Raw genomic sequence first — 57,369 nt, 5'->3', positions numbered from 1 at the left:
CACCCTGCCCGAAGACAAGCTCTTCGTCCAAGATATGTTCCCGTACCCGTCTGGCGCGGGCCTGCACGTGGGGCACCCGCTGGGCTATATCGCCACGGATGTGTTCGCCCGGTTCAACCGTTTATTGGGCAAAAACGTGCTGCACACCTTGGGCTATGACGCTTTTGGTTTGCCGGCTGAGCAGTATGCGATCCAAACCGGAACCCACCCGCGCACGACGACGGTGGCGAATATCGCGAATATGCGTCGCCAGTTGGGATCGTTGGGGCTGGGTCATGACAAGCGCCGTTCGGTGGCCACCATTGATCCGGAATTTTATCGCTGGACGCAGTGGATTTTCTTGCAGATCTACCAGTCGTGGTTCGATGAGCAGCAACAAAAGGCGCGCCCGATCGACGAGTTGTACCCGCTGCTGGAATCTGGCGAGCTGGCCACTAAGGACGGCCGCGAGTATGCGTCGTTAAGCGAGGAAGAAAAAGACCGGGCCGTGGATGAATTCCGCCTGGTGTATCTGAGCGATTCCACAGTGAATTGGTGCCCGGGCTTGGGCACGGTGTTGGCGAATGAAGAGGTCACCGCCGATGGCCGTTCTGAGCGCGGCAACTTCCCGGTATTCCGCAAGAACTTAAAGCAGTGGATGATGCGCATTACCGCGTATTCTGACCGTCTGTTGGATGATCTGGAACTGCTGGATTGGCCGGAAAAAGTGAAATCCATGCAGCGCAACTGGATCGGTCGCTCGCGCGGTGCCGAGGTGGATTTCCGCTGCGAGGGCCACGACATCACGGTGTTTACCACGCGCCCGGACACGCTCTTTGGCGCGGAATACGTTGTGCTGGCCCCGGAGCACCCGCTTGTCGACGCTTTGCTCTCGCCGGTTCCGTACGACGATGACGTCGACGCACGCTGGACCTATGGCCATGAGGACCCGAAGGAAGCGATCGAGGCCTACCGTAGTGACATCGCCGCGAAGTCGGATTTGGAGCGCCAAGAGAATAAGGAAAAGACTGGCGTTTTCTTAGGCAGCTACGCCACCAACCCGGTGAACGGGAAGAAGTTGCCGGTCTTTACCGCGGACTACGTACTGACGGGCTACGGCACGGGTGCGATCATGGCTGTTCCTGCCCACGACGAGCGCGACTACGAATACGCGCAGGTCTTTGGTTTGCCGATCACCGAGGTTGTCGCTGGCGGGGATATTTCTTCTGCCGCGCACACCGGGGAGGGCACATATGTGAACTCCGCCAATGACGACGGGCTGGATCTGACTGGTAAGTCCAAAGCGGAGGCGATTGCCACGACGATCGACTGGTTGGCTGCGCGCGAGCTGGGCGTCGAAAAGATCCAGTACAAGCTGCGCGATTGGCTGTTTGCCCGCCAGCGTTATTGGGGCGAGCCATTCCCGATCGTCTACGACGAGGCGGGTCGGCCACACGCGATCCCCGAAGATCAGCTGCCGGTCGAGTTGCCGGAGGTCGATGACTACCAGCCGGTATCCTTTGACCCGGATGACCACAACACCGAGCCACAGCCGCCGCTGGCGAAGGCGCGCGAGTGGATTGAAGTGGACATGGACCTGGGTGATGGCACCAAGACGTATTACCGTGATGCCAACGTCATGCCGCAATGGGCGGGTTCGTCGTGGTACCAGATGCGCTATATCGACCCGACGAACAGCGAGGCCTTCTGCGATATCGACAACGAGCGCTACTGGACCGGGCCACGCCCAGAGGTTCATGGCCCGAACGATCCGGGCGGGGTGGACTTGTACGTTGGTGGCGTGGAGCATGCCGTGCTGCACCTGTTGTATGCGCGTTTCTGGCACAAAGTGCTGTTTGACCTCGGACATGTGAGCTCGAAAGAGCCGTACCGTCGCTTGTACAACCAGGGCTATATCCAGGCCTATGCCTACACCGATTCCCGTGGCGTCTATGTGCCTGCCGAAGAAGTCGAAGAGCGCGACGGCGAGTTCTTCTACCACGGTGAGAAGGTGAACCGGGAATACGGCAAGATGGGTAAATCGCTGAAAAACGCGGTCGCGCCCGACGATATTGCCGAAAACTTTGGCGCCGATACCCTGCGTGTTTATGAGATGTCGATGGGGCCGCTGGCGGATTCACGTCCGTGGGCCACTAAGGACGTCGTCGGTGCGCAGCGTTTCTTGCAGCGCCTGTGGCGCCTGGTGGTCAACGAGAACACCGGCGAGGTGGCCGTCGTGGATGCGGAGCTGGGCAAGAAGGACCTGCAGCAGCTGCACCGCACCATCGCTGGGGTACGCGATGACTATGAGAACCTGCGGGTGAACACCGTCGTCGCCAAGCTCATCGAGTACGTGAATTACTTGACGAAGAACTACCCGGACGGTGCGCCGCGTGCTGCCGTGGAGCCGATCGCTGTGATGGTCGCTCCGGTGGCGCCGCACATCGCCGAAGAGTTGTGGACGCGCCTGGGCCACGAGGGCACGATCACCTTCGTGTCATTCCCGAGTTTCGACGAGAAGTACCTGGTCGACGACGAAATTGAGCTGCCCGTGCAGGTCAACGGCAAGGTGAAATCGCGGGTGCAGGTCGCTGCGGATATCTCCCAGGATGATGCCGTGGCCGCCGCGCTTGCCGACGACAAGGTGCTCGCGGCGATCGGCGAGAAGTCCGTGGTGAAGAAGATCGTGGTGCCTGGCCGCATGATCAACCTGGTGGTGAAGTAGTCGGTATTGTGACCCGGCAAACAGGCTAGACTAGGTGCATGAAACCTCATGCACGGAAACTCGCCCGCACGCTTGGCATCAGCGCCGTCATTGCTTTAGGCGTCGCGGGTTGCTCGAACCCAGAAAATCGTCCCGATCCGCAGCCTGCTGACAGTGCTGCCGACAGCGCTGCGGATAGCACTGCCGATGCTGCTGCCACGGAGGCGGATTCTGCAGCGTCGGCTACGTCCAGCGATTCGGCGTCGGCAAGCGAATCCGAGTCTGGCTCGGCGTCGGCAAGCGAATCGGCCGGAAAATCGAGCGAGAAATCTTCAGGAAAATCCACCGGAAAAAGCTCCGGCAAGTCCACAGACAAGTCCAGCGAGAAATCCGGTTCCCAGAAATCCAGCTCGGAGAAATCCAGCAAGTCGAGCGGTAAATCCAGCTCCAGCAAGTCGAGTTCTAGCAAGGAACCAACCCCGGCGGCTGACCTCGGCTACGGTGAGACCATTGAACCGACCATCACGGACGGCTTCTACCGCATTGCACTGCCGGATGGTTCTTTGTGTGAACTCCCGGAAACGGTCGCGCCGGGTGAGGACGGGCTGCGGTGTTTGCTGAATATCGATAAGCCGCTCAAGGATGTCAATGGGGACATGACGCGCGGCATCGTGTTCCGTAACGGAATGTTTACTCCAGATGAACAACTCTCCACCACCGAGGCGGCTGAGGCGTTCATGGAGCGGAATGATTCTGCCGAAGAATTGAAGGGTGCGCAGGCAACCGCGTTCGCTGGCTATTCCGTAGTGGCAGAATCTGCCGATGAGATCGCGTTTGTGGGTGCTACTGACGACGGCTTCGGCACCTTCTTTATCGCAGGTCAGGCTGTGTCTCCGTTCTGGAACCCGACGCCAGCGTGGATCGAGGCTCCGACAATAGCGGAGTATTTGCAGCGCATCATTGCTGCCGACGAAAAGGCCGGGCGTCGCTAGCCCCGTTAGGTTGCTCACAATCCAAAAAGTTTGCTTGTTTGTAACCTTGTGTGAACCTCGTATTTCCGCACGCCCTATACATTGCTTGTTGTAAGGCCCCGAGTGGGTCTGAAACAAACCAATCAGTGGCAGTACGCACCTCTAGTTTTCTTAAGTTTTCTGGGGGTGCGGGCTGCAAGTGCGAAGCAAGGTGTCAGGAAACAGATGATGTCACACACTTCCTCAGGGCAAACGCTCCCGGATCAGACCGCATCCGATGACCGCACCCTTGGCGACGCTCAACTACGGCTGGAACAGGGTGTGCAGGAAAAGCAAAAGGCTCCGCGTAATCCACTGAAGCGCCTCGGCATTGACACTGATAAGCAGTGGGTGAACTGGGTTGCTGTCGCCGTCAGCGTGTGGTTGCTTATCACCGCCGTCGGTGTGATCGGTGATGGCTTTAAGACTGCCACCGGCGATCATGCAGAAGAGCTGTTCGCTTTCGCGCAGAACCCACTGATCGCGCTCATGGTCGGCATCCTGGCCACTGCGTTGATTCAGTCTTCGTCGACGACCACCTCGATTGTCGTCGGCATGATGGCCGGTGGTTTGCCAGTTCAAATCGCCATCCCAATGTTGATGGGCGCGAACGTCGGCACCACGCTGACCTCCACGTTGGTCTCGTTGGGCATGGTGCGCGACAAAGAATCCTTCCGTCGTGGTTTCGCCGCAGCGTCCGTGCATGACATGTTTAACCTGCTGGCGGTGTTGATCTTCCTGCCGCTGGAGCTGATGTTCGGCCTGTTGGAAAAGGTCACCGGCTTCTTAGTTTCCGGTGTGAACGCCGAATCTGAACAGGCTGGTTTCTTGGCCACCGGCATGGAAGGCCTGGGCACGTTCATTGGCTTCATTACCGAGCCGGGCAAAGACCTGCTGGTTGCATCGACGAGCTGGTTGCCAGAGACCATCGCTGGTGTTGCGCAAATTCTGATTGGTATTGCGCTGATCCTCGGCGTCGTCAACTTCATCGGTGCACTGCTGAAGGTCGTGATGGTTGGTAAGGCCAAAGACATTCTGCACAAGTCCTTGGGCCGTGGTCCGATCTCCGGCATTGGTGCTGGCATGGTCATCACCATGCTGGTGCAGTCTTCTTCGACGACAACCGCCCTGGTGGTGCCGCTGGCTGGCTCCAATACGCTGTCGATCCGCCAGGTCTACCCATTCACCATTGGCGCAAATATCGGCACCACGATCACCGCACTGATTGCCGCATTCGCATTCACTGGCTTGGAAGGTCAGGCTGCTCTGCAAGGCGCGCTGATTCACCTGATGTTCAACGTTTTCGCTGCTCTGGTGATCTATGGCATCCCAGGTGTGCGTGAGATCCCGCTGTTTTTGGCGCAGGGCATCGCGAATATCGGCGCACGTAACAAGCTGTATATCGCAGCGTGGGTGCTGGGCATGTTCCTGGTGCTGCCGGGCGTTTTGATCCTGCTAACCACTGTATTCTAGGAATCACCACTCATCCCGGTGCAGAACATGCTCGCCGGTGATATGAGATAAGGAAGTAATAACGATGATGGATCCGCACCACGACACAGGGGCTGACAATCTGCGCGGCAAGTCCGTAGAAGAACAGCTGGAAAAGATTCTGCGTGAGGCTGAGGCATCGTTAAGTGAGCTGCGCAGTGAGCTGGCGGAGCAGCGCCGTCGCAAAGAGCTAAGCCTAGAGATTGAACGTTTGCCGGAGCATTTAGAAAACACGACCGTGCAGTGGTCTGTTGTGCGCGATTTCTTTTCTGAGTTGATTGGGGAACTGCGCGAGACCCGCGAAGATGAGCTTGGGACTAGCGAAGCTGGGGAGACTGATAGTGGCGCTGCTTCTGGGCAACACCAGAATGGCGGCCGCGAAGATAACAGCGACGACCTGCACAGCACCGATCAACACGGCTTCGAGCACGATGACCACGGTGACCACGATGACGTAGAGAACAATAGCTACGAGAACCCACGCGAAGCGCACGGCTCACAGCGTTAGCGCTAAACCCTGAAGCTCTAGCGCTAGAACCCTGATGAGCCACCTGCGCCAGAAAACCCAGAACTAAACGACGTATTCGTGCTCCCGCTGTTCGAACTACTGGATTGCGCCTCGACGGTGGAAGCATGCCAGCTGCTCAGCGCCCAATAAGGCACGAAGTTATTCCATCCATAACCCGGCCGGTAATCGGACGAAGTCAATCCCGGGGCTTGCGGTGCATCCGCCTTCGATTCGTCAATATCGCTAAACTTCTGCCTGCGTAGCTCCGTTAACGCCGCCTGATAATCACGCAGCACGACAATAAAATTGTCCAAGAAATCCTCAGCACTAGGTTCCTGGGCGAGAGCTTCGGTTCGCTGCTGGATCGCAGCCAATTCCTGGTAAAGACCGGAATCAACATTTTGCACCTTCATTTTCGCCTCGACGACGTCGTCACGCAATGACTGCGCCTCGGTGCGCCGGGTGAGCTCATCACCATTTTCCAAAGCAAAGATCGTGTCGATGTTGTCTTCGGCATGGTGCATTTTCTTCGCGGTCGAGGCCGCGTCACTGAACTGGCCCGCGTACTGCAGGAATGTCTTGTCGTCGCTGCGCGGGTTGAGTTCGCTGAACTTGGAGACGTCGTCATGCATGTGCAGAAAACGGTCCCGCACCTTGCGCCACTGGTCACGCAACTGCTGATCCGCAAAAGCGGAGGTCAGTGAATGCGCGCGGATATCGATGGCGTCCAAACGCTGGGCGAGTGTGCCGAATTCAACGGAAATATAGTCGAAGTCTTCCCGCGCCTGGGCGATTTTCTTTGCCCGGCTACGCCGATACCCGCCGGTTGTGGCTGCAACACCACCACCGAGGGCTGCGGCTCCGAGACCTCCCATAACGATGGCGGAGGTGCGGTTGGATTCTGCGCTATCGAAATGCGCTTGCTCGAGGGCAGCGAGGTCGGTTGCCACGGATGCGCCGTGGAACAGGCCGCCGGGGATATTGCCGTCTTTGACACCGGGTTTGATCGCATCCAGTGATTCGCTCAGGTGGCTGCTGTCGCGCAATTCGAGTAACTCTGCGACGTCATCACCAGCGAAGATGAAAGCTTGCCGGGGATTTAGCCCCACGCCAACAAACAATGTGCCGTCGGCAAAACTATCGTCGCCTATGAGCTCCGGGTGGTGATCGCGCAGGTAGTTTTCCACGGTGTCGTTGACGTTGTCGTCGTTATCTGCGAAAACAATATAGTGCAGTTGCTTGACGACGCTCGGTGCTTCGAGGCGTGCGGCATCACGTTCGAGGATTCGCTCGTCGTCGGCTGTGAGCACGCCGTCGGGGTTATGAATGCGCAGGGCGATATTGCTGTGCGTCGGGGCGTCGATCTGGTAGTGCGCCCGTTCTGGGGAGTCATAGGTGGTGGCGATGCCTAGTGCTGCACCACCGCCAAGCACCCCGGCGCTAAGAATCGAAGCTGCGACAATTTTTCCGACGGTTGGCTTCATGTGCTTGATGCTACACCGTGGGGTGCGGGGCGCGGAGGGTTCGCAGATGGCCTAGCGATACTGCTTGCGGTTTTGCACCAGCACTGTCGTGCTGAGTGCTGTCATCCCTAAACAGTTGAGCCAGAATTCCTTGCCTAAAAACTTTGCCTTCACATGCGCGAAGATTGCACACGCGAAATAAGCCACGACGCCGGTGGATGCAGCCGTTGTCACTTGCGGGCTGTTATTCGCAGTGCCGCGCACAAGCCCCAAAGCGGCCAACGACTTGATCACGATCAGTGACCACCACCAATTTTGCGGAAAGTTCACCCCATTCAGGCAATCCCGAATGAATTTGGGAGGTTTGATTGACATAGCTGCATCCCCAGCGAGAACCGCAGCCAGAAGATAATTTCCGCGCTTTACCTTTGCGTCCATACTAGGCATCTTATAGAGCCTTAATTGTTGTAGCTATTCAATGACCCAAACCCTGTGATTGCGGTGCAAGCCCTACCTCCGCAACACGGATGCGCGGTGCGAATAGAAACCAGCTTCAACGGCGGAGAGAGCAGATTGATCTTAAAATGATGTTCCGCGCCCCGATGGATGATATCCGCGGCATTTCAGAGATAGAATTCTTCGTCTAAATCCACCCTGATTTTCGTGCGCGTAAATATGCTTCGAATCGGTTTTGCGCACCGAGCTTTGCCATTGCCGAGGAAAGATAGTTCCTAGTTGTTCCGGTAGCCAGGAAGACTTCTTTGGCAATTTGTTCTATCGAACCTCCTCTACCAGCGGCTTCGATAACGTCAGCTTCGCGTTCAGTCAGTGGGCTGGAAGTTGCGGTGATGGTCATAGCAGCGAGCTCTTGGTCGATGAAGCTTCTGCCTTCCTGTACCGTGCGGATCGCGGTGGCAAATTCTTCCGCGGTCGCAGTCTTCGGCAGAAATCCTTGTACCCCGGATGTCAGAGCTCGTTTGAGTTGGTGTGGCCGCGAATGACTCGTGACGATCACAATGGCAGTTTGAGGCGACAGGCGCGAAATTTCTTGTGCTAGTTCGACGCCATCAATACCTCCGAGCTGCAGGTCGGTCACCAGCACATCAGGTAGTAGGGATTCGAGGGCGCTGGCCTTTTCCCACCGAGATATCACCTCCTCACCAGAGGCGAAAGTCTCGGTCACCGTAAGATCGGCTTCCAGTTCTAACAAGGTGGCTAGTGATGAAGCGATCAGCTGTTCATCGTCGACGATTGCTACGGTGATCATCGGTTGGTGCCTTTCCAAGAAAGTGTCGCAGTGCACTGATTGTTTTGGTGAATAAGCGAGATTGTTCCACCGATTTGCTTAGCCCGTTCCTGTAGCGCTTGTATGCCACCGAGCGGCCCGATATTGCGTTCCACCCCATCATTGGTGATGGATACCGCGTGTTCAGAGATCTTGACGTTCACCATGCTTGCGCTCGAGTGTTTCATCACATTGGTGGCCGCTTCGCGGATGAACCAGGCGGCGGTCTGTTGGCAGGAGTTTGGGATGTCTTGTGGATGTCCTGTCACGGTGACCGCGATGTTTGCTTTTCCCAGTAGATTACTGGCCTCTTCAAGCTCAGAGTTTGGGTGCAACGTGCGATAGCCTGTTACCACTTGATGTAAATCCGTACGCATAAGACGTACGAGCTTTTCAATGTCGCGAAGTTCATCATCTGTCCGGTCGGCATCTTTCCTGTGCAGTGAGATGGCGAGCTGAGTCTTCAGGGACATCGCCGCTAGGCGTTGTCCCAAGCTGTCGTGCAGCTCTTGAGCGAAGCGTAGGCGCTCCTCCTGTATTTTCAGTTGTGACTGTAACTCTCGCGTACGGTACAGCGCCTTCACGATCCCCACCGACCACACAGTTACCTTGTTCACCCAAACCAACGCTAATGCAAAAGCAACGATATAGATGGGATGATCCAGCACGGGGTGCTTAACCACGGATACAGTCATTACGCTTAGTACCATCACGACCAGATAGGCGTGTTTAATATGGATCGATAGCACGAACGCGAAGCTGAATAATAAAAATACTGATAGCCCGCCAATGGTACCTGTGAGATGGGGAGCGCGTTGCGTGACAAGGAGACCGATGGAGATAGTCCAGCACAAAAGATTTACGGCAATAGCTCCCGGATAAAGTTTTCCGAGCGGTCGAGGTGTTGTTGAAAAGGCTGACGTTCTTTCGATTGTCAGTGCAGTGAATCCACCGTTGATTAAAACCACCAGAAGAACCAGGGAATCCTGAAATTCGCCGGGCGATGCCAAAACCTGTCGGAAGCTTAAGATAGCAATTGCTAGCAGCGCTGCATGCATCGAGAGTCGAACGTAGGTGGAGAATTTTTCGGTCTCTGGCATCTCCATGAACCCTCGTAGCATGGTCACTCTGTCAGGGTACATTGAGTTTGATTAACAATCAGCGGTTAGTTTCCCATTTCATGTAGCGGAATGCTGCCCACATTAGGGCAATACTCCAGACCAACATGAGTGCAAGCGGGTTCATTGCGGTGGCCAGAGTGGTCGTTAGCTCGCCATCTGTAGGTGCGGCATCCGAAGTAAGTGGTTGACCAGTCCATTCGATGAAGGTGAGATCGCCAAGCAGCGCAAACGGCGTGCGTGCTAACGGATCTTGGATTTGGTCGGGTAGGGTAGAGCGCAGCGGAGATTGTGAGAGCATTGCCAAAACCATGACGGGAAGAGACGTCATCTGTGCGGCTTCGGCATTGGCAGTGATTGAGCTGGTAAGCAGCGCCAAACCTGTAGAGATGACAATTCCTAACACAATGGCCAGAAGCAGCAGAATTCCTGTACGCGGTATGTCGCCTGTGTAGATGATGAGTATGCCAGACATTAACGCGGTAAGCAGGAGTGACATGATCGCTCCAGGCGTGGCCAGCGCAGCTATAATCTCTGCGCTGCGAGCTTCACCAGTACGTAATCGCTTGAGCACGCGTTCATCACGACGCGCAGTGGTCATGGATAGCACGGAGTAGAACTGGACGAACATCAGCGTAATAAGGAAAAACACTTCCATTGAGATTGCGGCCTGCACTTGTGCGTTTGCAGGCTGTTCGTCTCCACCCATGAACTGCATCAATAGGCCCACCCCAATGGGGAATACGATAGCCATGAATAGCAGTGTCTTGTTGCGCAGGTACTGTCGGATTTCGGCCATAGCTAAGGATCGGTAGCGCTTCCAGCCGGAACTCCGGCGATTGGCGGATTCTGAAGCCGATCCGGTGGCGGTAGTGGCACGGTGAGAGGTTGTAGAGGTCATTGTTTGCGCTCCTTTGCGGCTAGTTTGATGGTCTTTTGTCGCCAGCGATGCTCATGAACACCTTTTCCAGGGAGGCAGGGCGAGCGGAAAAATGTTCCAACTCAAGTTGGTTTTTACGTGCCCACTCCAAAACTGCGAGAGTGTCCTGGGGTAGCTGTTTTGTATAGATTGTGTGGCGTTTTTGTTCGGTGGTGATGGTGGTACCCGGAAGCCGGGGCGGGGTATGGATGCTGGATACCGTGATCTCTGCGGAAACCGAATTCACCAGCTCGGAAAGCGTGCCCTCACGTGCAACGGTTCCTTCATTCATAATGGCGATACGATCACAAAGCGTTTCGGCTTCTTCCAAATAGTGGGTGGTTAGGACCATCGTCACGCCCTGTTTTTTGAGTCGCAGGAGCAGATCCCAGACATTTCTACGAGATTCCGGATCGAGTCCCGTGGTGGGCTCATCGAGGAACAGAAGTTCCGGATTTCCGAGCAAGGCACAACCGAGGTCAAGCCGACGTTGCTCGCCGCCAGAGAGGGCCCCTACCCGAACATCAAGTCGGTGTAATAGCTCGACGTCGGCAAGTATTTCTTCTGGATCTCGGGGATTAGAGCATGTGCCCTGCCACATCTTGATAGTTTCCTCTACCGTTAGCTGCGAGGGAAGCCCACCCGACTGGAGCATGATGCCCATTCTTGGACGAATGAGAGCCCTATCATCGAAGGGGTCGCGCCCGAAGACCTTGACTTTGCCAGAAGTTGCAGGGGCTAGCCCTTCGAGAATCTCCAACGTAGATGTTTTTCCAGCGCCGTTGGTGCCAAGAAGGCCGAAGACATCGCCGCGGAAGACATGGAAGTTCAGTCCTTTGACGGCCCAGAACGCTTTCGTTCCCTGGCCATAACTACGGGTAAGGTCGCTGACTTGGAGCACTGTTTCATGTTTTGTTGATTCGTTCATGCTTCTATGCTGGCAAAAATTCGATCGTTTGCACGCGAAGATTGATCATTATTTTCTCTGTTAAAGATCATTAGGGTGGGATGACTTTTGTCATTACTTGCAGTGTGGTGTGGGTCAGGTTTCCGCTGGTTGCGCATGATAAAGCTCATATCGTCTGCCTACATTTGGCACTACGCTTCAGGCGAGAGAATTGGCACAGTGGAAATACAAGAAATAAATGAAACTCGAGGGGAAAGGGATTCTCATGAAAGTTTTTCAAGACCTGATTCGGTTGACTCCAGCACCGACGATTGGCCGTGAGGCAGCTGTATTCTTCCTGGCAATGGCAGTCCTGGTAATTTGCGTATATTTAGCGATAGATTCTGCTAACCGCACTCTGGTTTTAATACTGGTGGGTGTCCTGGCTGTGTATGCGGCTGGCCGATTGGTTTACCGACTGTTTAATCCCAATGGCGGCGTTAGTCATAGGTGAGTGCGCCATTTTCGGTTTGTATTCTTCGCCTTAGTCAGTGAGGTGCCCTGGGGTTTGTTCCTAGGAATTTGCCTTAATTTCCATTATTTCGTGTCACAGGTTGCCGCCCCAAGACTCTTTTTCAACCTTGACGAGGTCTTTACACGTCTGGGTATGGATCGTCAGCATGTTCGAAGATTTTCCCAGCTGCTTAAACGAAATAAAACCTGAGCATTTCATGATGATCTTTAAGTGTCTTCGACTCTGATGTCGTGGCAGCTCTACCCAGTTCGATTCGTACCTATGAATTGGTCGGCCACATAAACAGCCTGACGAGCTAGTAAAACAATAAGATAGATTAAGAAGTGCGCTATATCATAACCACATCCATTGTGTTGTTGGGATTACTATGGAAGATAGTAGACACCGTTTAATTAAAACTACCTCCGAAACCTAAGGAGAAAGCATGTCCCTGATAACTCGCAACAAGAAGTCTCGCCAAAACATTGCGCTCTACGCGGGCTGGGTGGTCATGGGATTTTATGTGCTCTCATGGTTATTGGTCATCGAGGAGCCTTCCCGGGACCTCGCGTATTGGCTCGTTACTGCTCTCGCAGCGGTAATTGTTTTTGGGTGTGGGCTTTATGCCCGAAGTCGCGCACTTTTATTGTTGGCTCCGGCCTTATTCTTCGTAGAGATAATAGCGATTGTCCTCGGATTCGCGCTTGGTGTCGTGCTGATGATCCTGGGAAGCGTAGTTAATGCCGTTGTTATGCTTTTTGGCGGTGACCCGGTGTGGACAGATCTTTCCCCAATCTAAAACGGGCCTGGACACAGGTGCATCTAACGGAAGCCGAAGCTGGACGCGCAGCCAAATCCAACGTGGAATAGCGCGCGGCCCGGCGTGACCGTCAATAAATAATAAAACCCAGATCTGACAAGACAGATCTGGGTTTGTACAGCTTTTTACGGGGGCGTGGAGCCGCGGAACTCGCAGGCGTGAAACCGGGAGCCGCGGAGCTTGCAGCTGTGAAGCCGTGCAGAAAATGAAGCTTTTTAGCGCTCGCCGTTAGCTCTGCGGGTTACGGGAGGCTTCAAGCATTTCTTCAAACTCTACGAGCTTTTTGCGCTCGCGGCCTTCGGCCTCACCCAAAGCTACTTCGCGGGCATCCAGCAACTGGAAGCCCTCCCAGTTGGTCACTTCGATGCCGCGGGATTCCAACAACTCCACCAAGTCGGTGTTGTCGGCAGCAGACAGCTTACCGGCCGCAATATCCTCCAACAGCATGCCGATGGTCTCGGCGGCATCGGATTTCGTGTTACCAATCAGGCCAACCGGGCCGCGCTTAATCCAGCCGGTGGTATACAGGCTTGGCACAATTTCGCCATTCGGTTCTGTGAGTACGTGGCCGCCGTCGTTGGGGATGACGTGCTTCTGATCATCAAACGGCACACCCTCGATGCCCACCGAACGGTAACCAACCGCGCGGTAGACAGCTTGTACCGGCCACTCGGTAAATTCGCCGGTGCCTTGCACATTTCCGTCGCCGGTCAACTCGGTGCGCTCGGTCTTCAGTGCAGCAACCTTGCCATCCTTGCCGATGATTTCCACCGGGTTTTCGAAGAAGTGAATCTGCAGCGTGTGTGGTGCTTCTTTCGGGTCGCGCATCGCGTACTGTTCCAGAATCTGGCACACCTGATCTTGCGACTTCGATGCGCGACGTGCCGCCTCGCCGGATTCGTCATAATCAATATCTTCCGGGTCGACGACGACGTTGATGGTGTCCGAGTGGTCGAGTTCTTTCAGTTCCTGCGGGGTGAACTTTGCTTCGGCAGGGCCGCGGCGCCCGAACACGCGCACGGTGTGGGCCTGGTTTTGCGCCAGTGATTCGTAGACATTGTCTGGAATTTCGGTGACCTTCAACTCGTCACCCGTCTTCGCCAAAATGCGGGACACATCCAGGCCCACATTGCCGACGCCGATGACCGCGACCTGCTCGGCGGACAAATCCCAATTGCGCTCAAAGTGAGGGTTGCCGTCGTAGAAGCCGACGAACTCGCCGGCACCCCAGACACCCTCTAGGTCGGCGCCCGGGATGTTCAGGTCCCGGTCGTCGACGGCACCGGTGGAGAAAATAACGGCGTCGTAATGATCCTTCAGTTCTTCGACGCTGATGGTGCGGCCAACTTCGACGTTGCCGATAAAGCGTATCTTCTCGTTGCTGAGCACGCGGTGCAGCGACTTGATGATGCCCTTAATGCGTGGGTGATCCGGAGCCACGCCGTAGCGGATCAAGCCGAACGGGGTGGGCATGCGGTCGAGCAAATCAATATCGACGTTGCCGCCGGTCTTTTTAATCAGGATATCGGAGGCGTAAATACCCGCTGGGCCTGCACCGACGACGGCGATCTTCAGTGGTTTATCGCCTTCGGTGTTGGGGTTGGTGGTCACTGCGTCGGTCTGGTTGGATGCTGCTGCATTAGAAGTAGCCATTCGTGTGTATAGCGCCTTTCTTGGTTGGTTTCTCGTGCGAGTGCGTTCTTCTGCGCGTGCGTGATCACGCGCTTATTCGGTTCGCGTTAAGCAAGCAAGATCTATTTGAACCTATTTGTCTCTATTTTGCTAGCTAGCGATTTAAATTCAAATGATGTGGGCCACATTACTCCAGGTCGCATGCAGTATTTTTACATGAGTCAAATAGACCGACCTGTTCACATAGGGTGAACGAATTGGTTTGACCGGGATTGTGAATTTCCGGTTGAACAGCAAAATCTACAACTAGCCCCGACTAAAACACCTGCACATCGCCGAAACCGTTTAGTGAGGCATTTTATGACTACAAACGCATCCGCACGCCCAAAGCGGAAACCCAAACCAGAAGGGTAGTGGAATATTGATGGTACCAGTCCTCTGAACAAAGAAGGGCAGGTGAAGCAAGAACAAGAAGCCTTCGAGGTGAAGCAGCGTGTGATCGATACCTACTCCAAGTAGGGTTTTGATTCGATCTCTGCTGATGGCATCAGCAAGTGCTTCAAATAGCTCGGCATTTATACCCAGCGCAAACTGAATCTCGGTGGCGAATACGCCGGTCAATTAGAAAACCACGAGCTGCTAAATAAATATTTCATGATGCGCGTGCGTTTCGGCAGCGGCCAAGCCGCCCCGGAAAGCTTGCGCGTCGTCGGTGAGGTCTCCCGGGATTTCGCACGGTCTACCGCGGATTTCAGTGACCGGCAGAATATCCAGCTGCACTGGATCCGCGTCGAGGATGTCTCAGAGATTTGGCGCAGGCTGGATACTGTTGGTCTGACCACGATGATGGGCTGCGGTGACGTGCCGCGCGTGATCTTGGGTTCGCCCACAGGTCGGGTGGCGGCCGACGAGCTAGAAGAGCGCATTTGCGATATTGATTCCAGCCTGACGATTTCCCTGAACGACTACCCGAATGCGAGTGCACGTCGACGAGAACTACAAGCAGCAACGCGAGAAGGGCGAGTCTTTTGCGCAGTGGACTGTCTGTGCGGATGAGGAGGCCCTGTCATGAGGTTTCGCCGGAAACCAAACCCGAGCCGGTGGTGTCCACTAACGAGGCGCCGCAGAACTCCCTGCACAGGTCGCTGAATTTTCTCAATGTTTCACGTGGAACATCGCACACAGAGCAGAATTATCGTGACCTGGAACAGTCCCCAGCAGGTGCTTCCACCACGACGGAGCCGCTTGCCGACGACATTGTGGCACACAACCGGCAGCTCGTCACCAACTACGCCGACGCGCTATACGACGCCAGCGCCGAAGGCATCCTGGCTTGGGCGGACGAACACGTGCCCGGCGATATCGCGGTTACCATGTCCATGGAAAACACCGTGTTGGCAGAACTTGCCAGCCGCTATGTCCCACGCGCCGGGGCCGCCACCAATCAACTTGCCTGGGTGTAAATTCTAGGCAGGGCCAGCGGCAGAATCTGGGAGGAATCTGGAGTAGTCATGCCGCTAGTTTAGAACACCTGGTCATGCAGATCATAGGCTCCACTAGGGAGGTATTCTTCGACCGTGCTGCAATTTTGCTTCTCGTTTCCGGGGCCGAATTTTGGGACGAACTGCTCGGCATCCTGCTCAGCGATGGGAATGCTGGTTTTATGGTTTCCGTATACGTATCCGACGATGCCATGATCTGATTCAGTTTTTGACACTTGGCATTTTACGGTAAACATTCCATGGTCATTGTGAACTGGTGCAGTGGGTTTGCCGTTGTGCTCGGCGTCAGAGGAGTCAGCGGCATCAGAGGAGCCAGGTACTTCTTGGGGCTGTGTTGCCGTGGCCTGTGATGTTGGGGACGTGGAGACTGGAACGTGCGTTTGCGGCGTCGGAGGTTCGCTCTCGGCTGTGGAGCACGCCGATAGCATAGAAAATGCTACCGCTGTCGGGATAAATGCTGCTTGTAACCTCATAGACACAAGGTTGCTGTGATTCGCGTTTTAAGGACGCTAATTCGTCCAATTCCTCTCGGCGCCTGTGGATGAAAAAGTGTTGGCTTCGGTAAGTCCGAGAACTTCTTTGAGAACCTCATATTGGATTTCTGTAGTTTCTTCTCGGGCGGCGAAATAGACCGGAAATCGACATTTTCCGCTAGCAACTAGGGCCCCGAGAATGTGAAATAGTTGACAAATCATCTTTTTTCGCAGGGTGCAGCATTTGGGCTTCATGCATATCGCATTTTCTCTCGATGCCGCCTTGAACAGCAGTTATGTCGCTATGGGTGCGAATTTCCGGCCCGAAATTGCGGCATTGTTCTGCCTCTGCCGCAAGACTCATGAAGAAAAATCTCGCCAACGAAGATCCAGCGAAGCGTATTCTTGGCGTCGTTGTCCTCCCGGGTGCAACGCACTTGCGGGTACAACACATCTGAAGAACATTAGATAGCTCAACTATATACAAGGAGGAAGTTATGCCTTCCGCACTATTCGTAGTTACCGCTGCAGATAAATGGACACTGGCCGACGGCAGCGCCCGCCCTACCGGTTACTGGGCCGAAGAGCTGATTGCTCCACACCGCGTATTCAAAAACGCTGGATGGAACATTGACTTCGCGACGCCAAATGCCAAGGCCCCAGTAGTAGACCAGTACAGCCTCGATGTTCTGTCCGACAGCGAGCGCGCAGAATACGAGAATTACCTCGGAGAGATCGGCTCGGAGCTGAACAATCCGCTTAATCTGGCTGATATTAACGAGGCTGACTATGACCTCGTCTTTTACCCTGGTGGTCACGGCCCGATGGAAGACTTGGCTTATGACCAGGATTCCGCCAAACTGCTGCAGGACCGTATTGAATCCGGTCGTGCGCTTTCCCTGGTATGCCACGCTCCAGCTGCTTTGCTTGCCATGGACAATGACAACTGGCCGCTTAAGGGTTACACCATGACTGGGTTTACCAACGCCGAAGAAGGCGAGGAGACCATCGCAGCCGCCAAGTGGGTAGTTGAGACTCGGCTGCGTGAACTCGGTGCTGACTTTAAGCAGACCGATCCGATGCAGCCATACGTCGAGGTAGATCGCAACCTTTACACCGGCCAGAACCCAGCATCGTCTGAGCCTCTGGCACAGCGCATCCTGCGCGACTTTTAATATGAGCGCTGAAACTACCTGCGCTTCAACAGGGCCCTGACAAGCCCGCGCTAACCTGCTCCAAGGGCACAGTTATGCCCCAGGGGCAGGTTATTTGTCTTTCGCGAGCGCTTCTCCCACGCGTTTGCCGGAATGAATGCAGCCGCCTAAGAAGGTGCCTTCCAGCGCATTCTTGCCGTGCATGCCGCCACCGCCGAAACCAGCTGCCTCCCCGCAAGCAAACAAACCAGGGATGATGTTGCCGTCTGAATCGAGGCAGCGCCCCGAAAGGTCTGTTTCCAGCCCGCCCAGGGTTTTGCGGGTTAATACCTGCAGCCGTACAGCAATGAGCGGCCCATGTTTCGCATCGGCGAGTTTGTGCGGTGCGGCAGCGCGCACGATCTTATCGCCCAGAAATTTCCGGGCCGTGCGCAGATAATTCACCTGGGCATCCTTGGAAAACGGGTTATCCAGCTGGGAATCCCGATCAGCCACGGTGCGTGCGACGCGCTCGCGGTCCAGCAGGCCGTCGTCGGCAAGCGCGGCCATTTTTGCGGTTAACTCATCGAGGTTATCGGCGATCACCCAATCCACGCCATGGTCTTTGAAAGCCTGCACGGCCGGGTGTGTTTTCGGCCCAAGCTTGCTGGCCAGCTGCCGAATTGTTTTCTGCGTTAAATCTGGGTTTTGTTCGGAACCAGAAAAGATGAATTCCTTATCCGCGATGGTGGAGTTCAACAAAAACCAGGAATAGCCGTGGCCTGTTTTACCAATATGGCTCAATGCAGCGAGGTTATCGGAGCCCGGAAACAGGTTCGTTGGCAAGCGCTTGCCGGTAGCATCCAGCCACAACGGCGACGGCCCGGGGATAATGCGGATGCCATGGTGCGGCCAGATGCTGTCCCAATTGTGCATTCCCTCGGGATAATGCCACATTCTGTCCGTATTCACTAGGTTTGCGCCGGCGTGCTTGGCGACGTCGATGCCGCTGCCATCCACGTGTGCTGGAACGCCAGCTACTAGATCGTCGGGGCATGGGCCCCAGCGATCGCTTGGCCAGCTGGCGCGTACTTTTGCTAGATTGCCTCCGATTCCGCCGGTGGCGATGACCACGGATGCTGCATTCAGTTGAAATTTGCGCACGGCTTTTCTGCTTGAGGCCTGGCCACGGGGTAGCGCATCATCGGCTGCTAATTCCACTCCACGTACACCGGTGACTCGGCCGGACTCGTCTTGTAGCAGGCCTTCCACGCGGTGGCGGAAGCGCCAGGTGAGTTGTCCGGTTGCTTCTGCCCGTTCGAGTGGTTCGCGGAAAACCCGCACCACTTCTGGGCCGGTGCCCCAGGTGAGGTGGAATCGTGGAACGGAATTGCCATGGCCACTGGCATCGCCGCTACCACGCTCGGCCCAGCCAATCGTCGGCAAGACATTGAGCCCCAGCTTTTTTAAATATTCGCGTTTTTCACCGGCCGCGAACTGCACGTATGCCTGGCCCCAGGCCTTCGGCCAGCGATCATGGGGAGCGTCGTCGTAATCCGCGCTGTTTTCCCAATCGCGCCAGGCGAGCTCATAAGAATCGCTCACCCGCATCAATTTTTGCTCCGGGCTTCCCACATAAAACAAACCACCCAGCGACCAGAAAGCTTGGCCGCCCAAGTTATTGCGGTTTTCTTGGTCGAGGATTACGACCTGTTTCCCGCCTTGTAATGCCTCGTAGGCTGCAACCATGCCCGCCAAGCCGGAGCCGACGATGACTATGGGGGCGGTGGACGAGTCTGTGGGTGTCTCTGTGGGACTGCTTTGCGACGACGTCTCAGATGTTATGTAAGTCATATTGCAAGTCTAAATTAATAGCTTGCTGAGTGTGGGAAAATCTATTGAAACCTAAACGATCGTAAGACTTGCAAGGATTTGTACACTCTGGGATCCCTTGGCGAAAGGCAAAAAGACTGAAGTCGGCTAGGGATCCGTTGTGCACTTAACGAGGTTCGGTCTTCCTCGGTTTACTTTAATCGCTCCGGCTAATTTCGTCCTCGTGAAAAAGTGACTTGCTACATTCCTCGTCTAGTTAATTACTTATGTTACGTTAAAAGAGGGTGTTGGACTAAAACAATACCCATACTCGGGCCACTTTCCAGGGGCTGCCCCCCCCCCAATTAGAAAGTCATTTCCATGAGAACCATTAGCCCCGTACTAGAAGTTCAAGCAGTTGCCGTCAAGGCGACCCCAAAGCACAGCGCCCCTTTAGCGTTGCCACTAGATTTTGAGCTTACTCACGGGCAAAAAGCATTGTTATCAGGTCCTTCCGGATGTGGCAAGACTACATTCCTGAACGCAATCGTAGGCTTACACCCCCTACACGAAGGAAACGTAGTGCTACTTGGCGAGTTCAACATATCTAAGACCTCAGTATCGACCCGCCAAAAATTACTCCGAAGCGATATTTCCTACGTCGGCCAAGAACTAGTAGCTTTCCCAGGCCTTACGGTAAAAGAGTATTTAGAATTCAATTTACAAGTTTGCAAGAAAAAAGTGAGCTCAGGGTTGTATATCGGAATTCTCGAATCATTAGGTGTAGAACACACTGTAAACCAGATGCTGACCGAACTTTCAAAGGGGCAATTACAGAGAGTCATGATCACTGGTGGACTCATACGACAACCTAAATTACTGCTACTTGATGAGCCGAGCAGTGCATTAGATAGCGACTCGCGGGACAACTTATTCAGTGTCGTTGACGATGCGGTGCACGAGGGAACGGGAGTTCTCATGGTGTCACACGACCCAGTCGTCGAAAGCTTCGTTGATTCTGTAATCACTATGGAAAAGGACGATGCAAACCATGAATAAGAATTTGCAAAAAATTGGGGCGTCGATCGTCGGCGAGGCCAAAATATATTTCTTTGTCCTCGCACTAGCCCTCGGAATCACCACCAGCTTTGTTCTTGTTTTAGGTTCAGTCTGGTCGCGATTGATTGACGAGTTTCCGGATGACCAATTCAAGTTTATTGGTGGCAATATGCTCTTTTGGGCGACATTTGTCGCCATCGCCATGAACATTCCGCTTGCAGTTCTCGGTTCTTTACTCCTTCGGGAACAATCCATAACGCTTATACGCTTTGGACTAGGTCGGCGTCACTTTATCCGCGTAATGCTTGGGCAAATGTGGAAGCCGTTCCTCGGCGCCTTACTCCTCGCAGTCGTGCTTTATTTACCATTTTCTGCACTCTTAGAATGGCTTCCTGATGATAATGGAACTTCATTAATCAGGGTCAGTGGATTTGGCGTTCCTACTTTTTTCGGCATTGTTCTCGCAATAATCAGCCTCTTCATTCCACTAACCATCTCGGTATTGTTTTTGAGCACGAATTTAGTGACGAGGGTGAACAATAGCTTCAGAAGGTTACGCTCCATCAAACGCTGGCTCTTGCGAGGGATTTTCGCTTTAGGCGGGACCGCATTAATTATATTCGGAATAGTTTATGAAAACGGACAACAAGGTGGAATTCTCTTTACGGTAGGGATACTGCTTGTTGGTTCTACTCTTGTTCCCCAGGCGGCTCCGCGTATTGCACTCAATCTTACGACACTCGTTGCAAGGTTATCCTCGTACCGTCCCAGCCCCGTTTTGAGTAAATCTGTGACTTCCGAATATCGGTCACGTTTTTCAGGCATCTCGTTATTCCTGTTCCTCATTGCAAGCATCCCTGCGTTACTTTTCAGCGCATCTGGTATGCAAGCCCGCGCCATGGGAGAAGGCGGTATTGCGCAGTGGGATTTCTGGGTCCTCATGGCCGTTCCTCTAGCCTTTACGCTACTAGCGATTATCTCCGCAAGTCTCATACTTAGCCAATTGCTCAACCGTAGTCTCCATAAATTCCTCAAACTAGGGATTATGCGTCGTGAATACCATTTCGCATTACTGCTCACACTTGCTTCAATAGCTTTTTCGGCGCAGGCGTTAGTGCTTGCTTGTGTGTTTTTTCTGGGACTACTCATGATGTTCGTCTGGAATATCAGTTTGATTGAAATGTTGAGTGAGTTGTATTGGCAGCCACTAATATCTGTGTTTATTCTCGTCATGATTTTTGTGCCGCTCCTGTATCTGGGATTCTCGGGTGTAAAGGGCAAAGAGATCCAAGCCGCTTTGGGATCGAGGAAATAGCCGAAAAGGAATCTCTTGCCTAAGTGAAGTGCCCCAGATTTCGACTACGGCGCCCCGGGGCGGTCTAAATTAATCGGCGATCCCGGGCAGCGGTGACGGCGGCGGTGCGCGATTCCGCACCCAATTTCTGAAAAATATGAATCAGGTGCGTTTTCACTGTCGCCTCAGAAATAAAAAGCTTCTTTGCCAAGGCCTTATTGCTCGCACCGGTGGCGAGTTCCCGCAGAATTTCAATTTCACGCTGCGAAAGGCTCTGCTGCGGTTGCGAAGTACGCTGCGCCAGAGCCGCCGCCACATCCGGCGACAACGTGCGCTTGCGTTCATGGGTGGCGATGATGGCGTCGAATAAACTTGTCTCGGGCGAATCCTTCAGCAGATAACCCAACGCACCGGCCTCAAGAGCAGCGACGATATCGGCTTCGGTGTCGTACGTCGTCAAGATCAACACAGGTGGACCGCCTGCCTTCGCTAATTTGCTGGTCGCGGTGATGCCATCAACCCCAGGCATCTGGATATCGCACACCACCACATCCACATCAGTGATGCTGCCGTCGACAAGCCCATCCACCGCGCTACCATCGGCGGCCTCGTGGGTGACCTGCACCCCGTCGAAGCTATTCAGGATTGCGCGCAGGCCGGCGCGGACAACGGGGTGGTCGTCGAGAAGCAGAACGCGGATCATGGTGGTCTCCTGGAACTAGCTAGCTGGTGTGTGCTGCGAAGTCAGCGGGATGCGGGCCGCAACAACCGTGCCTTCACCCGGGGTCGATTCAATATTTACTGTGCCAGATAATGCAGCAATGCGTTGCTGAATACCACCAAGCCCGTAGCCGTGGCTGGACTTTTGCTGGGGTGCCTGCGCCGGATCAAAACCACGGCCGTCGTCAAAAATATCGACGGTTAATTCATCGCCAAGCACCGCGACCGACACCACCGCATTATCCGCGGCGGCATGCTTGGCGACGTTATTCAATGCCTCTTGCACGCATCGCACCACCGCGGTGACCACGGACTCGGGCAGCCGACGGTGCGTATCACCAGAGAAATTCGCCCGGAATTCGGTGGATTCGCCCAAGCCGCTACCACGGCGACGCATGCGCTGAAGAATCTCGGTGATGGCATCTGGCAGATCTGCTTGCGCAGATGGCGCGGTGAGATCCCGCACGAAACGGCGTGCCTCCGCCAGGTTGTCACGGGCGGTGTCCTCGATGGTAGAAAACACGTCCGTTGCTGCATTTTTGGACTTATTGTGGGACTCACTATGGGATTCAGCAGATTCCGCATCCCCGGTGCTAGCGCTCGCCCGTCCAGCACGCGCCAACAACACGATGGAACTCAACCCCTGCGCGAGCGTGTCGTGAATATCGCGGGCCAGGCGCTCACGCTCTTCCAAACGCCCGGCCTGGTGCTCGGTGGCTGCTAGTTCCTGCTGGGTTGCGGCTAATTCTTCCGCGATACGCCGCTGGGTCAGTGCCTCACGATGCAACGCGCGATAACTCACATAAATCGCTACGGCAAAAACCGTACCGATGCCCGGGCCAATCGCCACCGCAATATGCCAATGCTGCGGGTGCAACCACGCAACCACGACCACCCCAGCAGCCCACAACACCGCAGCGGCCAGCAAGTTCGCCGAACGGGGCAATACGGCAAGCGTGACAAAAACCAGCGGGAACAACACCCAAAGAAAATCATTCGCCAACACGAGTGCACTCAGCCACAGCACGACGACGGCGGCCCACCACCAGCGCGCGCTCCGTTGTTGATTCACAGTCGGGCTGGAAAAACTGCCCACACCGCGCCGGGCTCGGTATTCCACAACGATGCCACCCGCATAAACCAGCCCTAGCGCGGCCGCGACCAGCAAAACGACCGGAAGCTGGGCGTGAGCTGTGTCGTCGGCAAGCCAGACCCGCACCGCCCCAAGAATGAGCAGCGCGCAAAACATCATGTGTAAACCCACCCGCAGGTTGCGCAATACCGTGGACAGGCCGGGGCCTGCTGGGCTCGCAGGGCTTGTTGTGTTTGCGGGGCTGGATGCGGCAGAAGCGGCGAGATTTCTCGGCGTAGTCACCCCGCCTAGGTTAGTGCGGAAGGCTGAGTGGCCGCGATCAACCATCTGGTTGATAGCAGAATCAACTAGCACCCCGATGCCGCACTGAGCTGCAAAAAACAACAATAGGTACTATGTTTTTGGCACTCAGAGATATCGTCTCCGCCCGTGGACGTTTCAGCTTGATCAGCTTCGTCGTCGGGCTGATAACCGTACTTTTGGTGATGCTCACTGGCCTGACCGGTGGGTTGGCTAAGCACAACACCTCTGCTTTGGAGGCCCTGGCCCCTGAGCGATATGTGTTCACTAGTGACGAGCCGTCTTTTCAGGAATCACAAGTCACCACCTCTGATGTGCAGGAATGGCAGGAGCTTGTCGACGCCGACAGCCAGGTTATCCCGCTTGGTACCGCGCAAACCCGGTTGGAAGCTGGTTCTGCGATGGGTGTTGCCGTGCTGGGCCTGCCTGCGGGGACTAAGGTTCCAGCGCCCGTAGTATCCGGTGCGGGTGCCGCAGGATCAGAAATAGCTGGTGCCACAGCCGCAGATGCGGCAGCAGAAGCAGATTCGGCCGCGTCGCAGGAACCGCAAGAGCCGCAGGAGGCGGTGCTAGGCGAAGACGGGATTGTCCTTAGCCGCGAAATTGTTAGCGAAGCCGGTGTGCAACCAGGTGAGATGGTAGAAATCGGTGGCGTCGAACAGCCCGTGAGGGCCGTCGTAGAAGACGAGCACTATTCGCACCAGCCCGTCGTCTGGGCAAGCACACAGGTGTGGCAGCAGATTTCGCGCGCGCATGACGACGTCGTCGGCACTGTCCTGGCGGTGGATACCCGGGACCGGCACGCAGGTGCTTTGAGCGATACGGAATGGAGCGATGAGGAATGGCAGGATGCCGAAAATCAGACCGGGGATAGTGTTGCAACAGTCGAGGATTCTTTTTCTGGCTTGGCTGCCTACCAGTCGGAGCAGGCATCGCTCCAGTTGATTCAGGTGTTGTTGTATGCCATTAGTGCTTTGGTGACCGTGGCGTTTTTGAGCGTGTGGACAATCCAGCGCAGCCGTGATCTTTCCGTGCTCCGCGCACTTGGTGCCAGCCCGGGGTACGTGTGGAAGGATGCGCTGGGACAAGCCGCTGTGGTGGTTGGCATCGGCGTTGTGCTTGGTGCCGGCGTCGGCTGGGCAGCAGGCGTGTGGGCCGGGGGTTCTGTTCCGTTTGATTTGCAGTGGACCACCATCGTGATGCCCGCCGTGGGTATCTGGGTGCTCGGTATGTGTGGCGCATTGGTAGCAACCCGACGAGTGAAAAAGATTGATCCGGCATCGGCTTTGGAGGGCAAATCCTAATGAATATTGAAAATAAAAACACGCAAGTTAAAAATGGTGAAAATAAAAACCTAGAAAATAAAAATCCAGTGGTCGCGTGCCACAACGTCACCGTTGATTTCCCAGACGGCACCGGCACCGTGCGTGCTTTGAATCAAGTGTCCTTACAGGTTTTGCCGGGGACGGTGACTGCCATCGTGGGCGAATCAGGATCCGGCAAATCCACTTTGCTTTCGGCCATGGCGGGCCTGTTGCAGCCCACGGAAGGTGAGGTGCGTATCGCCGGTGAACTGATGAGCGTGGACTCGGAAGAAAAACGCAGTGAGTTACGGCGCCAGCACATTGGGATGATCTTCCAGCAGCCGAACTTGTTGGAATCGTTGTCTGTCGCCGAGCAGTTGCTGATCACCGACCACCTGCGTGGACATACCCCGCGCCGGGAGCGGGCAGACGAGCTGTTGGCTAAGGTTGGTTTGGAGGGGCTAGGCGGGCGCAGCGTCGGCAAGCTGTCCGGTGGCCAGCGGCAGAGGGTGAATATTGCACGCGCGGTGATGAATGATCCAGATGTATTGCTTGCCGACGAACCTACCTCCGCGCTGGATCAGGAATTGTCGCAAGAGATCATGCAACTATTGCAGCAGGTATCACGCGATTTGGGGATCGCTACGTGCGTTGTCACCCATGACCGGGGAATGCTGAAATACGTGGATGAAGTGGTGGAAGTAATTGATGGCAAAATCAAGTAAAAATTTCACATATGGGTATCGCTGATAGCCGCACGAGGTTTAAAGTATCGATTTGTGATTTTCCATTCAGGCGCACGCCGCCGACGGGGTTTTAGCCCCGCGCAGCTGGTCTCCGTGAGCTTCCTGCTGCTCATTCTCGCGGGAACAGTCCTCTTGTTGCTGCCTGTATCCCGCAGTGGGGTTGACAACCCGGAGTTCACCACTGCACTATTCACCGCTACGTCCGCGGTATGCCTCACAGGCTTAACAGTTGTGGATACAGCGACGTACTGGTCTCATTTCGGACAGGTAATCATCTTGGTACTTGTCCAGATCGGTGGCATTGGCATCATGACCTTGGCCACGGTGGTGAGTTTTGTGCTTGCCGGGCAGATGGGCGTCAAGGGGAGGCTTCGTGCCGCTGCAGAGCAACGCGGAAGAAGCCTAGGTGAGGTGCGTACCGTCATCTTCGGCACAATTGGTTTTTCCTTAGCCGTGGAATTCGTGATCACCGTAGTACTTACTATCCGTTTTGCCACAAAATACGAATATGCCTTTCTGCCTGCAGTATGGCAGGGGGGCTTTCACGCCATTTCTGCATTCAACAACGCAGGATTCGGGCTCCAGTCCAACAATTTGGTTCCCTACGTCAACGATTCTGGAATTATTTTGCCGATCGCCGCGGGTGTGATCGTTGGTGGTTTGGGGTTTCCCGTACTGCTAGAAATCAAGGAGCGGTGTTGTTCGAAAGTTCAACGTCCGCGGTCCTTGACTTTGTTGTTTACCCTGGTTGGCACCGTGATTTTGCTGGTTATCGGCACTATCGGGTTTGGGATCATGGAATGGACGAACAGTTTGCGTGAACTGAGCCCGTGGTCGGCGGTTCAAGCGGCATTTTTTCACTCTGTATCCACCCGCACTGCCGGATTCAACTCGGTTGATCTATCGAACCTGCGGCCTTCTTCGCTAATGTTGACGGATTTTTTGATGTTCATCGGTGGTGGATCCGGCGGTACCGCAGGCGGAGTGAAAGTAACCACCGCTGCCGTACTAGTGGCAGTGTTGATCGCCGAAGTGCGCGGTGATGAAGAACTACTGGTTGCTGGTCGGCGTATCCCCGGGCGTATCGTGCGCCAATCGATGGCAGTATTCATGATGGCTTTCATTCTGATTGCAGGCTCCATCATGGGGCTACAAATGCTGCTACCGCAGTTCAATTCCCACCAGATCACCTTTGAAACTATCTCTGCATTCGCTACCGTTGGTCTGACCACCGGTATTACTCCGGAGCTGCCGGAATTCGCGCGTGTATGGCTGGTAGTGCTGATGTATGCCGGGCGTATCGGCCCCATCACGGTTGTCGCTGCCCTAGCTGCCCGCACCAACCAGCGCCGCTATTCACTCCCCGTAGAAAGGCCTTTCATTGGCTAAGCTGTTCTTCCACCAAACCAAACAACCCGTCGTCATCATTGGCCTTGGCCGATTTGGCATGGCGCTGGGTGAAGAACTAGTCCAATCCGGCGTAGAAGTACTGGGCATCGATATAGACGAGGCGGTAGTAACCAAAGCCGCTTCGCTACTCACACACGCCGTCATCGCCGAAACCACCGACCAAGAAGCACTACGCCAACTCGGTGTACACGATGCACACCGAGTGGTGATCGGCATCGGATCCGATATGGGGGCGTCGCTACTAACGGCATCTGCTGTGATGGACCTGGGCGTGCCTAATGTTTGGGCGAAAGCAGACAACCAGCAACAGGCCAAGATTCTGACACAAATTGGTGTGCACCACGTTGTGCGGCCAGAGCGGGATACTGGCCGACGCGTGGCACACTTGATCGCTGGGCACGTGCAGGAATATATCGAGTTCGATTCCGATTTCGCCATGGCTAAGCTAGCCCCACCGCTGTGGATGCATGGGCGGAAAGTAGAACAGACCCCGCAGGGGATCGCCATTGTTGCAGTACGCTCGGCAGATGCGCACTTTTCTACTCCACCTGCTGGTTACGTGCTCCGCTCCGGTGACCTAGTGATTGCTGCCGGGCGGATCAATGACCTTGACAAGTTCGCGGATTCTTAACGCCGAATCTGCGCATACCAATTATTCTTTATTTGCCGTTTCTCTCGCGGTGTGTGCATCCGGGCCAACAGCACGGGCGACGTTTGCCTTCGTGGAGTTCTTCGCAGGTGCGTCGGATGCGGCGGGCGCGGGTTTCTTCCTTTTTCGCATCTGATACCCAGCAGATGAATTCATTGCGAGCTAGTAGGGTGAGTCCGTTCCACAGTTCTGCGAGATTTTCGCGGTCTAGGGCCTGTTGCAGGTCGTCGGGAAGCGTGTGAACGGCACCGTCGTAAAGCACAGCCTGTGTTGTCATGACAACCAATTTAGTGGAAGTGGTTCGGCAGGGGGTATGCAGTGATCGTTAGCGTAATCCCTGGCATTGCATTCTTGGCTATCTGAAGTGCTCAGATTTTGCCACCTAGTCGGACGGAATAGAACGTGGGATACTTCATTCTCTATCGAAAAGGGGGTCGCTGAAAAGAAGTTGGACGGCACCGTGATTGTCCATGATCAGAACGGAAAAGTTGCTGCTACCCTCCAGAAATCTTTCCTTTTTTGGGAGCAGGGCTAGCCGTAGCGGGAGCTGTGATAGGTGCCGGTGCTGCTAGTGTCGGAGGAGGTTACACTTGCGGTAAAGCTGCGATAGGCCGTTAACTACCCAGGCAAATAGAAATAGTCTAGAGAGATGATCCTTTTGAAGAATTCCCCACAACGAACTGTAGGGTTTTGGTTTTCCGTTATCGGCTGGCTTATTTTAACCTTCGGCGTAGGCTATGTAATCGCTAGCGGAAATACTGTTGCTACAGTCTTTCTGTCAGCCTCATGGGTACTTTTGACTGTTTCAATGGTTGCCCGGTTTTCTAAATAAAAAGGGAATCCTTTTAGTGCACAGATGGGGATGCGGACGCAATCTTGGAGTATTTCGTCCGCATCCCCGATTTGGATCATAACGGAGGTTTTGGGTCTGGTGCCGATGCGAAAAATCTGAGTCAGTCTTCAGCAGTTCGTTGGTATCTCGCAGCTTGTGGTTTTCCTGCCGCCATGGGGCCAGCTCTGCGATGAGCATGGGTTTTTCGTGGGTAGTAGTTCCTTGTGCCCGGGCTCGTTGTAGTCGCTGGCGTGCCGTGCGCCAGGAGGTACTAACCTTTGGTGCAACGATTTACATTCGATCTCTATTAACAAGACCTTTCGGCAGGATGCGATCCTCAATTAAACGAATGACGTGGCCCTTCGCATCCCGATTATTTTTTGGGCATAGTCCAGATTTTGCCCCCCTACTCAGACGGAACAAAACCGGGGCACTTTAAACCGCCGGAAATATTCATTTGACAAGGGGATTCAGTTCAAATGGCCTGAGCTATTTGTTTGAACGTCTTCATAAAGCGGAAACCTGTGAAAAGATCGGTTTGGTGATAAGCGGCAACCAGATCCCCTCTAACTCGAGCCAACTGAATAAAATCGGGATAAGCTTTACTAGTGTTGGATCGAGAAATCTCACGACAGTGGTGAAGGGTAAACTCGCCATTCTTTGACATTAGCCCACCGAAGCGAGGACACCGTAATGATTCAGAAAATACCCTTGAAAGCTTGGGAGCTAATGTTTTCTTTATTGGTGCTCTTTTTGGCTCTCTTTTACGTTTCTATAGCGTTTGACGGGGGACTACATAGATCCATTCAAGCTGCTTTGGCTGTTGCTTTTGTACCCGTCAGCTTTTTCTGGCGGATTAAACCCATATTGTCTTCATTCTTGATGGTGATGGTTCTGTATGCATGGTCCGTTAATTGGATTACCGCACTCCCAACTAACCTGGGGTTAACTCCTTTCTTCTTATTTCTTCCGGTCGCCGTATATGGGGTTGCGCGACAATCTGACAGTAGAAGGTGGGTGACTGGCATTGCACTGTTAGCTTTTGTCTATTGCATTATCTCTCCAGTCATGTGGCAATTTGGGACTGACGCAATGGCCTACCGTAGCCTTGAACAGGCCATCTCATGGCTCCTAGTACAGTGGCTCGCGCTTTCCATTGTCCTGCAATTCGGTCGGGCTGAACGGAAACAAGAACAGCAGAGGGAACGCGATAGAAGAATAAAGGAACGGTCAAATTTAGAGAAATTAAGAAAAATCCAAACCCAAGAAAGGATACAGATTGCGCGAGAAATTCATGATGTCCTAGCCCATAGTTTGACATTAATTAATGTCCAAGCATCTGCAGGAGAAATAGCTGGGAAAACCTCTGCCGATAATAGCGACAACGCACAAGAGGAAGCCCTAAAGAATATTCGTAGAATCAGTTCTGATTCGTTAGTGGAAGTTCGTGGGATTGTTCGAGCATTAAGAGATAACACTAGTAAAAGCCAAGAGCAAGGCCTCACTGGGCTAAGCAATATGTATTCTCAATTAGAGAATTTTTCTAAAGCTGGACTCAAAATCCACGCTGATTTGCCATCTCCCGAAGAGATGCAGGAACTTGTACAATCTGTACCTCTAATTACTCAATTGGCTGTACGCAGAATCATCGATGAGTCACTAACGAATATCCTTCGTCACCAGGGTGTTGAGACTTCTACGAGTATAAAGATGTTGATTTCGTTTGCTGCTAACGAGCTTTCTTTGGTTATTACAAGCAAATCAAAAGGAAAGAGCGTTGAAGCGTTTGAGGGCTCGGGAAGTGGCTTAATCGGTATGCAAGAAAGAGTTGCCAATCTCGGCGGCTGGATTACTTTCAAGCACAAAGATGGTACGTTCTCCGTAACAGCTTCGGTGCCGATTCTGCCGGGATAGTATCCCCGGATGGGGGAAAGCATGAATTATTTAAACGGTGGTAGAGATGAAGATTCGAGTACTAATCGCAGACGACCAGCCGCTAATGGCTTCTGCCTTGAAGACTATTTTAAGTACTCAAGCAGATCTTGAAGTTGTTGGCCTGGCGCAAAATGGGATTGAAGCGGTCCAGATTGCCTCCCGATGGAAGATTGACGTCGCGGTGCTGGATATTCAAATGCCACAAATGAATGGGTTGGAAGCTGCAAAACAAATCTTAAAAGAGCATAAAGATACTAAGGTGCTGATGCTAACAACTTTCAGCGACGATAATCTAGTGGAAGATGCCCTAGAAGTCGGAGTTCACGGGTTCCTACTCAAAGACATTGATCCTGAAAATCTCATCAGTTCTGTACGTCGAATTTATGAAGGAGCATCGGTACTTTCTCCGGATGTGACTAACTTCGTATTCGAGGAATTTCGGCGAAGATCAAATTGGAAGCATAAACCCACGAATGATGAAATCGAGATAGTGAACTCTCTGACCGAACGTGAAAAACAAGTCTTAGGACGGGTTGCCTGTGCGGAGACGAATGCAGAGATTGCGGGTGCTCTTTTTATAGGTACCGCGACGGTCAAGACATATGTTTCTCGGCTGATAAATAAATTAGGAGTTCGAGATCGCGTTGGTTTAGCTGTCTGGGCACACAAAAACCAACTGACGAATCCAGAAGAATAATCGCAGTTTTAAGCATCTGGACAAACGGCTCGCTTCATCCTCTAGACTGATGCCGAATTCAGTCGCCTGACGTAGTAAGACGTCGTGAAAAACGTCCTAGAGATAGATGCTTTTATCTCAGGTGCGCCGCATCATAGAGTCATGGCTAAGACAGACGGACTAACACCTGCAATCTCATGTAATGATCTACGGATTAGTTATTCAGGACATGTGGTTCTTGATGGTTTCTCGATGGATGTAATCCCTGGTCGGGTCCATGCGCTTCTGGGGCGTAATGGAGCAGGGAAATCTACTTGTTTCCGTATGATTCTCGGTTTGGAAGACCGCGGACAAGGGGCTATCCAAATTCTTGGCTCTCCCCGGACTAGAGACAGTCTGAAAAATATCGGGGCCTCCATCAACGGGCCAGCCTTCTACGGCCACCTCTCAGCGCTAAATAATATCCGTGTTCACGCTAAGCTGCTGAATATTCCAGATCTCCAGGCGCAGGAAGCGCTTGATTTCGTAGGACTGGGACACGCTGGGAGAAAGAAGGCGCGCTCTTTTTCCACTGGTATGAAGGCGCGACTTGCTCTTGCAACAGCAATTCTTGGACGTCCCCCCATCCTTATTCTCGATGAGCCTCAAAACGGTCTTGATCCGCAGGGGATCGCAGATCTGCGAATTCTTATACGTAATTGGGTGAAGTGCGAAGGCACCGTTTTGATTAGCTCCCATCAGCTCGGAGAAATTTCTAAACTCGCTGATGACATCACGATCTTAGCCAAAGGTCATAGTGTTTATTCTGGGCCGTTGAGCGATTTTGCCGCAAGAGATCACCTTGAAGAACGCTTCCTGGACATGACCCAAGGAAGTGAAGAATCATGAGCAAAGTAAGGCCTGTGTTCGCTCGATCGCAGAGTGCGCCGAAGGCGTCCGGTATTATTCAAGCCGAAATTGTTCGTACAAAAGGATCAGCAGTGCAATGGTTTCCACTGATTGGTCTGTGGATTGGTATTACTAGTTCGACCTTAGCTTTCTGGTCTGCTGAGGGTCATGATGCCTCGGGTGCGCTGGGTTGGCAGGCTATGTACGTCACTGGTATGGCTGCTCCTCTTCTCGCTTTATTAGCTGGTCTGGCAGAAGATAGGGAAAAAGCGAACCGATACGGAGGAACAGATATTCGTCCGGTATCCCCACATGCTATTCGTGCGGCACGTATTGGTGTTCTCATTGTAGTTTCTGCATTGTTTCACCTGATGAACTTTGGGTCGTCCTGGGCATTAACAATATTGGATGGACGTGAAGGGGCGAATTCCCTTCTTGTTGCAGGTGGGCTAGCGTTTATGTGCAGCATTTCGACGCTTTGTATTTTCAGCTTGGTTGCACGGTATTTCTCTATTGTAATGACGTTATTAGCGGCGGTGGTGTATCAAGCAGCCGGAACTCTTTTATCTGAATCCGCACTGTGGAATCTGTTTCCACCGACCTGGCCAGTGCGTTTGCTTCTACCAGTGCTTGGCGTTCACTCGAATGCGGTCCCTTTGACTGAAGGAGAGTTACTTGCGCAAGAAACTCCTTTGCAAGGAATTGTCCTTAATAGCCTCTTTGCGCTCGTTACTCTTAGCTTGACGATTTTCGCGCGGGGCCGCCGAAGAAAAGTTACGATTAAGAAAAATACACAAGCCCAACCAGATCAAAGCATTTTACCTGCACAGTTTTCTCTTGATTCTGTATACGCTTCGCCTGATTTCTCTGGGCGCAATAGTCCAGACAACCTAGCTCTTGCTTTATCGTCCATCAGGATCGCACTATTCCGTAGCAGTATTTCGTGGTTATTATTTGCCGTGCTAGCGGTTTTTGGGATGATGGCCATCTTTTATCCAGCAAGCTATATCAGCGGCTTCTATACGTTTTTCGTCCTTCCCTTAGGCGCAGGCCTTCTTCCTATCTTGAGTTGGAAATTGTTGTCTTCTGCGTGGAGAGTCACTGTATTGGAGAACGCTAAAACTCGTGTTTCCTACCTTATGTGGCATTCCATCTTGCTCGTTTTTCTCGCGATGGTGGTAGGAGTTTTGCATACGTTTGCGGGCGGGAATTTTCCTGAAACGGTGAAGCTAGTCGTGTTGTGGTCAACGACGGGAGTAGTGCTGGCGACTATAAGCACCGTGCTGTGCGTGTCCTACGGTGTTGGCCTCACGATCGCATGGTCAATCTTTATCACAGTATTGTCGGCGACTCTGGGAGGCGATGTCCTGGCTGAATCCATCCTGTGGGTTGTAGCGTTGCCTGCTTGGCCAGAGATTGCTGACACTCCAGAACGGCTCAATTTTGCAGTAACAACAGAATTACTCGTTCTTGGTCTAACAGTGCGCTGGTTTTTCGTGGCACTCAGAAAGTTTGAGCGAAGCTCTTAGGCTCTGATATTCAGAAAGGTGGCGATCCTAAAACTATGGCTTCCAATTTCAATGGTTTATAGCAGCAGAATCCGGAATGCTTCAATTTGCAAGGCCCGCCAAACGAAGGCTTTCGTTTAACTGGAAAACTGAGGCCCAGAAATCTCCTGTTTTTGCGGCAAGCGCATTAGCAAGCAGGGATCCGGTTACATCAAATTGCTCTAGCTGAGGATAATAAATTCCAAGTAGATTATGCTCATGGCTAATTTTCTTGTCCAAGATAGAAGCATGTGCCCATTGCCCTGAAAACCGTCTGCGTAGACCTTCTCCAAGGAACATCTCGTAATCAATTCGGCGAGGGGCAGGAATCGTTTTTGCGTTCGCAAGAAACCATTTTTCGCACGCTTTTAATGATCTTTGACTCCAAGGATCATCTTGGCATACGCCAGGGAGTAGAAGGTGCTGCTTCGAATCGACGTAGTCTTTCGCCTTCTGCGTCCAATCGGCAAGATTTACCTGCGAACTAGCCACCATACCAGCCCTACCTTTCATAATTTAAGTTAATTTGATCATAACTTCCGGAAAATCGGGGCAGTCATTTTTCGCAGTAAACTGGTGCTAAATGCCCCTCGTAAGCAAAGGAACTGTCATGCGCATTAATGAGCACGAATGGGAACTGGTAGAAGGCCTCAATCTGCCATACCAGGAGGATGAGAACTCCACCCATGCGCAGTCACGCCAAGCCCGTGCGGTGCCACAAGTAACTAAGGTCGCCGAGCTAGAAGGCGCCACCGTGGTGCGGTTATCCTTCCGCGCCGGTGACACTATGGCGAACCACAAGGCCCCGCGCCCGATCCTGGTGCTGGGGCAAACGGGTTCAGTCACGTTCACCATCGGTGACGCGGATGCTGGTGAGCCCGTCGATGAAATCACACTCGCTCCGGGGAAAGCCGTGCACGTCGACGAAGGCAAAATTCACGCCTTGCATGCCGATGCCCCGGCGGTGGTCACACTGTTGATCCTGGGCTAACAAGGCCACCGGTGCAGCGGTGATTGCCCCAGCCCCTGCACGGAGCGGTGCTTGTTTTCGCCTTACTGGCCTTACTGCCTGGAGAAATATGCCAGCGCCCGGGGTATCGCGGTAGCAATTGCGCTTGCCGACGTTGGCGCCATCCCAAATTCTGTTTGTGCAGCAAGCTGTGCAGCCCAGGAATGCACGACGACAGCGCGCCGAAATACGTCGGCAAGACCCGCCCGGGCTGCCTCGTTGTGTTTAGTCTCCGGAGCGGCTGCTGGTGCATTCCACTCGGCGAGGAAAGCTCCCAGAATTCCGGACAGCACATCACCGGAACCAGGCGTGGCAGCCCACGAAGAACCCGTATTCACCGACACCAACCTGCCGTCAGGGCTGGCAATCAGAGTGATCCGCCCTTTGCGCAGCACCCACGCATTGAGTTGTGCCGCCAGGGCACGAGTAGTGTGCAAACGGTCGATGGTGCCAGAAAAACCAGAGGTGCCAGCGGTACTAGCCGTAGTGGCGTCGTCTGTAGAAACATCCTGATCCGGCGTAGGCAGCGCGTCTGCTAAACGCTGGAATTCTCCATCATGCGGGGTCAGCAGTACCGGGCTAGTGCTTGCCCGGTCGCGAAGGAGCTCCCGCAGCTGTGCGCTAGCCGCTAACAACGTGATGGCGTCGGCATCCAGCACCAACGGTTGAGTGCCCCGCAACGCATATTCCAACTCCAACGCTGCGGAAATATCTGTTCCACGCCCCGGCCCAACAACCAATGCTTGCACCCGCCCGGCGGTACGCACACTGGTATGTGTGACTGCTTCCGGGTGCGCGCGCACCACATCACGCGTGAGTTCGGCAGGCCCAAGCACCCGCACCATCGATGGTGTAGCGGCGATCGCACCGGCCGCAGATAAAATGCCCGCGCCGGGATACGCCGCCGAGCCGGCACATAGACCAACCACGCCCGAGGAGTATTTGTCCCCAGCTGGCTGCGGTTCTAGGTTTCCGGGGCCGCTGCCGACGCCGACTGTGCCATGCTGGAATTCCGGCACGCCTGGTGCTTGTGGTGATTCCGGTGTGCTCCCGCTTGCCGACGCCGGAGCCTTGGTTGCGATTGCTGGAACCTGGAAAAACTCGACGGTGCCTTGCTTGAAGCTGAAGCTGGAGCTGGCACCGGCGCTGGTGTTTTCTGTAACTTTGCTTTTTGCAGAATTTTGGTTTGCACAGCGTTGGTGCGCAAGTTCTTCCGCAAACGAACGCGGACCCTGCGGCAATTGCAGATCGGCGATCACGACCTTCCCGCACGCAGGTGTTGCCGCGTGCGCCAAGCGACCAGCACCAAAAGAGATAGTGACCGTCGCACGCACATAGCTATCACCAGAGCGGCGCTCACATGTTGCCGCATCCTGATTTGCGCTTGCAGCCGTAGATGCTGTTTCTCGGGCGGTGGTTTTAGCGGCTGTGATTTCTGGAGCCGTGGCGCCAGTATCGCAGTGCACGCCGGTAGGCACATCAATGGCAAGCACATCGGTACCGGCGCGGCGCTGCGCGGAAAAGAACTCGGCGAGCTCGCCGGAAAGCCCGCGGCCTGCAGATAAACCAGCGATCGCGTCGATGATTAGTGCGGGCGCTTGCGCAGAATCAGCCAGTCCGGCCAGTTCGCCGGTGCCGAGCTGCTCACCACCGGCGGCGCGGAATGCTTGCCACGCAGCTTCGTGCACCTTCGGGGAGCCGTCGGCAAGCGTAGCCACCGGTACTGCGTGCACACGGTATCCAGCCAGCAACAAGTGTGTGGCGGCAAACAAACCATCGCCGCCATTACCGCCAGGGCCGGCAACTACCACGACCTTGTCGGAAGACTGCGCCCGCAACATATCCAGGGCAGTATCGGCCACGGCAGCGGCGGCGAGCTTCATCATCTCGTCGTCGGCCACCTCATGGGCCAGGAGTGCTTTTTCCGCAGCGCGGATCTGATCAGCAGAATAAGCGAACATAAACCCAGCTTAACCACCCCGGCCTAAGCCTGTGGTGGCAAGCTACGCCCCAATGATCAAGCCTGGCAAGTCGGGCACCAAAACAAATTGCGGCCCTCGTATGCCTTCATCGCAATATCCGATCCGCAGACATAACAGTCATCGCCCGCGCGCCGGTAAACATAGACTTCACCGCCGTGCTCGTCGTCACGCGCCGGGCGGTGCATCACCTCTGGGGTGTGCTCAGCGCGCACCGTATTAATCTCGCCGTCGACTACGCCCTGGCGCATCAGAGCCACCAGGTCTTCCCACATCGCGAAAAACACGCTGCGATCAATCGCATTACCCGGAGTAAACGGCGACTGCTGATGCCGGAACAACACCTCCGCGCGATAAATATTGCCCACCCCCGCAAACAGTTTCTGGTCCATCAACAGCGAGCCGATGCTGCGCTTCGAACGCTGCACCTTCGTCCACACCTGCTTCGGATCGGCATCATCGCGGATAGGATCTTCCCCGATCTTGCCGACGGCGATGGCGTATTCCTCGTCCGTGATCAGCCGACACCACTGCGGGCCGCGCAGATTCGCCGCCAGATTGTGGGGGTTCCCGCTGTCGGAGTTGCCTTCGGCGGGGGAGGTGCTTCTGGTTTTGGTGCCAGAATCATTCGCGTCGTCGTCGGCAAGCGCTTCGATGCGCAATCGGATCTGGCCCCAGACCTTCTCGCGATCCTCAAAACGCAAGTGCCCAATCAGGCCCAAGTGGATATAGATGATGTGCTCGTCGGACGCGGCGTCGAAGTGCAAAAATAAGTGTTTGCCAAAAGCTTCCGCCCGGTCGAGCCGGGAGCCGTCGACAAGCGTTGCTTCCGTGGCAAAACGGCCCTGTGGGCTGGTGATATGCAGGCGCTGGGTGCCAAAAATGCGGGTGAATTCGTCGGCAAGACGGTGGATGACGTGACCTTCAGGCATGTCTCTAGCCTAGCGCTGTGTTTGCACTGTGTTCGTGCTGGGCGCTGGATGATCAGAGCTTAGGCCTGTCGAGTGACAGCTATTATTTATCACCGTGCTGGGCGCGTATACTAGTCATGCGTCATAGATTTTTCGAGGCTGCACGCGGGGGATCCTCGCGAGAGAAAGTAAGGCACAATGGCGCATAAGATCGGGTTTGATCGCGAGAAATACATTCAACTCCAATCGGAGCACATCAACGCGCGACGGAAAGAAATCGGCGGCAAGCTTTATCTCGAAATGGGGGGCAAGCTTTTCGACGACCTGCACGCATCACGCGTCCTGCCAGGATTTACCCCGGATAATAAAATCGCGATGCTGGAGCAGTTGAAAGACGACCTGGAGATCATGATCTGCGTGAACTCCAAGGACCTGCTGCGCAATAAAATCCGCGCGGACCTCGGCATTACCTACGAAGATGACGTGTTGCGGCTTGTCGACGTCTTCCGTGAGCGTGGTTTTTTGGTGGAAAACATCGTCATCACCCAGCTAGAAGACGGCAACCACCAGGCAGAAGCCTTCATCCAGCGCCTGCACCGCATGGGGCTGAAGGTTTCTCGCCACCGCACGATCCCGGGCTACCCCACGGATGCTGACCGCATCGTGTCCGAAGATGGCTTTGGCCGCAATGACTTTGCAGAAACCTCCCGCGATCTGATCATCATGACCGCGCCGGGGCCGGGTTCCGGCAAGATGGCGACCTGCCTATCGCAGATTTATCACGAACACCAGCGCGGCGTGAACGCTGGTTACGCAAAATTTGAAACCTTCCCCATTTGGAACCTGCCGCTCGAGCACCCCGTCAACCTGGCCTATGAGGCAGCCACCGCAGATCTGGACGACGCCAACGTCATCGACCCGTATCACCTGTCGGCCTATGACCAAAAGGCCTCGAATTACAACCGCGACGTCGAAGCCTTCCCGCTGCTCAAGCGCCTGTTGGAAAAGCTGGTGGGGGCTTCGCCGTATCAGTCGCCAACAGACATGGGCGTGAATATGGTCGGCTACTGCATCAGCGACGACGAAGCCTGCCAGGAAGCCGCCCGCCAGGAAATCATCCGCCGTTATTTCAAAGCCCTGGTTACCGAGCGCACCGATGAACTCGACAGCACGTTATCTGGGCGCGTGGCCGTGGTGATGAACAAAGCCGGTGTTGCAGTCGACGATCGCGCGGTACTTGCTCCGGCGCGCCGGGTGGCTGAGGAAAGCGGGCAGCCGGGTTCGGCCATTGAGCTTGCCGACGGCACCATGGTCACCGGGAAAACCTCCAGCCTGCTGGGTTGTTCGGCGGCAATGTTGCTGAATGCCTTGAAGCACTTGGCTGGTATTCCTGACGACGTCTTGTTGCTGGCTCCGGAAGCCATCGAACCGATCCAAACGCTGAAAACCCAGCACTTGGGTTCGAAGAACCCCCGTTTGCACACCGATGAAGTGCTGATTGCGTTGTCGGTGTCTGCAGCGAATTCCGCCGATGCTCGCGCGGCACTGGCGGCGTTGAAGAACCTGCGCGATTGTGAAGTGCACACCACCACGATTCTGGGACCTGTCGACGAAGGCATTTTCCGCAACCTTGGCGTGCGCGTGAGCAGCGATCCGGTGTTCTGGCGTAAAGGTTTGTACCACAAGGTTTAAGCCTGTGGCTTCTTCCACCCGGCCCCGGCGTGCCCGGTAGTTAGGAAAACTTCCAGCTGGTTATTAAAATGCGGCTTATGACTAGCCGCAGCGAATCGCTTGAATCCAAAATCCTGCTGTATTACCAGTTCACCCCTATCGCAGACCCGCAGGCGGTGATGCTGTGGCAAAAGGCTTTGTGTGAATCGCTGGGGCTGAAAGGCCGCATTCTCATTTCCAAGCACGGCATCAACGGCACCGTCGGCGGCACGGTCGCTGCTTGTAAGCAGTACCGCAAGCGCACCCGCGAATATGATGGCTTCCATTCCATGTCCTTCAAATGGTCCAATGGCAGCGCTGATGATTTTCCACGCTTGTCGGTGAAAGTCCGTGATGAAATCGTTGCTTTCAACGCTGCTGATGAGTTGAAGGTTGATGAAAACGGCGTGATCGGCGGCGGCGTGCACCTGAAACCGGAAGAAGTGAATAAACTCGTCGAAGAGCGTGGCGACGACGTGGTGTTTTTCGACGGCCGCAACGCCATGGAAGCCGAGATTGGCAAGTTTAAAAATGCGGTGGTGCCGGATGTGGAAACCACGCATGACTTCATCAAAGAAATCGAATCCGGTAAGTACGACTGGATGAAGGACAAGCCGGTGATTTCCTATTGCACGGGCGGCATCCGTTGCGAGATTTTGTCTTCGTTGATGAAAAACCGCGGCTTCAACGAGGTCTATCAGGTCGACGGCGGTATCGTGCGCTACGGCGAAAAATACGGAAACAAAGGCCTGTGGGAAGGCTCGTTGTACGTGTTTGATGAGCGCATGCACATGGAATTTGGGCAGGACAATGATCCAAATTTTGTGCAATTAGGGCACTGCATCCACTGTGGAGTGGGCAATAATAAGTTTAATAACTGCGTCAATGAAGACACCTGTCGCAGGCAAGTGCTTATTTGTGATGATTGCTATGCTAACCCGCGCACCGCGCATTGCGGGCGCGAGGACTGCCAGGAAGTTGCCGAGGCTATCGCGCAAAAAGAGGAAGCACAAAAAGCACAAGCGCAAAAGCAGGGCGCGTAGCTTCCCGCAGCGCTACGGCGCCCCGATATTTTATACCGAGGCGTTTTAAGTCAAGACGTTTTAAAGCGGGGCCTTTTATAGCGCCAGTATCTGCACGGCGCCGAGCCCCCAAAACATGGCGTTGGGCACTAATACCCAGAACACGCCCATCCAGGTGCGCCACCGTACTCCGGCGCGGAGTTTGCGCACCATGATGATCGCGCAGATCACCATGCTGAAAAACGGAATCGTCCACGCGAGGATCGGCCACCAGGTGTGCGAGGCTTCGGTGCACAACCAGGCCACTTCGCCGGAATCGCACAACTCACCGCCTGTGAGTCGGCTGAACAGCAAGGAACCAAGCCCGACGACGAAAGATCCCACCATGGCCCAAAGCAAGTAGCGCCTAGCCTGGCGGGAAGATTCTTCGTCTTTGCCCGCGCGCATATATGGGTCTGGGCTATTGGCTAGCTCGTCGAGGCTACGAGGATTCCGCGTGAACCGAGACGGATCATCGTCGTAGAGATCGTTTTCTGGGTGCGGAAAATTCGGAGTAGCAGGCATGCCTCTAGTCTAGGGGCGTTGGCTTATTCTGGCTTTTGCGCACCTAATCTTGCTGTTCTTGCTGTTCCTGCCGTTCATACCCGGCGGGTAAGACCACGGCCGGAACGCGAATATTCTGTAGGAATTCCGAGGTTGGCGAACCAATAAAAACCCGTGGCGAAGGCCCTGCATCGCTGGAATCCAGACATAACAAGTCGCCCTTTTTCCACTTCAACGCGTCGATTGCACCTTTCCACCCGTCGCCGGAGCCAATGCCGGTCTCTACGGTGATGTCTGGGAAGCAGTCCATGATGCGATCGCGTGCACGATCCAGCATCGCTAGTGCATTCTCGTGCCACTGATCGGTAAGATCCTGCACCAAAGATTTTTTGATTGTGACTGGGATATCGACCAGTCCGGTAGGCGAAAAAGCGACTATCCGCAATGGTAATGAAAGCTTGTTGGCTAAACTCGCAGCGTACAGAAGTCCAACCTGTGAGGTGTCTTCGCCGGATTCTAAAAACGCGTAGTTCAGGCGGGTGATGCCATGTTTGGATAGCTTTGTTGCACGGGGTGCCAAACCCAGCGGACTCGGTGAAGAATGCAGTAGTGCAGAGGTCGTCGACGAGCTGTGAAAACGCCCTTTGGGGGTCGAAGCGCTGGAGCCGACGATGACGAGGTCGGCAGCGAAATCTTTGGCTGCTTCGGTCAAAATTGGGGCGGGGGAGGAACCATCGGCAAACACCGAGAAATCATCGTCCCAACACTTTGAGGGAATCTCAGCTTCCGTGAGCGCTTCTTCTACTGCTGTGGCGCACGCTTTGGCCTCTTTTTTGAAAGATTTTTGGTATTTGCCGCCTAGTTTCGCCAATGAAGTTGCTGGCCATGGGCGTAGCAAAATGGAAATCACGCGGATTCTGACGGGCATGGACCGGGCGAGCCATGCGGCGTAGGCGATGGCTTCGTCTCCGGAAGACGTTGGGTTCCAGGCGACGAGAACGCGGAGCGGTTGGCGCGCGCTTGTCGACGATACGGCGCCGGCAGAATCAGTGGCCATGAAAACTTAGTGTAGTTCGTTAGTTGTTTTCGTTGTGCTTTGCCGGGGTATAGCGCTCTGCCAGCTCGACAATGACGTCGGCAAGCTCATACGCGTTGGCCAGGGTTGCTTCGTCCAAATGATCCAGCAATTGGGCTAACGTTTTGCGACGCGCTTCCCGTGCTTCCTCGTATTCAGTTTTGCCGAGGTTGGTCAGGGCTACTTTGACTCCACGGCGGTCGACGCTGTCGCGTACACGACGAATTAGTTCCCTGCGCTCCAGTTGCACCAAAGCATTGGAGGCGGTAGGCATACGGATGCCTTCTGCCTCGGAAACCGCGCTGATGCGGCTGGCGCCATTTTTGTACAGAAACTCCATGATGGTCATCTGGGCCGGGGTCAACGAATAGTGACTAGCGATGCGGTCGTAAAGGACTCGTAGGCGAGTCATTGGTTCCTGGAGTTTCGCTGCCACTTCTTCCGCTGTTTTACTCATGGCTGATAGCTTAGTCACTTTTAGTAATGAATGCTTTTAGTTGGGCTGCAGCCTCGTCGTCAGAAAGCTGAACTGGTGGAGATTCGAAGTCACCGCTTGCGTTTTCGATACCTTCTTAGACGCCAGGCGTTCTCGGCCCAACATGTTTTTAAAGTCCATGTTGCCGCCGACGTTCAACCGTATAGTGCGGTCTAGACGGACGCCACGGTCCTCGAAAAGCTTCCCCATCATGCGGTGGGTGATCGTTGCGCCGACCCGCGATTTGAGAGCGTCGGCAAGATCGCTGCCAACTTTCGTAGCATCAACATCAAATGCGGCGACGAATTACACATCACCAACGTGGTATTCGCCTAACTGGGGATGCATGAGGCCAAGGTTTTCTCATCAACAGGTGCGTTGCGGTAAAACTCTACGCTCTGCACCAGGGAACTAGCGCAATTGCCGACACCGGCGATGGCCACACGAACTTTGGACATGATGATTGCTCCTTTCCTTAGGCAGACCAGCTTAAAAGCGATACGCTGCGGAAACAGTGCAAAAATATTGGTGGATCGATCAAGTACAGCGAGGTGTATCGATCAAGATGAAGCCACGGTGGTTTCCACCAACTGGACACACCCCGTATTCTTTGAAGAGATATTTCTACAAGGCAATGACAGAGGTTTGACGGTGACTGAGAACTCCCAGACTGACACCGACGACGCCCGGCAGCCGCGTACCCGGCGCCAGAAGATATGGATCACGCTAGCGATCATCTTCGTGGCTATTTTGGCGATTCCAGGCATGATTTTTGCGGTCGCTTATGTGCGTGCCGATACCCCGGAACCAAGCGAGGTGACTACCGCGCAGGTTTCCCATATCTATGCCTCTGACGGCACCACCGAGCTGGCTCGCTTAGTGCCGCCAGAAGGCAACCGCACGTTCGTGTCTTTGGAAGACCTTCCGGAGTATGTGTCGAATGCTGTGCTGGCCGCCGAAGATCGTGATTTTTGGGATAACAGTGGCTTTTCCGTATCTGGCTTTTTGCGCGCCGCCTGGGGGCAGGTCACGGGCAACGCTAACGCCGGAGGCGGGTCGACGATTACCCAGCAGTACGTGAAAAACGTCATCGTGGGTGACGATCACTCCTATGCACGAAAATGGAATGAATTGGTCCACTCCATCAAAATGACTAATGAGTGGGACAAAGCGCAGATTCTGGAGTCTTATCTCAATACCGTGTACTTCGGACGCAATGCTTACGGTATTGAAGCTGCGTCGACGGCGTATTTCAACAAACCAGCCACCGAGCTGACGATAGAAGAAGCCGCGGTGCTGGCCGCGACTATCCAGGTGCCGAACCAACTAGACCCGTGGAATGACCGGGAACGGGCGGAAGGTCGTTGGAATTATGTGCTGGACGGTTTGGTCGAGATGGGGCTGTTGCCAGCAGAACAACGCGCCGGGATGTTTTATCCGGAAACTCGCGACCCAGCTGAATACTCGGCGTACACGGAAGCCACCGGTCCGAACGGTCACATTAAAAACAAGGTCATCGAAGAACTGGAAACTTTAGGCATTACCGAAGACGATGTGACCAACCGCGGTTTGCAGGTAACCACCACAATCGACCAGCATGTACAGAATTCCGTGCTGCAGTCTGTGGAAGAAAACATGGCGGGGTTGCAAGAAGATGCCCGCTCGGCTGTGGTGACCATCGAGCCAGCTACAGGCGCGGTGCGCGGTTACTACGGTGGGGACGAAGCATCTGGTTGGGACTACGCTTCAGCCGGGCTGCAGACTGGATCAACGTTCAAGATTGTTGGCCTAGCTGCCGCTTTGCAACAAGGCATCCCATTGGGGGCTAATTACGCTTCGACGCCTGTGATGCTGCCGGGTGGCATTGAAGTCACCAACTGGGACGGCAATGGCTGTGGTGTGTGCTCCATCGCCACGGCGTTGGAATACTCTTACAACACCTCATTCATCCGTTTGCAGGATGACTTGGTCAACGGCACGCAAGATACCGCTGATATGGGACACGCACTGGGAGTGGCCAAGTCTTTCCCTGGTGTGCCGGAATCGCTGACTGAAAACGGCGAGCAACCTTATGAAGGCATCGTGCTGGGGCAGTACCAGTCGCGAGTTTTGGATATGGCGACTGTGATGGCCACGCTAACCAACCACGGGGTTTATAATCAGCCGCATTTTGTTTCTCGCGTAGAAACTTCCCGCGGTGAAGTGCTCTACGAGCACAACGATCACAAGCCAGAACGGCGCGTCTCTGAGACAGTTGCGGACAACGTAATCCAAGCAATGCAACCAGTGGCTGCGCATGCCGGCCAGGTGTTGGCTGGAGGCCGTCCGTCGGCAAGCAAGACCGGTACCGCACAGTTGGGCGATACCGGACTGAACAAGGACGCTTGGATGGTTGGTGGCACCCCAGAATTGTCCACCGCAGTCTGGGTGGGTACTGCCGACAACACTTCGGCGATTTTCAATCAGTACGGCGGCAATATGTATGGCGCCAATACTCCTGGATCGATCTGGAAGGACTCCTTAGATCGAGCGCTGGAAGGACGCGAGCAGGCTTCCTTCGAAAGCGCAGCCCCGGTGCGTTGGCGCACCTATGGCAATTCCGGCTCAAACCTGATCGAAAGCTATGTACCACCGGCATCTAGTGGCACGGGACGCTCCGGTTACGGTAGTGGAACTGGTGGGGCCACGACGCCAAACCAGACTCCGGAAACCCCTGCAGATGATGCAGAAGATGACCAACAACCAGGCCAAGGCGAGCAAGCTCCCGCGCCGGGTGGACAGGCGCCAGGAGGCCAAGGCCAAAACGGTGGACAAGGTGGCGCGACTGGCCAGGGCGGCCAGGGCGGTCAGAACCAAGGGGGTGGCCAGGGCGGACGCCAGGCGCCACCGGCTCCGGGCGCAGTCATCGAAGACGCCATCAACGAGCTGGAGAACCTGCTGTAATGAACAACCGGGCTGGCTGGGTTGCGCCTGCTGAGACCGAACCGGCAGCCCGGCGGTTGATCGATTTCCTGGGTGGGCACGTCGGTAAGCATGGGAGGCTGGCGCATTCACGCTGGTTTAACCCCGTGCAGGTGATTGTCTCAGTGGCGATGTTGTTTCTTGCGGGAGGGTTCCTCAGCAAGGCGCACTGCACCCGCGGCAGCATCAATCCCGATACTGGTGCGATTGATCTCAACTGGTCGGGCAACCGGGCTTATGTCTCCGCTTGCTATAACGACATCGTGCCGTTGTTTGCCGGGCGTGGGTTGGACACCGGAGTTTTTCCTTACGCTTATTCCTGGCAGGAAGGCGACCTGACCCGTTACCTGGAATACCCTGTGGTTACGGGGTATTTTCAAGGCTTCATGGGTTGGTTAGCCCGCATTAGCTACCCTCCAGTGGAAGCCATCAGTAAACACCTCGTGCCGGTGCCCATGGCCGGGTGGTATTTCGTGCTCACGGTTCTGGTGCTCGCGATACTGTGGGTAGCGACTGTGCGCATGGCCTGTGCACTCGCAGGCAGACGCATTTGGGACATCATTCTGGTTGCTGCAAGCCCATTGGTACTGGTGCACGCTTTTACCAATTGGGATATTCCCGCGATTTTCTTCGCAGTGGCTGGCTTGTTGGCATTTTCCCGCGGACGCACGGTCTGGGCCGGAATTGCTATTGGGCTAGGTACCGCAGCCAAATTATGGCCGGTGTTTTTGCTGGGCGCTTTCATTGTTTTAGCACTACGCTTGCGCAGATTCCGGTCGTTCATCATAGTGGCGGTGAGCACCGCGGTGACATGGCTAGTGGTCAACCTTCCGGTATTGCTTGCTTATCCAGAGGCATGGAATGAATTCAATCGTTTAAACAGCACGCGCAGTTGGGAATGGACCACAATTTATGCTGTGGCCGCACGTTTGACGCTTTTCGACGGCTTCGACCCGGAAGGTGCGGAGGTTCCACAAATCCTCAACAGCGTGAGCCTAGTGCTGTTTATGGCGAGCTGTCTGGCAATCGCCATTGTCGGGTTCGTCGGCAAGCGCCAACCGCGGGTGGCGGAACTAGTTTTCCTAATTATTGCCGCGTTTTTGCTGTTCAATAAAGTCTGGTCGCCGCAATATTCGTTGTGGCTGGTCATTCCGGCTGTGCTGGCGTTGCCACGATGGAGGCTGTTGTGGGCCTGGATGGCGGTTGACATGTTCGTCTGGCCAGTACTGATGTGGTATATGCACGGTTCCGATAACAACGGGCTGCCGGCGGAATTTTTGGATCTCGTGGTGCTCACGCGCACCGGGCTGATTGTGGTGTTGGTGGTCTGCGTGGTGCGACAAATGCTCGGGCGTAGCGAGGATACGGTTTATCAGGCCCATAACGGTTATGACCCGTTGGCCGGGCCGTTGCAAGTGTCACCGGAAAAAGCGGCGGAGCACGTGCAAATGCGGGAAGGGCGCGTAAGCAAAACCATGTGGCATGCGAATGAAAAGGAGAATGCATGAACGCCATCGTCATCAGCGGAGTTATTTCCATAGTGATTGGGTTGGGATGTATCGGTGCTGCATATTGGGCTATTCATCGCAAACCTACCCGTCGACCAGCCGTGGTGCTTGGGTTGATTGCACTACTGTTTCTGACGGTCATACCGACTATGCTGGCGGTATTTTTCGCTACTACTAACGCTGGCTAATTTAGCGCTGGGTAATTTAGCACTAGTTAATTTAGTGCAGGGGAATTTGCGTGTCGTTTGTGCAGTCAATTGTGCAGTCAATTTGTTAGCGAGACGCCAGGCCGGGAACAGCAGCTCCGCTAATGATTGCGGATATCCCCTGGGTGCGCTAATCTTTGAGGGTTGCTTGACGCAACGAACCCTCCTGCCATATCCGCGAAGGTGATATGGCCGAAACGACAAGACCATAGGAGGTGATGAGGTCCGTGCGTCGCTACGAAGTAATGATCATCCTGGATGCTAAGCAGGATGAACGCACCGTTGCCCCATCCCTGGATAAGTTCCTCGAGACTGTCCGCAAGGATAACGGCAAGGTGGAAAACGTTGATGTGGTAGGCAAGCGCAGCTTGGCTTATCCAATCAAGAAGAGTTCCGAAGGCATCTACGCCGTCATCAACCTGGAATGCGAACCGGATTCGGTTAAAGAGCTTGATCGGCGTCTGAACCTTTCCGATACCGTACTGCGTACCAAGGTTCTGCGTACCGACAGCTAAATCCGGATACTGGAGGTCGTAGACGACGAACCTGCATCCCGGAAAGCACTGAGGAGAAAACATGGCACAGGGAGATACCAACATCACCGTGGTCGGCAACGCAGTTGCGGACCCAGAATTGCGCTTCACCCCATCGGGTGCAGCGGTGGCTAACTTCCGTATCGCTTCCACCCCGCGGCGCTATAATGCGCAAACGCAGCAGTGGGAAGACGGTGAGGCCCTGTTTTTGACCTGCAACGCTTGGCGCAACATGGCGGAAAACGTTGCAGAATCGGTGTCTAAGGGTATGCGAGTGATCGTCACCGGCCGTTTGCGCCAACGTTCCTTCCAAACCAAAGAGGGCGAAAGCCGTACAGTCTTTGAAATTGAAGTGGACGAGGTAGGCCCGTCGCTGAAATACGCTTCCGCACAAGTGAACCGGAACCCGCGTGAGGGCGGCTCCGGGAACTTTGGTGGAGGCGGTAACAACCAGTCGAACCAGGGTGGTTTCGGCGGAGGTGCTCCTTCCGGTGGTTCGCAGGGTGGATTCGGTGGTAACCAGTCCAACCAGTCGAACAACAACGGTCCGGATAATGATCCGTGGAATTCCGCCCCACCCGCTGGTGGTTTCGGCGGAGACAGCGAACCTCCATTTTAAGATTTAGCTCGTTTATTCACCGCAAAACTGCTACACCGCGCCACATAATTGGCGGGGCCTAGCAACAAAACAACGAAAGGCAGGGATCATGAAACTGATCCTCACCGCTGCCGTTGAGAACCTCGGCGCCGCAGGCGAAGTCGTAGAGGTTAAAAACGGCTACGGACGCAATTACTTGCTGCCGCGTGGCCTGGCTATCCCAGCCACCGCCGGAGCAGAGAAGAACATCGAAGGCATTCGCCGTGCTCAGCAACAGCGCGAGATCCGCGACTTGGATCACGCTGTTGAGGTACGCGAAGCTCTGGACAAGCTGTCCCTGAACGACGTCGTCGTCAAGGTCAAGACTTCGTCCAAGGGCAAGCTCTTCGGCTCGGTCACCGCAGAAGACGTTGCCGAGGCTGTTGCCAAGGCTGGCGGTCCGAAGCTGGACAAGCGAATCATCAACTTGCCAAAGGCATTGGTGAAAAAGACTGGTAACTACCAGGCAGAAGTTGAGCTGCACTCTGATATCAAGGGCAAGATCAACTTCTCGGTCGTCTCTGCTTCCTAGAGAAGCTCTTTAAGTTAACGACAACAGCATTAACAACACTCCCCGTTCGGGTGGTCTGTGAGGGGCCATTCGTGCGGGGAGTTTGTCGTTGGTCATCCCCGTTTTTGGTGTGGGAACTTCTCACAGCTCAACGATAGGGCTGTGGATAACTTGTGGAATTTGTGTAGAAAATTCACTGCACGACCGCACTGGTAATGGCCGATTTGCATGTATAAGTCTGGTGTGCCGTCAGGACTTTCTGCAGGTACAGGTATTTTTCAGAAGTTATACACAGCTTGTAGATTTAGCCTAACCCTCAATGACCTGCAGTTTTTCGGAAGTAATGCGTCGTAAAGAAAGGTTTATCCACATAAATTCCACAAGCAGCGGAAAAACCGCAGGTCGATTTCTCTTAACGTGTCAATTTGGCACGAAGTTTCCACTTGCTTGTGGAATATCCTGTGGATAACTTATTGTGAATAAGCACTCGGGAGGGTGTTTGTATAGTTGGCCTAGATGCTGTTTTGTGAAGCTTGCAGTGTTGGTTGGCTCGTTAGAATGAACTCCACAGAACAATCTGCCATGGGGAGGAGACCCAAATGAGCCCGGAAGCCAACGCAAATTTTTCGGATGATTATCAGCTTCCGGAGCCACCACCGGAAGAACCGAGTTTCGACGTCCCAGATATTCATGATGCTGGATTCAGTGCATCCGATCATGATTTTTCGCGAAATAGCTTTTCCGGGAATGATTCTAAGTATCGTTCCCGGAACAAGGGCGGGCGTGGCAAATTCCAACAAGATCAGCCAGACGCTTATGGTGATTTCCGGCAGCCTCCGCATGACCGAGAAGCTGAACAAGGTGTCCTTGGCGCGATGCTGATGAGCCCGAATACCGTCATGGAAGTCATCGAGGAGCTTGACCCCGAGGATTTCTATTACCCTGCGCATAGCCTGATCTACGAGGCGATGCTGGATCTTTATGCCAATGGCGAGCAAATTGATCCCGTGATTGTTTCGGGGCGTTTGGACCGGTACAACAATTTAGAACGCACCGGCGGCGCGGTATATTTGCATACCCTCATTTCTTCGGTGCCGACCGCCGCGAATGCTTTGTATTATGCGGAGTTGGTCGCGGAGAAGGCAGTGCTGCGCAAGCTTGTCGACGCCGGCACTCGGGTAGTCCAGCTGGGATTTGCTGGCACGGAGGACGCCGAGGTCACCGACGTGATAGACCGTGCCCAGCAGGAAGTCTTCGCGGTCTCGCAAAAGCGCAAAACCGAAGACTACCGTGCGCTGAGCGACCTAATTAAACCGACAGTAGACGAGCTGGCCGCACTCGAGCGCGTCGGCGGTTTGGAGTCCGGTGTACCAACGGGCTTTATCGACCTGGACAAAGTCACCAATGGGCTGCACCCCGGTCAGATGATTATCGTTGCGGCGCGCCCTGGTGTCGGTAAGTCGACGCTGGCGATGGATTTTATGCGTTCCTGTTCCATCGAAAACGGCAAAACTTCGGTGATTTTTTCGTTGGAAATGTCGGCGTCTGAGATCGTTATGCGTCTGCTTTCTGCGGAAGCAGAAATCCAATTGACGGATATGCGGTCCGGCAGGATGGATGAACGCGCCTGGGAAAAGCTCACCGACAAACTTAATACGGTGCAAAATGCTCCGATTTTTATCGACGATTCGCCAAACTTGACGATGATGGAGATCCGTTCAAAGGCCCGCAAGCTGAAGCAACAACATGGTTTAGACCTGCTTGTTTTGGATTATCTCCAGTTGATGAGTTCGGGCAAGCGTGTGGAATCGCGGCAACAGGAAGTTTCTGAGTTCTCGCGTCAGTTGAAGTTGTTGGCGAAAGAACTGGAAGTTCCAGTGGTGGCGATTTCCCAGCTGAACCGTGGGCCGGAAGCCCGTACGGACAAAAAACCTCAGCTGGCTGACCTTCGTGAGTCGGGCTCGTTGGAGCAGGACGCGGATATGGTTATGTTGCTTTACCGCCCCGATTCGCAAGACAGGGAAGATTCGCGTGCTGGTGAAGCGGACATCATTTTGGCTAAACACCGCGGTGGACCAATCGATACAGTTACCGTGGCGCATCGTCTCCGTTTTTCGCGATTCGACAATTACGTGCAGCGGGTTTAGCAGCAGCTTTGGGTGCAGGGCTAGTGGCGTGGGAATAGCGTCGGAAAGTTTGTTGTTGTGTCATATGTCAGCTACTTCAGCGGATGCTGCGTGCGCGAAAATCAGCGTCGAAGCGTACCGTGGGAAGTCTGCGAATAATGTACTAACGCACTCAATGAGATTTATTGAAGGAGAAACCCGCTCATGGCAACCGTAGACATTACTGAAGACACCTTTGAAAGCACCGTTGCTGATAATGATGTCGTTATCGTTGATGCTTGGGCAGAGTGGTGTGGCCCATGCCGCCAGTTTGCGCCGACTTTTGAGAAATCTTCGGAACAGCACGGTGATATCGTGCATGCGAAATTGGACGTTGATAACAACCAGGGAATCGCCGCTGCTTTAGAGATTCAGTCGATCCCGACATTGATGATTTTCCGGGATTCCATCATGGTTTTCCGGGAAGCTGGCGCATTGCCACCAGCGGCTTTGGAAGACGTTATCCAGCAGGTGAAGAAACTGGACATGGATGACGTACGTAAGCAGCTGGCTGAGCAGAATGCGCAGCAAGACAACTCTTAACACCCTATAGAGGAGGCTCCGGCAGCGTAGTTGTCCTAGCGACGGTGTCTGGAACTCATGTTATGCAGCCGACGAGCTGAGGAATAAATGGCCTGCACGGTGCGATTGAAGCCGTGTAATGTTTTAAATTTCCCGGCTCGTCGGTTTGTTTATTCAGTAGGGTTCTCTAGCCCGTGCTCTTATTTAGTCTGGCTTAGGTCACAGCTTCTGGGGAGACTCGCCACATATGGTCGGCCGGACCTGGCATTTATGCGTTGGGTCACTGAAAAGCCACCAAATTTTCCGTATTATTTTTGGAGTACGGCGATAGACGAAATTCGATTTCGGAATGGAGCAAACGTGGATCTATACGAGTACCAAGCTCGTGACTTGTTCAGCGCACACGATGTCCCTGTGCTGCAGGGCATTGTCGCAACGAACCCAGAGCAGGCAAAGAAGGCTGCAGAAGAGATCAATGCCGATCTTTTCGTTGTGAAAGCGCAGGTGAAAACCGGTGGCCGTGGCAAAGCCGGTGGCGTGAAGCTGGCTAAGAGCCCGGCTGAGGCTGCGGAAAAGGCAGAGGAAATTCTCGGCCTGGATATTAAGGGCCACACCGTTAACACCATCATGGTTGCTGAAGGCGCAGATATCGCTGAAGAGTACTACTTCTCGATTCTGTTGGACCGCACCAAGCGCAGCTACCTGGCTATGTGCTCCAAAGAAGGTGGCGTGGAGATTGAAACGCTCGCCGAAGAGCACCCAGAAAAGCTGGTGCGTAAGAACTTCTCACCACTGGAGGGGCTGACCGAGGATATCGCTCGTGATATCGCCAAGGAAGCCGGTTTCAGCGATGAAGAAACCGAGCAGTTGGTTCCTGTCTTCCGTAAGCTTTACGAAGTTTATGAGAAAGAAGACGCACAGCTGGTCGAGGTTAACCCATTAGTCAAGACCGACGATGGTCGCATCATTGCACTCGACGGCAAGGTTTCTCTCGACGACAACGCAGTGTTCCGTCATGAAGACCACGCGAACCTGGAGGACGCCGCCGCGGCTGATCCTTTGGAGCGTCGCGCCAAGGAATTGGGCCTGAACTACGTCAAGCTCGACGGTAGCGTTGGCGTGATTGGTAACGGCGCTGGTCTGGTTATGTCTACGCTGGACGTTACCGCTTACGCCGGTGAAGAATTCGGCTCGAAGCCAAAGCCAGCGAACTTCCTGGACATCGGTGGCGGTGCCAATGCCTCTGTCATGGCTAATGGCCTCGAGGTCATCTTCAGCGATGAACAGGTGAAATCCGTATTCGTTAACGTTTTCGGTGGTATCACCGCTTGTGACGAAGTAGCAAACGGCATTGTGCAGGCCAACAAGATCCTGGCTGATCAGGGCGTGCAGGCGAAGCCAATGGTCGTCCGTTTGGATGGCAACAATGCAGAGTTGGGACGCAAGATCCTCAGCGAAGCTGGCTTGGCACACGTTGAACAGGTAACCACCATGGACGAAGCAGCACGCCGTGCAGCCGAACTGGCTGACCAGGCTTAAGGAAGGGGCATAAAAACAGTGTCTATTTTTCTAGACTCAGATTCGAAGATCATCGTTCAGGGCATGACTGGCTCTGAAGGTATGAAGCACACCCAGCGCATGCTGAATTCCGGAGCCAACATTGTTGGTGGTGTGAACCCGAAGAAAGCCGGCGAACAGGTGGAATTCGAAGGCGGCAAGACTGTCCCTGTCTTCGGTTCTGTCGAAGACGCCAAGAACGAGACCGGAGCCAACGTCTCTGTACTTTTCGTTCCAGCGAAGTTCACCAAGGCAGCTGCTGAAGAAGCTATCGACGCAGAAATGCCACTTGTTGTTGTGATTACCGAAGGCGTTCCGGTCAAGGACACCGCGGAATTCCACGCTGCGGCGAAAAAGAGCGGCAAGACCCGCATTATCGGACCAAACTGCCCTGGTCTGATCTCCCCAGGCAAGTCCAATGCAGGCATCATCCCAGCAGAGACTGCTCCAAACCCAGGCAAGATCGGTTTGGTTTCCAAATCCGGTACCTTGACCTACCAGATGATGTACGAGTTGCGTGACATCGGATTCACCTCTTGCGTTGGTATCGGTGGTGACCCAGTTATCGGTACTACCCATATCGATGCTATCGAGGCATTCGAGAACGATCCTGAGACTGAAGCCATCATTATGATCGGTGAGATCGGTGGCGACGCTGAGGAAAACGCTGCGGAATACATCAAGGAAAACGTCACCAAGCCAGTTGTTGGTTACATTGCTGGCTTCACCGCTCCAGAAGGCAAGACCATGGGCCACGCTGGCGCTATTGTTTCTGGTTCTTCCGGAACCGCAGAAGCTAAGAAGCAAGCTTTGGAAGCTGCTGGTGTCAAGGTCGGCAAGACTCCAACCGATGCTGCCAACCTGATGCGCGAAATCATTGGTGCCTAAACAGCAGACAATGTCTAGACAGGAGTTCCTGTAGCTTGCAGGCTCGCAGAAATTGCGAGCGCGTGTAGGACTCGTAGAAATTCCGGCCCGTTTCATCCCGTCGAAGAGGATGGAAGGGCCGGTTTTCTATTTCTATTGGCAGTCTAATTGGCCTGGTTCTTTCCGTATCATGGGCTGCAAGAACCGTAACTAACTAGGCAGGTGCAACTGCACTTGAAACCAAGGAGTGAACTGATTATGGCCAATCCCATCAGTAAGGGCTGGAAGTATCTCATGGCGTCATTCGACAACAAGATTGATGAGCATGCGGATCCGAAGGTACAGATTAAGCAAGCCGCTGAAGCTGCAAAACAGCAGCACCGGGAGATCTCCGAGCAAGCTTCGAAGGTAATAGGCAATAAGAAGCAACTCGAAATGCAATTGAACCGGCTATTACAAAGCCAGGACGAGTATCAGTCGCAAGCTCGTGAGGCCTTGCAGGCTGCAGACCAGGCTGAAGGCAATGGTGATGCCGAGAAGGCACAGCGCTTTAATGAAACAGCGGAATTGATTGCATCCCAGCTTGTGGGAGTGGAAAAAGAGCTAATGCAGACTAAAGAAATGTACAATTCTGCGCAGCAGGCTGCGGAACAAGCCAAAGCAGAGCTGCAAAAATCAGAAGCTCGGTTGGAAGAGCAGCTCAATGAAGTTCGTCGTTTAGAGCAGCAGGTCGAGCAAACAAAAATGCAGGAAAAGACCAGCGAAGCAATGAACTCAATGAATTCGCAAATCGGTGGAGATGACTCTACCCCGACTTTGGACGGGGTACGCGACAAGATCGAACGTCGTTACGCGAATGCATTGGGGGCACAGGAACTTTCCCGTAATTCGGCCAGCGATGCAATGGCTGAAATTTCCGCAAGTACTTCGGCGCGCGATGTGAAAGCCAACGCTAAATTAGATGAAATTCGTGCTTCGATGGCCGCTGGTTCATCTGAGGAGAATAAAGCTATTGGTGCAGGTGAAAGCAGCGATGATGCTGATAGCAGTGATTCGGCAGAACAGAAAGATTCTTAACCTGCACTGACCGCTGAACTGATTTATCCCTTCGAAAGCTGCAAGGAAAACAGAACCGCCCGCAAACTGCAGGGCACAACATGACAGCCCGGAAGCTCAGGGCAAAGTTAAAGCGCGGACCGGTCGGTCCGCGCTTTTGTGTAAGGCGATGCGGCAGTCTAGCTATCGCGCGAAGCGTTGAGTAAAATGCCGCGAATTCCGGAATGGAATCCGTCGCGTAATTTCACCCGCTGCGTCTCGCTCAAGGTGTACTCATGCAGTGTCTCGCAGGCGAATTGCAGGAGGGGGCGATCCACCTCAGGCGGTAGCCCGCCCCCGGAAAGTAGGTGGGCCTGATCGCGTTGCTCAGGGGAGGCCGCATTGTCGTACCACCAGCGAGCATATTGTTGACCGACGTCGAAAGGCGTTTGAAAACCGGCGGATGTCCAGACTTCTTCTGGCAATGGGACGTAGCGTGAGCGCAGTTTGCGACGCGGTGCCATCATCGATGGTGAGGGGCGCGGAGCGCTAGGCTTAGGGCTGGCAGGTGAGCCACCCGGTTCGTTGTCCTCGTTGTTGTCGGAAGCATTGTCCCGGTGGGAGTCGCTGGTAGCTCGGCTGTATGCGCGCAGCTCGGCTTCGACTTCCGACGGGTCTTTGTCGTCGTCAAGCGCCTCGCCCGGAGGGGTCTCAGATTGTGTAGTCGGAGCGGTGGGAGTGATATTTGGTGCCGATTGGTTGCCCCCGGGTGTTGCCGGAGGAGTGGCTGCGACATCCTCTGGTGCGAGTGGAGCATCCTTGACCTCAGAAGCCTGCGCATGAGGACCGGGCTTGGGGGTGGGGTCGAGTTTCTCGGCGAATTCATCGCTGTCGGGTTTCCGGGGGGATTCGCCGGGCTTTGGGATACGGGATTTTTCCGGACCGTGCGTCTCGGCGGTTGGTTGCGAAGAATCGGCTTTCGCGGTTTCGTAGTCGCCTTCGGAGGTGACTGTTCCGTGCGTCTGGATGCTCGTACTAGGTGCATCAGGCGAGCTGGTTTCCTGGGAGTCCACCACAGAAGATTTGGCACAATCGTCGCCGACGCTAGGTGCGGCCGATTCTTCTCCCTCTGTATCACACACAGGTGATTCTTCGGAGTGGTGGTCGCGTACCGTCGGTGGTAGCGGACCTTCCAGCACCTGGAGTTCCATGGCGCCGGTGAAGTCCTCCCGAGGATCGAGGATGGTCGTTGTATCGCAGGCATGGCGTAGCGCGGCTGACATGGAGTCCCAACCAAAACCGTAGAGGTGTACTCGGATCCCAGCATTGGTTGCTTCCTGGACGCCGGGGATCATGTCGGCGTCGCCAGAAACCAGCACCATGTCAGTGAATTGCTGTTTGCAGGCGGTTGTCACCATATCGGCCACTAAGCGCGTGTCGACGGCCTTTTGTGTACGCCTTTCGCCCCATTCAATCAGTTGTCCGGTTCGTAATTGCACTCCTTCGCAAGTACGAAGTGCGCGCTGATAACGATGTGGACCAGTATCTGGGATGCCGTCGTACCAATTCTGGCGATGTACGCGTTGCCCTAATTGGTTGGAAATCATGCCATCCAAGATGGCGACGACCTCAGGTAGATCAATTTCTAATTGTGCACGGGCGCCGATTTCCCATGAGTTATAAAAGCTCGCAAGCAAATACGAGGTATCGACATACACAACTGTGCGTTCAAGCATGACTCCTAAATCCGTTTCTCTAATAGATCTAAATAAGTTTCTCTATCTAGTTTGCCTGAATACAGGCTATGAGTCGATAAATCCCGCACCTTAACAGCCAGACGCTAGGAGAAAGCCAGACTAAACGCCGTTACTGGCCTGTATTTCAGCGACGGCGGTAGCGCGAGTAGCTAATCATTCGCAGTAATGAACGGCAGAAGGGAGTGGCGGAATATTAGATCGTGGTTTGGCGAAAGTTCGACACTTATAGCGTCGTTATAGCGCGGTTATCGTGATGGTTGGTTACGGAAGAAAGTGGTCTCTAACCAGGGCAAACGAAACCGTTGAACAATCGATTTGCATTGTGTTTTGTTATCGCTTAAGCTTATCCAAGTCGCCGCGAGGGGCTGACAGAGAAAATAACTTCACAGGATGTTGGTTCTGGTGGTTGTGTTCTTTGTTTGTCTGGTGGTGATGGTGATAATTTTATAGGGCCGATGCTCGCTGGCTTTCGGATGGTTTGTGCTGTTTGTTGTGTTGGTGGGTGGCGCTGGTTGTGGGTGCTTTCTGGTTCCGGTTGTTGTGATGAACGACACAGTGTTCTGGTTTGTGTTTCTGCAACGTGGTGTGTAACATCGGTCTGGCTGCTTTACGGAAGGGTGCTCGTTGATAAGAGTGCTTGAGTAGTGGGGTGGTGGTGTTGTGTGAGAACTCAATAGCGTGTCA

General features: G+C 54.3%; 50 protein-coding genes and 2 pseudogenes (1 of these 52 only partly in view). 33 read left to right on the top strand and 19 right to left on the bottom strand.

The features are described from left to right. The 4 genes from leuS to O146_RS12845 all read left to right on the top strand — a co-directional run. Positions 1-2,704, top strand: partial view of a leucine--tRNA ligase gene (gene leuS / locus O146_RS0107760; protein WP_027018117.1) — the 3' portion only. 182 nt of this gene lie to the left of the window's left edge; only the last 2,704 of its 2,886 coding nucleotides appear in the window; the start codon falls outside the window, past its left edge; the stop codon is at positions 2,702-2,704. Between the two features lie 38 nt (positions 2,705-2,742). Next, positions 2,743-3,675, top strand: coding sequence for a hypothetical protein (locus O146_RS0107755; protein ID WP_027018116.1), 933 nt, complete (start codon positions 2,743-2,745; stop codon positions 3,673-3,675). 204 nt (positions 3,676-3,879) lie between these two features. Next, positions 3,880-5,166, top strand: a complete 1,287-nt coding sequence (locus O146_RS0107750; protein WP_244266822.1) for a Na/Pi cotransporter family protein — start codon at positions 3,880-3,882, stop codon at positions 5,164-5,166. A gap of 64 nt (positions 5,167-5,230) precedes the next feature. Next, on the top strand, positions 5,231-5,692 hold the full coding sequence (locus O146_RS12845) for a hypothetical protein (protein ID WP_208853949.1): 462 nt from the start codon (positions 5,231-5,233) through the stop codon (positions 5,690-5,692). 23 nt (positions 5,693-5,715) lie between these two features. On the opposite strand, the gene O146_RS0107740 is transcribed toward O146_RS12845, so the two are convergent. The 6 genes from O146_RS0107740 to O146_RS0107710 form a co-directional block, all read right to left on the bottom strand. Then, positions 5,716-7,176, bottom strand: a complete 1,461-nt coding sequence (locus O146_RS0107740; protein WP_027018114.1) for a DUF5129 domain-containing protein — start codon at positions 7,174-7,176, stop codon at positions 5,716-5,718. Between the two features lie 51 nt (positions 7,177-7,227). After that, complete coding sequence (locus O146_RS0107735; RefSeq protein ID WP_027018113.1) at positions 7,228-7,593, bottom strand: DoxX family protein; 366 nt, start codon at positions 7,591-7,593, stop codon at positions 7,228-7,230. 205 nt (positions 7,594-7,798) lie between these two features. Further along, positions 7,799-8,422 (bottom strand): response regulator transcription factor, encoded by a 624-nt coding sequence (locus O146_RS0107725; protein ID WP_027018112.1) that lies wholly within the window; start codon positions 8,420-8,422, stop codon positions 7,799-7,801. Beyond that, positions 8,419-9,540 (bottom strand): sensor histidine kinase, encoded by a 1,122-nt coding sequence (locus O146_RS0107720; RefSeq protein ID WP_244266821.1) that lies wholly within the window; start codon positions 9,538-9,540, stop codon positions 8,419-8,421. Before O146_RS0107720 ends, O146_RS0107725 begins: the two co-directional genes overlap by 4 nt. Positions 9,541-9,598: 58 nt before the next feature. After that, positions 9,599-10,459, bottom strand: coding sequence for an ABC transporter permease (locus O146_RS0107715; RefSeq protein WP_023018717.1), 861 nt, complete (start codon positions 10,457-10,459; stop codon positions 9,599-9,601). Between the two features lie 19 nt (positions 10,460-10,478). Continuing rightward, positions 10,479-11,405 (bottom strand): ABC transporter ATP-binding protein, encoded by a 927-nt coding sequence (locus O146_RS0107710; RefSeq protein WP_027018110.1) that lies wholly within the window; start codon positions 11,403-11,405, stop codon positions 10,479-10,481. A gap of 917 nt (positions 11,406-12,322) precedes the next feature. Here O146_RS0107710 and O146_RS0107700 point away from each other — a divergent pair. Further along, a complete protein-coding gene (locus O146_RS0107700) occupies positions 12,323-12,676 on the top strand; it encodes a hypothetical protein (protein WP_021353308.1) in 354 nt (117 codons plus the stop codon). A gap of 249 nt (positions 12,677-12,925) precedes the next feature. On the opposite strand, the gene O146_RS0107695 is transcribed toward O146_RS0107700, so the two are convergent. Further along, complete coding sequence (locus O146_RS0107695) at positions 12,926-14,350, bottom strand: FAD-dependent oxidoreductase (protein ID WP_244266820.1); 1,425 nt, start codon at positions 14,348-14,350, stop codon at positions 12,926-12,928. A gap of 399 nt (positions 14,351-14,749) precedes the next feature. On the opposite strand from O146_RS0107695, the pseudogene O146_RS12445 reads away from it, so the two are divergent. From O146_RS12445 to O146_RS0107665, 4 genes and pseudogenes are all read left to right on the top strand, one after another. Next, positions 14,750-15,271 (top strand): annotated as a pseudogene (locus O146_RS12445) (nitrite/sulfite reductase); the annotation flags it as partial. Between the two features lie 110 nt (positions 15,272-15,381). Continuing rightward, complete coding sequence (locus O146_RS11505; RefSeq protein ID WP_208853948.1) at positions 15,382-15,792, top strand: adenine nucleotide alpha hydrolase family protein; 411 nt, start codon at positions 15,382-15,384, stop codon at positions 15,790-15,792. A gap of 74 nt (positions 15,793-15,866) precedes the next feature. Beyond that, complete coding sequence (locus O146_RS12640; protein WP_155896251.1) at positions 15,867-16,031, top strand: hypothetical protein; 165 nt, start codon at positions 15,867-15,869, stop codon at positions 16,029-16,031. A gap of 770 nt (positions 16,032-16,801) precedes the next feature. Beyond that, on the top strand, positions 16,802-17,479 hold the full coding sequence (locus O146_RS0107665) for a type 1 glutamine amidotransferase domain-containing protein (protein WP_023018726.1): 678 nt from the start codon (positions 16,802-16,804) through the stop codon (positions 17,477-17,479). A gap of 90 nt (positions 17,480-17,569) precedes the next feature. Here the strand turns inward: O146_RS0107665 and O146_RS0107660 are convergent, their stop codons facing one another. After that, the gene (locus O146_RS0107660) at positions 17,570-19,186 is read right to left on the bottom strand and encodes an FAD-binding dehydrogenase (protein ID WP_051619343.1); all 1,617 of its coding nucleotides are present in this window, start codon (positions 19,184-19,186) and stop codon (positions 17,570-17,572) included. A gap of 444 nt (positions 19,187-19,630) precedes the next feature. On the opposite strand from O146_RS0107660, the gene O146_RS0107655 reads away from it, so the two are divergent. Then, positions 19,631-20,308, top strand: coding sequence for an ABC transporter ATP-binding protein (locus O146_RS0107655; RefSeq protein WP_027018102.1), 678 nt, complete (start codon positions 19,631-19,633; stop codon positions 20,306-20,308). Then, entirely contained in the window at positions 20,301-21,623 is a 1,323-nt protein-coding gene (locus O146_RS0107650; protein ID WP_155896250.1) for a hypothetical protein, read from the top strand. Before O146_RS0107655 ends, O146_RS0107650 begins: the two co-directional genes overlap by 8 nt. 64 nt (positions 21,624-21,687) lie before the next feature. Here O146_RS0107650 and O146_RS0107645 read toward each other — a convergent pair whose 3' ends face one another. Then, positions 21,688-22,305, bottom strand: coding sequence for a response regulator (locus O146_RS0107645; protein WP_027018100.1), 618 nt, complete (start codon positions 22,303-22,305; stop codon positions 21,688-21,690). Positions 22,306-22,320: 15 nt separating this feature from the next. After that, on the bottom strand, positions 22,321-23,697 hold the full coding sequence (locus O146_RS0107640; RefSeq protein WP_244266819.1) for a sensor histidine kinase: 1,377 nt from the start codon (positions 23,695-23,697) through the stop codon (positions 22,321-22,323). A gap of 113 nt (positions 23,698-23,810) precedes the next feature. Here O146_RS0107640 and O146_RS0107635 point away from each other — a divergent pair, with 113 nt between their 5' ends. From O146_RS0107635 to O146_RS0107620, 4 genes are read left to right on the top strand one after another with little or no spacing between them, the layout of a single operon-like run. Next, entirely contained in the window at positions 23,811-25,019 is a 1,209-nt protein-coding gene (locus tag O146_RS0107635; RefSeq protein WP_027018098.1) for an ABC transporter permease, read from the top strand. After that, on the top strand, positions 25,019-25,744 hold the full coding sequence (locus tag O146_RS0107630; RefSeq protein WP_244266818.1) for an ABC transporter ATP-binding protein: 726 nt from the start codon (positions 25,019-25,021) through the stop codon (positions 25,742-25,744). The genes O146_RS0107635 and O146_RS0107630 overlap by 1 nt, the downstream gene beginning before the upstream one ends. A gap of 54 nt (positions 25,745-25,798) precedes the next feature. Then, a complete protein-coding gene (locus O146_RS0107625) occupies positions 25,799-27,154 on the top strand; it encodes a TrkH family potassium uptake protein (RefSeq protein ID WP_051619341.1) in 1,356 nt (451 codons plus the stop codon). Next, the gene (locus O146_RS0107620) at positions 27,147-27,806 is read left to right on the top strand and encodes a potassium channel family protein (protein ID WP_023018735.1); all 660 of its coding nucleotides are present in this window, start codon (positions 27,147-27,149) and stop codon (positions 27,804-27,806) included. Before O146_RS0107625 ends, O146_RS0107620 begins: the two co-directional genes overlap by 8 nt. Before the next feature lie 28 nt (positions 27,807-27,834). On the opposite strand, the gene O146_RS0107615 is transcribed toward O146_RS0107620, so the two are convergent. Next, complete coding sequence (locus tag O146_RS0107615; protein ID WP_021353292.1) at positions 27,835-28,101, bottom strand: YdeI/OmpD-associated family protein; 267 nt, start codon at positions 28,099-28,101, stop codon at positions 27,835-27,837. Positions 28,102-29,349: 1,248 nt separating this feature from the next. Here O146_RS0107615 and O146_RS0107610 point away from each other — a divergent pair. From O146_RS0107610 to O146_RS13015, 4 genes are all read left to right on the top strand, one after another. Continuing rightward, positions 29,350-30,570 carry a sensor histidine kinase gene (locus tag O146_RS0107610; RefSeq protein WP_023018737.1) on the top strand — a complete coding sequence of 407 codons (1,221 nt, stop codon included), beginning with the start codon at positions 29,350-29,352 and terminating at the stop codon, positions 30,568-30,570. A gap of 46 nt (positions 30,571-30,616) precedes the next feature. Further along, positions 30,617-31,288, top strand: coding sequence for a response regulator (locus tag O146_RS0107605; RefSeq protein WP_021353290.1), 672 nt, complete (start codon positions 30,617-30,619; stop codon positions 31,286-31,288). Between the two features lie 141 nt (positions 31,289-31,429). Next, entirely contained in the window at positions 31,430-32,155 is a 726-nt protein-coding gene (locus tag O146_RS0107600; protein WP_034645686.1) for an ATP-binding cassette domain-containing protein, read from the top strand. Then, on the top strand, positions 32,152-33,684 hold the full coding sequence (locus O146_RS13015; RefSeq protein WP_021353288.1) for an ABC-2 family transporter permease: 1,533 nt from the start codon (positions 32,152-32,154) through the stop codon (positions 33,682-33,684). Before O146_RS0107600 ends, O146_RS13015 begins: the two co-directional genes overlap by 4 nt. An 81-nt stretch (positions 33,685-33,765) precedes the next feature. On the opposite strand, the gene O146_RS0107590 is transcribed toward O146_RS13015, so the two are convergent. Further along, positions 33,766-34,197, bottom strand: coding sequence for a hypothetical protein (locus tag O146_RS0107590; protein ID WP_027018093.1), 432 nt, complete (start codon positions 34,195-34,197; stop codon positions 33,766-33,768). Positions 34,198-34,285: 88 nt separating this feature from the next. Here O146_RS0107590 and O146_RS11500 point away from each other — a divergent pair, with 88 nt between their 5' ends. Next, positions 34,286-34,693: a cupin domain-containing protein gene (locus tag O146_RS11500; RefSeq protein WP_232218004.1), complete on the top strand. Its 408-nt coding sequence runs from the start codon at positions 34,286-34,288 to the stop codon at positions 34,691-34,693. Positions 34,694-34,764: 71 nt separating this feature from the next. Here O146_RS11500 and O146_RS0107580 read toward each other — a convergent pair whose 3' ends face one another. Both O146_RS0107580 and O146_RS0107575 read right to left on the bottom strand, forming a co-directional pair. Beyond that, complete coding sequence (locus O146_RS0107580) at positions 34,765-36,672, bottom strand: bifunctional ADP-dependent NAD(P)H-hydrate dehydratase/NAD(P)H-hydrate epimerase (RefSeq protein ID WP_027018092.1); 1,908 nt, start codon at positions 36,670-36,672, stop codon at positions 34,765-34,767. Positions 36,673-36,728: 56 nt separating this feature from the next. Beyond that, a complete protein-coding gene (locus O146_RS0107575) occupies positions 36,729-37,622 on the bottom strand; it encodes an Fpg/Nei family DNA glycosylase (RefSeq protein WP_027018091.1) in 894 nt (297 codons plus the stop codon). A 177-nt stretch (positions 37,623-37,799) separates the two neighbouring features. Between O146_RS0107575 and O146_RS0107570 the strand changes: the two genes are divergently transcribed. Beyond that, positions 37,800-39,293, top strand: a complete 1,494-nt coding sequence (locus O146_RS0107570) for a DUF1846 domain-containing protein (RefSeq protein WP_027018090.1) — start codon at positions 37,800-37,802, stop codon at positions 39,291-39,293. Between the two features lie 77 nt (positions 39,294-39,370). Next, positions 39,371-40,354 carry an oxygen-dependent tRNA uridine(34) hydroxylase TrhO gene (trhO, locus tag O146_RS0107565; protein ID WP_027018089.1) on the top strand — a complete coding sequence of 328 codons (984 nt, stop codon included), beginning with the start codon at positions 39,371-39,373 and terminating at the stop codon, positions 40,352-40,354. 75 nt (positions 40,355-40,429) lie between these two features. On the opposite strand, the gene O146_RS0107560 is transcribed toward trhO, so the two are convergent. The 4 genes and pseudogenes from O146_RS0107560 to O146_RS12440 all read right to left on the bottom strand — a co-directional run. Then, positions 40,430-40,897 carry an MATE family efflux transporter gene (locus O146_RS0107560; RefSeq protein WP_027018088.1) on the bottom strand — a complete coding sequence of 156 codons (468 nt, stop codon included), beginning with the start codon at positions 40,895-40,897 and terminating at the stop codon, positions 40,430-40,432. Positions 40,898-40,940: 43 nt separating this feature from the next. Further along, positions 40,941-41,933, bottom strand: a complete 993-nt coding sequence (locus tag O146_RS0107555) for a universal stress protein (RefSeq protein ID WP_027018087.1) — start codon at positions 41,931-41,933, stop codon at positions 40,941-40,943. A 19-nt stretch (positions 41,934-41,952) separates the two neighbouring features. Continuing rightward, a complete protein-coding gene (locus O146_RS0107550) occupies positions 41,953-42,408 on the bottom strand; it encodes a MarR family winged helix-turn-helix transcriptional regulator (protein ID WP_021353278.1) in 456 nt (151 codons plus the stop codon). Positions 42,409-42,480: 72 nt separating this feature from the next. After that, positions 42,481-42,884: pseudogene (locus O146_RS12440) on the bottom strand (inositol-3-phosphate synthase); the annotation flags it as partial. Between the two features lie 193 nt (positions 42,885-43,077). On the opposite strand from O146_RS12440, the gene O146_RS0107530 reads away from it, so the two are divergent. The 11 genes from O146_RS0107530 (at position 43,078) to O146_RS0107480 (ending at position 54,970) form a co-directional block, all read left to right on the top strand. Beyond that, positions 43,078-45,369, top strand: coding sequence for a transglycosylase domain-containing protein (locus O146_RS0107530; RefSeq protein ID WP_126856327.1), 2,292 nt, complete (start codon positions 43,078-43,080; stop codon positions 45,367-45,369). Further along, complete coding sequence (locus O146_RS11490; protein ID WP_051619340.1) at positions 45,369-46,895, top strand: glycosyltransferase family 87 protein; 1,527 nt, start codon at positions 45,369-45,371, stop codon at positions 46,893-46,895. Before O146_RS0107530 ends, O146_RS11490 begins: the two co-directional genes overlap by 1 nt. Then, positions 46,892-47,083: a hypothetical protein gene (locus O146_RS0107520; protein ID WP_021353274.1), complete on the top strand. Its 192-nt coding sequence runs from the start codon at positions 46,892-46,894 to the stop codon at positions 47,081-47,083. Before O146_RS11490 ends, O146_RS0107520 begins: the two co-directional genes overlap by 4 nt. Before the next feature lie 245 nt (positions 47,084-47,328). Continuing rightward, positions 47,329-47,616, top strand: coding sequence for a 30S ribosomal protein S6 (gene rpsF / locus O146_RS0107515; protein ID WP_023018753.1), 288 nt, complete (start codon positions 47,329-47,331; stop codon positions 47,614-47,616). 61 nt (positions 47,617-47,677) lie between these two features. Next, complete coding sequence (locus O146_RS0107510; protein WP_027018083.1) at positions 47,678-48,253, top strand: single-stranded DNA-binding protein; 576 nt, start codon at positions 47,678-47,680, stop codon at positions 48,251-48,253. Positions 48,254-48,341: 88 nt separating this feature from the next. Further along, positions 48,342-48,803 (top strand): 50S ribosomal protein L9, encoded by a 462-nt coding sequence (rplI, locus tag O146_RS0107505; RefSeq protein ID WP_021353272.1) that lies wholly within the window; start codon positions 48,342-48,344, stop codon positions 48,801-48,803. Positions 48,804-49,381: 578 nt separating this feature from the next. Next, positions 49,382-50,929 (top strand): replicative DNA helicase, encoded by a 1,548-nt coding sequence (gene dnaB, locus O146_RS0107500; protein ID WP_021353271.1) that lies wholly within the window; start codon positions 49,382-49,384, stop codon positions 50,927-50,929. A gap of 183 nt (positions 50,930-51,112) precedes the next feature. Then, positions 51,113-51,490: a thioredoxin gene (gene trxA, locus O146_RS0107495; RefSeq protein ID WP_023018757.1), complete on the top strand. Its 378-nt coding sequence runs from the start codon at positions 51,113-51,115 to the stop codon at positions 51,488-51,490. Positions 51,491-51,829: 339 nt separating this feature from the next. Next, positions 51,830-53,008, top strand: a complete 1,179-nt coding sequence (gene sucC / locus O146_RS0107490; protein ID WP_024272810.1) for an ADP-forming succinate--CoA ligase subunit beta — start codon at positions 51,830-51,832, stop codon at positions 53,006-53,008. Between the two features lie 18 nt (positions 53,009-53,026). Further along, on the top strand, positions 53,027-53,914 hold the full coding sequence (gene sucD, locus O146_RS0107485; protein WP_021353268.1) for a succinate--CoA ligase subunit alpha: 888 nt from the start codon (positions 53,027-53,029) through the stop codon (positions 53,912-53,914). A 237-nt stretch (positions 53,915-54,151) separates the two neighbouring features. Beyond that, on the top strand, positions 54,152-54,970 hold the full coding sequence (locus O146_RS0107480) for a PspA/IM30 family protein (protein WP_027018082.1): 819 nt from the start codon (positions 54,152-54,154) through the stop codon (positions 54,968-54,970). A 158-nt stretch (positions 54,971-55,128) separates the two neighbouring features. On the opposite strand, the gene O146_RS0107475 is transcribed toward O146_RS0107480, so the two are convergent. Further along, the gene (locus tag O146_RS0107475) at positions 55,129-56,664 is read right to left on the bottom strand and encodes an NYN domain-containing protein (protein ID WP_027018081.1); all 1,536 of its coding nucleotides are present in this window, start codon (positions 56,662-56,664) and stop codon (positions 55,129-55,131) included. Between the last annotated feature and the right edge of the window lie 705 nt (positions 56,665-57,369).

This window comes from Corynebacterium pseudodiphtheriticum DSM 44287 (assembly GCF_000688415.1).
GTDB lineage: Bacteria > Actinomycetota > Actinomycetes > Mycobacteriales > Mycobacteriaceae > Corynebacterium > Corynebacterium pseudodiphtheriticum.
The sequence above is the reverse complement of the archived record's forward strand: the minus strand, read 5'-3'. Positions and strand labels throughout refer to the sequence as shown.

What these genes read in the sequence shown, in the direction of transcription:
- O146_RS0107695 (WP_244266820.1), bottom strand. Translation starts at nt 14,350, where the DNA reads ATGGCTACTTCTAATGCAGCAGCATCCAACCAGACCGACGCAGTGACC.
- O146_RS0107665 (WP_023018726.1), top strand. Translation starts at nt 16,802, where the DNA reads ATGCCTTCCGCACTATTCGTAGTTACCGCTGCAGATAAATGGACACTG.
- O146_RS0107520 (WP_021353274.1), top strand. Translation starts at nt 46,892, where the DNA reads ATGAACGCCATCGTCATCAGCGGAGTTATTTCCATAGTGATTGGGTTG.
- O146_RS0107615 (WP_021353292.1), bottom strand. Translation starts at nt 28,101, where the DNA reads ATGACAACACAGGCTGTGCTTTACGACGGTGCCGTTCACACGCTTCCC.
- O146_RS0107580 (WP_027018092.1), bottom strand. Translation starts at nt 36,672, where the DNA reads ATGTTCGCTTATTCTGCTGATCAGATCCGCGCTGCGGAAAAAGCACTC.
- O146_RS0107740 (WP_027018114.1), bottom strand. Translation starts at nt 7,176, where the DNA reads ATGAAGCCAACCGTCGGAAAAATTGTCGCAGCTTCGATTCTTAGCGCC.
- O146_RS0107480 (WP_027018082.1), top strand. Translation starts at nt 54,152, where the DNA reads ATGGCCAATCCCATCAGTAAGGGCTGGAAGTATCTCATGGCGTCATTC.
- O146_RS11490 (WP_051619340.1), top strand. Translation starts at nt 45,369, where the DNA reads ATGAACAACCGGGCTGGCTGGGTTGCGCCTGCTGAGACCGAACCGGCA.
- O146_RS0107560 (WP_027018088.1), bottom strand. Translation starts at nt 40,897, where the DNA reads ATGCCTGCTACTCCGAATTTTCCGCACCCAGAAAACGATCTCTACGAC.
- dnaB (WP_021353271.1), top strand. Translation starts at nt 49,382, where the DNA reads ATGAGCCCGGAAGCCAACGCAAATTTTTCGGATGATTATCAGCTTCCG.
- rplI (WP_021353272.1), top strand. Translation starts at nt 48,342, where the DNA reads ATGAAACTGATCCTCACCGCTGCCGTTGAGAACCTCGGCGCCGCAGGC.
- O146_RS0107600 (WP_034645686.1), top strand. Translation starts at nt 31,430, where the DNA reads ATGGCTAAGACAGACGGACTAACACCTGCAATCTCATGTAATGATCTA.
- O146_RS0107630 (WP_244266818.1), top strand. Translation starts at nt 25,019, where the DNA reads ATGAATATTGAAAATAAAAACACGCAAGTTAAAAATGGTGAAAATAAA.
- O146_RS0107715 (WP_023018717.1), bottom strand. Translation starts at nt 10,459, where the DNA reads ATGACCTCTACAACCTCTCACCGTGCCACTACCGCCACCGGATCGGCT.
- O146_RS0107735 (WP_027018113.1), bottom strand. Translation starts at nt 7,593, where the DNA reads ATGGACGCAAAGGTAAAGCGCGGAAATTATCTTCTGGCTGCGGTTCTC.
- trxA (WP_023018757.1), top strand. Translation starts at nt 51,113, where the DNA reads ATGGCAACCGTAGACATTACTGAAGACACCTTTGAAAGCACCGTTGCT.
- O146_RS0107575 (WP_027018091.1), bottom strand. Translation starts at nt 37,622, where the DNA reads ATGCCTGAAGGTCACGTCATCCACCGTCTTGCCGACGAATTCACCCGC.
- O146_RS13015 (WP_021353288.1), top strand. Translation starts at nt 32,152, where the DNA reads ATGAGCAAAGTAAGGCCTGTGTTCGCTCGATCGCAGAGTGCGCCGAAG.
- O146_RS0107510 (WP_027018083.1), top strand. Translation starts at nt 47,678, where the DNA reads ATGGCACAGGGAGATACCAACATCACCGTGGTCGGCAACGCAGTTGCG.
- O146_RS0107590 (WP_027018093.1), bottom strand. Translation starts at nt 34,197, where the DNA reads ATGGTGGCTAGTTCGCAGGTAAATCTTGCCGATTGGACGCAGAAGGCG.
- O146_RS0107635 (WP_027018098.1), top strand. Translation starts at nt 23,811, where the DNA reads ATGTTTTTGGCACTCAGAGATATCGTCTCCGCCCGTGGACGTTTCAGC.
- O146_RS0107605 (WP_021353290.1), top strand. Translation starts at nt 30,617, where the DNA reads ATGAAGATTCGAGTACTAATCGCAGACGACCAGCCGCTAATGGCTTCT.
- O146_RS12640 (WP_155896251.1), top strand. Translation starts at nt 15,867, where the DNA reads ATGCAGATCATAGGCTCCACTAGGGAGGTATTCTTCGACCGTGCTGCA.
- O146_RS0107475 (WP_027018081.1), bottom strand. Translation starts at nt 56,664, where the DNA reads ATGCTTGAACGCACAGTTGTGTATGTCGATACCTCGTATTTGCTTGCG.
- O146_RS0107700 (WP_021353308.1), top strand. Translation starts at nt 12,323, where the DNA reads ATGTCCCTGATAACTCGCAACAAGAAGTCTCGCCAAAACATTGCGCTC.
- O146_RS0107660 (WP_051619343.1), bottom strand. Translation starts at nt 19,186, where the DNA reads ATGGTTGCAGCCTACGAGGCATTACAAGGCGGGAAACAGGTCGTAATC.
- O146_RS0107650 (WP_155896250.1), top strand. Translation starts at nt 20,301, where the DNA reads ATGAATAAGAATTTGCAAAAAATTGGGGCGTCGATCGTCGGCGAGGCC.
- O146_RS0107655 (WP_027018102.1), top strand. Translation starts at nt 19,631, where the DNA reads ATGAGAACCATTAGCCCCGTACTAGAAGTTCAAGCAGTTGCCGTCAAG.
- O146_RS12845 (WP_208853949.1), top strand. Translation starts at nt 5,231, where the DNA reads ATGATGGATCCGCACCACGACACAGGGGCTGACAATCTGCGCGGCAAG.
- O146_RS0107570 (WP_027018090.1), top strand. Translation starts at nt 37,800, where the DNA reads ATGGCGCATAAGATCGGGTTTGATCGCGAGAAATACATTCAACTCCAA.
- O146_RS0107720 (WP_244266821.1), bottom strand. Translation starts at nt 9,540, where the DNA reads ATGCCAGAGACCGAAAAATTCTCCACCTACGTTCGACTCTCGATGCAT.
- O146_RS0107550 (WP_021353278.1), bottom strand. Translation starts at nt 42,408, where the DNA reads ATGAGTAAAACAGCGGAAGAAGTGGCAGCGAAACTCCAGGAACCAATG.
- O146_RS0107725 (WP_027018112.1), bottom strand. Translation starts at nt 8,422, where the DNA reads ATGATCACCGTAGCAATCGTCGACGATGAACAGCTGATCGCTTCATCA.
- O146_RS0107645 (WP_027018100.1), bottom strand. Translation starts at nt 22,305, where the DNA reads ATGATCCGCGTTCTGCTTCTCGACGACCACCCCGTTGTCCGCGCCGGC.
- O146_RS0107750 (WP_244266822.1), top strand. Translation starts at nt 3,880, where the DNA reads ATGATGTCACACACTTCCTCAGGGCAAACGCTCCCGGATCAGACCGCA.
- O146_RS0107610 (WP_023018737.1), top strand. Translation starts at nt 29,350, where the DNA reads ATGATTCAGAAAATACCCTTGAAAGCTTGGGAGCTAATGTTTTCTTTA.
- O146_RS0107755 (WP_027018116.1), top strand. Translation starts at nt 2,743, where the DNA reads ATGAAACCTCATGCACGGAAACTCGCCCGCACGCTTGGCATCAGCGCC.
- O146_RS11500 (WP_232218004.1), top strand. Translation starts at nt 34,286, where the DNA reads ATGCCCCTCGTAAGCAAAGGAACTGTCATGCGCATTAATGAGCACGAA.
- trhO (WP_027018089.1), top strand. Translation starts at nt 39,371, where the DNA reads ATGACTAGCCGCAGCGAATCGCTTGAATCCAAAATCCTGCTGTATTAC.
- O146_RS0107555 (WP_027018087.1), bottom strand. Translation starts at nt 41,933, where the DNA reads ATGGCCACTGATTCTGCCGGCGCCGTATCGTCGACAAGCGCGCGCCAA.
- O146_RS0107710 (WP_027018110.1), bottom strand. Translation starts at nt 11,405, where the DNA reads ATGAACGAATCAACAAAACATGAAACAGTGCTCCAAGTCAGCGACCTT.
- O146_RS11505 (WP_208853948.1), top strand. Translation starts at nt 15,382, where the DNA reads ATGAGGAGGCCCTGTCATGAGGTTTCGCCGGAAACCAAACCCGAGCCG.